Raw genomic sequence first — 57,671 nt, 5'->3', positions numbered from 1 at the left:
GACGGACACTCGCCCTGGTGCCGACCGCCTGATGCGGCCTGACTACATCATCCAGTGACCATCTGCGGCCACTTGCCGTTCGGGAACTTCGAGTGGTCCGCAATCTGTCCTGCGACGTCCCGCATTCTCGCCAGGGCGTCGAAGAGGCGCTGTTCGATGGTGAGCAGATAGTTGAACGACCCCTCCACGATATCGCCGATTGACTCTTCCAACTGCACCAGGGCCCAGGGGATAGTGATCACACCCCCCACCTTGAGCACCGCCTGAGTGATTCTTCCCAACACGTCCGTGACAACCTTCGCAAGCCCGATCGCGTAATCGACATTGGCCGTGATGACGTCAAATAGCCATTTGCTGATGAACTCGGCCTTGTTCGTCACCTCATCCACAGCCGCCCGCTGGATCGCGACCCCGGCGTTGTAGGCGTTCGCCGCATCCCCGATCCACTTGGCGAAGTTCATGTTGTCCGGCCGGACCGTCGCGACCGAAAGCTCCGAAACCGGCCGCTTCACCTCGGCAAGCCAGTCAACGCCGGCCGATATCAGGGACAGCACCGGGACCTGATGCGCCAAGGCGTACTTTACTTTGGCGATGACCTGCTCAAGGGCATCCTGAATATCCCCCAGATCCCGCCTGACCATGAAGGTCGCGGCCGGTCCGAGCAACCAGGCCGACTGACCTACCTCACCGACGAGCTCGTTGAATTTCCCGACCAGGAGCTCAGCCCCCGGCTCGATCGCCTGAAATGCGTCGAGGAACATACTTTTCTGTTCAAGGATCGCTTGCTCCAACTCATTCGTTGGTGCCACCGCTGGTGTCCTCCCCCGACAATCAATGGTCGGCACTACGCCCGATAGATGGCGTTCAAGTCGAGCTCGACGACCGCATCCGCCCGGTCATATGCGTTGGCTACCCGGTCAAGCGCCTCAGCGATCTGCCTGAACTCCACGACCGCTCCGGCAATCACATTGAACATGAACGACTGGAAGCTGTCGTATGCAAAGGAGTGCAACAGCGTGTTGGCATCGCCGATGAAGAAAGCGGTCGGAGCGAGGTCGAGATGACTCGCCGCCCGCTCCACGTCCCCCATCTCCTCCGCCAGCCTGCGCCATCTGCCTGCCTCGTCCCGAAGAGCATCGGTGAGGACCTCGATATCAGGCATGCCAGCCCTCCGTCCATGTATCAGCACACAACCCGGCTCGCTGGAACGCGGCAAGAGCATCGGTGCGGATCAGTTCCACATCCGCCCTGGCGATCCGGCCGACCTCACCGGTGATACCGATAAGATCCTCCCCCAGGAGTCGCAGCGTCACGTATCCGTCTGGACCGGACACCGCACGCTCCTGCCGCGAAGGGGACGGGTCCCGCTCAGCCAGCCGACGCAGCTCTGCTCTGATGGCGTCGAGTCGGTCCCACCGGGCTCGACGCCACTCGTCATCACCCAGCTCCGGCTCCGGCAGGGCCAGGGACGTTCGTGGACGGTCAGCCGAAACGGGCGCACCTCGCGCCGAAGCCAGCGCACCGGCCTCCATCGACTTCCGCACCGCGGCGGTGTAAGCCTCATACAACGCCAGCGGGAGATCGCTGACCACGAGGCGATCACGCCATCGACGGCTGATGTCAAGGCTCGTGACACGTCCACGTGCGTCGACTCCGACCCAGACGGAGTCGGATTGGTCCGCGCCCTGATGCTGAGCATCTTCGTGGAACTCATCGCCTCGCTGATCGGGCAACTGCTGGACACGTTCCCGCAGATCCTGAAGATCCCCCAGGAAATCCAGGCTCGCCAGGGTCAACCGATCCTCATAGCTCGGCCGTGACCGCATCGCCCCCCCCAACGTGTCAGACAGACGAACCTCGCTGTTGGCGCCTGTGAAGACAGCACCACCGTACGTGAACCATGAAACTCTTGGGGGGTAGGCGCTCGCCGAGACCACAATCCGACGATGCGATTGACCGCGTCCTTACCGGTCGTGTGCGCGCTCCCGTGTCACTCAGTTGGTGGCCCGGCCCCTCAATTGGTGGCCCGCCAGGCGAGCAGCCGGCGATACGCCTCCACGCCGTCCGGCACCCAAGCCCACTCGGCGAGTCGCTGTGTCAGCTCCTCCTCGGTCAAGAACGCGTGCCAGGCGACCTCTTCCGCCTGCGGAGTCACCGTCTCTGGGCAGCGCACCTCGTAGACGAAGGACCACCAGGTGTGCTCCGGCGTCTCGTAGAGAAACTTGAACAGCGGCACCGGTGCGGGCAGCGTCGGCACCCCCAACTCCTCCTCGGCTTCGCGTAGCGCCGCCTCGTCGTACGACTCGCCCGCACCAACCACACCACCGACGAACATGTCGTGAAGCGACGGAAAGACGAGCTTCCGCGCCGTCCGACGGTGCACGAAGATGCGTCCGGTGGCGTCCCGTGCCAGCACGAATACGCAGCGATGCCGCAACCTCGCCGCGTACGCCTCGCTCCGCCGCGCCTGCCCCACCACCCGGTCATGCTCGTCAACAATGTCCAGCAACTCGTCGGCCGACAGCAGCGGAAGATCCTCCATGAGGACATCCAACCAGTGGTCGCGGACGCTCTCACGCCGCCGGTGCGCCGCTGCCCCCTCGCACGCTGTCCCTCGGGCCGCTTCGCGGGTAGCGCTGGTGCAGCAACTCGGGGATGATCATCGCCATGTCCGAGCATGATCTAGCCGGAACCTGGCGTCGCATCATCGAAGGTGACAGCAAGTCCTGGGTCGTATTCGCCCACGCCACGTGCGTCGTGTTACCAGACCCCGGACCCGACGCTGACCTCGCCGCGCAGGCCGTCGACATCCTGCGTGAGTACGGCCCCGTCCACAGCGGCTCACCGGCTGGAGACTTCGGCACCATCACCCTCGATCCCGGTCCCGGCTGGGTGGTCTACGGCCACCACAACGACGTGCTGACCTACGTGGGGCCGGACGAGATTTCGGACAGCAGCGATCTGGCCGTTGGTCTGTACGGACGCAGAAAGCGAGACCAGGACGGCCATGAGCTTGACGTCGTACACGTCGAGGACAAACGGTCGCGGTGATTCGGGGCCGAGGTCCGATCACCGGCGCACTGCGCCGACGGCAGGGCGTAGCCGTCGTGGCCTGTTTGCTCCTACTGCCCATCCTGTCTGGCTGCTTCGACCAAGAGCGGCAGGGCGTGCCACCGGGCAGGTTCCCGACAACGACGATGTCTCCGCATGCGGCGGGCGGCACACGCCCCGACACCTCCACGCCGACACCGACCGCGGTGCCCGTGGTGTCCACTTCCCCATCGGCCGCCTCTGGCGGGGCGGCGGCGCAACTGGTACCCGGGATCTGGTCACTAACCGCGACGCCAAGCCGAGTGGATCCACTCTCCTGTCCACCGCCCGACCCGCCCGAGCGGCCCGAGGTGGTCGTTCGGCTGGACGACACGGACGCAAACCCCGCCGCCATTGTGGTAACGCTGAGCTACGGGATCTATGCGACGGACTATCAGGGCGAAGTTCGGATGAGGTACGACCCGGATCGAAAGGTGTTTACCTACCGGCTGCCGCCAGTGACCAGGGAGGCCGCCGGCGAGAGGGCGCATGGTATCTCGCTGTCGGCTGAGACCGTGAACCCGTCGAACCAACCGGGTCGGGCGTCACGCCCGACGAAAGGATGGATCGACTTCGCCAGCCAATGCCTGGGTGAAGTCCAGAATGGCTGACCCCCCGGAACCGGCTGGCGGCGGGTCGGCGGCGAAGCCGGTGGGCTGGGGTCGGGGTTGCTGACGAGCCTGATGTCGGTGAGTCATCGTGATGTTCCTGAATCATCAGGCTCATCAGAGCGTTGCCACACCGTGCCGGCAGGCAGCCCGTATGCCCTGCCTCGGTCGTTGATCCAGAGCAGTCCCGAAGGGTCGCTCGGGGTGTCCGGCGAGTTGTTGGCGTACGTGTAGCCGTTCCATTGCTGTGGGTCGGTGAGGTCCATGAGCGGGTCGACGGAGATGAACCGGCCCAGTGTCTTGTCGTACTGGCGTGCGCCGATGTTGATCAGGCCGGTGGGGTCGTTGTCGCCGCCGACGAAGCCCTTGGTGTTGGGCCAGGTAGGGTTCGTTCCGCGGGGTGTGCCGTAGGGGGTCTGCCGTCGGATGTCGACCTGTTGGGTGCCGGCGTTGATGGCGATCTGTTGGGTGCCTTGGTGGTCGCTGTAGAGCCAGGTCAGGTCGGTGACCGACGACCCCGCGGTGCGGCTGGCGATGGTCGTGCCGGCGAAGTCGTAGTAGCGGGTGCCGGTGGTGACGCCACCTTGGAAGCGGATCTCCTGGCCGGGTAGGTACAGGGTGGTGCCGGTGGCGTCGCGGCGGATGAGCCGGACTCCGTCGGTGTCGTAGAGGTTGGTCTCGATGGTCTTCCCGGCGAAGCTGACGGTGGCGAGATTGCCCTCGGCATCCCAGCTGAGGAATTGGTTGTTGGCGCTGGACACACAGTTGTTGCTGAGGACGTTGGTGGCGGGCCGGCAGGTCGTGTTGCCCGACTCGTCGAAGGTGTAGTTGTGGGTCTGCGTCGGCTGACCCGGGGTTGCGGTGGTCATTCTGGTGACGGCGTGGGGTCGTACGGCTCCCGGGCCGCCGTCGGGCACGCGGTAGGTGCGGGTGGTCTTCCCGCTGCTGTCGTGGCTGGTTTCGGTGCGTCGGCTGCCGGTGTCGGTAAAGGTCCAGTCCTGCCAGTACGGTGCCGGCCCGCCGAGGTTGGCGACGACCGGATCCGTGCCGCAGGAGACCCCGGCCTTCGGGGTCCAGGCGGTCGTCAAGCGGCCCAGTGCGTCGTCGCGGAAGCATTGGGTATCCGCTTCACCGACCTGCGGGGTGTCGGTGATCGACGCGATGGTGCCGGCGTTTTGGTATGTGTACCGGCGGTCCGACACGGTGCCGGCGTAAACCGACCGCTCGATGGTGGTGCGGTTGACGCGGCGGGTTGCCTCATCGCGGTAGATGGTCTCCTGGGTGAAGTTGCTGCTTCCGGGGATTTTGTAGATCGAACCGCTACGTTCGCCGTACGCGGTGTAGGTGGCGGTCGCCAACGTGCCCACATAGGCGGTGAGGCTGGTGTCGAGGCGGACCGGCATACCGGTCCTGGCGTCGTAGTCGGTGGTGAGCTGCTCGCCGACGAGGTCACCGCCGCCCGGGTACGCGATCTTCGTCCGTTCGCCGGTGTACGGGGAGTAGCTGTAGCCGAAGACGTAGGTGTCGCCGAGGTCGGAGTCCCACGGCATCACGTAGTTGACGCCGGTCGGCTGGTAACGCTCGGTGAAGTTGCGGATCTGCCACTTGTACGTGCTGGCTTTGCCGGCGGAGTCGTAGTCGTAGCGGATCTTCTGGCTCAGGTACCCCTTGGCGCTGTCCGGCTCGCCGTAAGGAGCGTCGTATTTCCACTCGGAGCGCAGCCGGCCGGTGGCGGAGTCGTCGCGGAGTTGTGTTTTGCGGCCGAGTTGGTCGTAGACGTACCAGAGCGCTTCGCCGCGGGCGTCGACGGTCTTCTGCAGGGAGTTGTCGTCGTAGAAGCTGCTGGTGGTGGTGCCCGTGTCGGGGTCGGTGGTGCGCCAGAGACGACCCTTGGCGTCGTACTCGTTGATCCACTCGTTTCCGGCGGAGTCGGTGTTCTTCGTCGCCTGGCCCTTGCGGTTGAAGGCGTAGGTCGTCTCCAGGTAGGCGCCGTTCACACCGGAGGACGTCGTGTGCTGCCGCAGCGCGACAGTGCGGCCCTTCACGTCGGTGACCGTGGTGGTGGCGGTGCCACCCTTCGGCGGGGTGACCTTGGTCAGGTCACCCTCGTAACTGGTGACGGTGCGCCACTTCTCCAGCAGATTCGTGGTGGTGTCGCCGCCGAGGAAGATGCTGTTCGTGGGGCGCGACGCCTGGTCATAGACCGTCCGGGACACCGCGGGTACGGACCAGTCGGGCTCGGACCAGAAGACGCCGGACGGAATGTCGGGCTCGGCGTGGGCGGCGTAGGTGGCCGCCGCCCGCCCGTACTCGTCGTAGAGGGTGTCGGTGACGACCCGGTCGCTGCCACCGCCCAGCGACGGCGACTGGGTTTGCCGCGCCCGCAGCAGCCCGTCGAGGATCTGGTACGAGGTGACGTAGGCACCGTCGACGTTCAGGGTCTTCGACGTGACGTAGGGGTAGCTGTCGCGTCCGTCAGCGAACGTGTAGGTGTACTGCGCCGATGGGGTGTTCGGATTCGCGGCGTACGTCCACCCCAGGGTCCACACCTTGGCCACGCGGCCGAGCGCGTCGTACTGAATCGTCGAGGTGACCTTGCCGTTGGGGTCGGTGGTCTGGGTGGTCGATCCCCAGTACGGGTTCGTCTGCACCTTTGAGGACCAGTTCAGCTGGTAGGTGCTGGTGACCAGGGTGATCGGCCCGCCGACCGCCGGGGTGTACGCGGTGGTGGTGACGTTACCCCTGATGTCGGTCGAGGTCCGCTGCTTACCAGCAAAGTCGTAGGTGGCCTGCGAGGTCGTCTGCCACACCGTCCCGGTGCCGGACGTCCAATCCTTGAGTTGCTCGGCTTTGGTACCGGAGCCGAAGGTGGGAGCGGTGTCGACGCTGGTCGCACCGTCGTAGTAGACGCGGGCGTCGGAGATGACATCGTCGACACTGGTGGGGGCCTTGTCGCACGGCAAGGCGGTGGTCGTTGTCTGCTTCACCAGTTGCGTGAGGTTCTTGCTCAGATTCCTGTTGTAGGTGTACGTGGTGCACGTCTCGTCGCCGGCCTTCGGATACTCGCCGTCATCCTGGGACCACTTGACCGTGCCGTACGTCTGGTCGAAGTCGCTGGTCTCACGCGAGGTACGCCACCCCCGGGACCCGTCGACGCCCAACGCGGTCGCGGCGTAGGTGGTCTGGGTGTTGACGAACCGTGCCTCCACGAGATCGCCGTTGATGGTACGGCTCGCGGTCGGGCTCGACCGCCACGGCACGTTCACCGTTTTCGACACCGGCTTGGTGTCGACGCCGTTGTAGACGACCTGTTCGCGGATCTGTCCGGCGAACTGGTCCTCGTCGTAGACGGTCTCCGAGCCCAGCGACGCCGGCGCGGGCACGCTGCGAGTGCCGCCCGACGGGCTGAGTTTGTCGCCGTGCATACCACGCAGGAACGTCGTCTTGGTCAACGTCTGCGGGTTGCCGCTGTCCCCGACCCGGGTATTGACCTGCCCGTAGCCGCGCCACTGCCCCCACGTCTTGCGCTCCGGCCTGGTCAGGCCGTCATCGTCGTCGAAGTGCCACGCCGGGGAACCGGGATAGTCGTACCAGGTGTGCGTGGTCGGCGACTTCCCCTTCGGCAACTGCACGTCATCCTGGGCCACGTGCTCGACCCGGTACTTGTGCCACCACTCGGTGACCAACGTGTTGCCCGTCGGATCCTGCGGATCCGGCACCCGCACCGGATAGCAGCGCCGCGTGTTGGTGTGCGGCGCCAGAACGCCGACGATCGCGGCCGTGCACTCCGGCGACGAATAGTCGACCTTGATACGGGCGCCGGTCTCCGTGACGATGCTCGACAGACGCAACCAGTTGTCGGTCGCACTGTGCTCGGTGTACACCCGGTTCGGCAGTGACGTCGCCTCGAACGTCACCGGCGGCAGGTTGATGGCCGTACCGACGAGACCCGCGTGGTCGATGCGGTCCAGCCACAGCCCCTCGTGGGTGGAGTCGGCCGTCGCCGAGAAGGTGTGACCCAGGGTCCAGGATTCGACGTTCTGCCAACCCGGGGTCGACTTGGTGGTGTCCCACACCCGGGTGATGACCGACTTCAACCGCTTCGTCGTCCAGAACGTCGGCGTGTACTGCAGAGGGCAGGACGTCGCCGACGCCTTGCACTCCTGATCCCACGGAGTGTCCTTCCAACTCCCGGTCACCGGAGCGGCCTCGGTCCCACAGTTGGAAAAGCACCGCATATCCGTGCCGAACAGGACCTGCGCGTACGGGGTGGCACTACGCTCGGTGACACCGTGCGTCGCGGTCGTCCGGTCGTACGTACCGTAGTCGATGCGGGTGAGGTAGCCCGCCCGGTCATAGGTCACATCGTCGGAATCGGTCACGTTACGGGCGTACTTGTTGGTCTCCTTGCCGTACCAGAACGACATCGTGTTGCCGCGCACGTCAACGACGTAGTCAAGGTTCCACCGCCACGCCTGCACACAGTCCGACCCGGCGAACGTGCCCTTCGCGCACGGCTCACCCGCGTGGTTGCCGAACACCGGCACCGTCAGGGTCGAATTCGTCGCGGCCGTCTGGCCGGGCAGGTTGTGCCGCCCGAAGAAGTACTGGGTGCCGTCGGTGGTCGTCACCTTCCAGTACTCCCCCACGTCCCCGTAGGTCGCGTCACCGCTGTCACCGTTGGTCGCACCGGTCAGCTTCTCGATCGTCGAGCCGTCCTCGGAGCGAGAGTGCCAACCCTTACCCGCCTGGTAGATGAACTCACCGACGTGGCCGTTCAGGGTCATCGTCGCGTTGTCGGAGCCCCAGCACTGGTCACCGGTCTTCGCGGTGTTGGTCGCCCCGTTCTTCATGTCCTCGGCGCAGGGCACATACCGCCGCTCGATGAAGCCGGACGAATAGTCGAAGCCCTCACCGATCCACGACGGCTGGTTGTTGGTGACCGTCGACCGTCCATCGACCGTGGAGGACGAGTAGTTCAGAGCTACCGACGGCGCCGGGCCGGTCGCCGGTGGGACGCGCAACGGATAGTTCCACGAGAACTCGCCAGCGCTACCGCCGCTGGACCAGGTGGACGAGGGGGCGAGGCCGGTCGCGCCGAAGTCACCGTCGGTCCCGGATGACGCGGCGGCGAGCATCAGCAACGACCCGGACGAGGTCGAGGCAGAGGAGACGCTCACGTCGGCGGTCGCGATACCCGCAGCGGTGTCATTCACGGTGGGCAGCGGCACCGAGCGGCAGCCCGGGCTGGCGGGGTTGCTCACCGCACATTGCGGCACCTGCCACAAACGCAGGCGCGACGCCCACGACCCACCGGCCGCGTACCGGAAGGAGTTGTAGTTGATTGACACCTTCGCCACGCCGGTCGGTGCGCCCTGCGGAGCGACCACCTGCACCATCAGGCCGTCACGCCAGGCCTGCGGGAGGGTGGCCCGGTCCACGACCTTCACGTCGAGCTGAGTGAGTGGCTCGCCGGCCTTGCCAGTGCCCCGGTCGACCCAGACCGGCAGCGAGCCGGCCTGCACACCACGGTTGCCGGCCGCCCGCGCCGACGTCGCCACAAGGTCGACCCGCGCGGCTGCGGGGGCAGGCAACTTCGGTGCCGGCGAAGGGGTGGAGGTCACCCGGCTCTGCCGCCAGACCTCACCCGCGGCCACCGGGCCACCATCGTGGTCGAGTGTCTCCGCGGGTTGCGTCGACGGCTGTCGCTGCGCCGCCGTCTGCGCTGGCACGTACGGCACCAGGGACACCATCAGAGACGCGACAACCGCCCCGACCAGCCCACGACGGCGCCAACGTCCCATGCCACACGTCCAATCGATCAAGGAGCAGTGGCAGAGACGATAGGGCTACCGATCTCTACGCATGGTCCCCCTGGGCGCTCACCACACAACCGCATCCACATAGGACGTCGCCGGAATCGCACGCCATCTATGACAGATCCATGCTGAGCTTGATTCACTACGCCACGTAACCGACGCCAGTCAAGAAGGCGAATCCCGTGACGTGCGTCATAGCCGCGTCAGTGGCAGCCATCAAACGTTTCAGAAGCGGTCCCGGGTCCCGAGGAGGGCGTTGTGGGCGGCGCGGCGCCACGGCGCGAGCTCAGTGTCGATCTTGGCCCAACGGATATCGTCAACGTAGAGGGCTCCGTTGACGTCAGGCAGGGCCTCGATCAGCCGCATCCGCTGATCTTCGCCCGGGTGGGTACTCCACAGGTCGGTGGTTCGCCGGCTGAGCTGACGGGCCATCGGCAGGTGAGCGGACAGGCGTTCCCGGGCTTCAGCAGCCATCGCCTCCATGTGATCGCCGTCGATCCGGGGTGCCAGATGCCACAGGTCCTGCCAGATCCGGTCGGCAAGCAGGGCCGTCTCGCAGGAGCGGAGGAATGGCGCGCTGCCGGCGACCCGGCGGGCGACCAGGTCGGCCCGGTACTCGGCGCGCCGGCTGTCCGGCATCGCCACGGTGTCGACGAGCAGCTGCGCGGTCGCACCGGCGACGTTGGCCAGAGCAACAATTCCATGGACGATCATTCCGAGGAGGACAAAGGCCCCGCTCCCCTGCTCAGCCAGTGAGTCCGTCGCGCGCATAGCCCGCCGCCAGGGATTCCGCCCACCGGTGGCCGCTACCGCCCGGGCGCCGAACGTCCTCGCCAGCAGGGTCCTGCGTACCCGAAGCGGATCGCCGTTTGCGAGGTGACCCAATTCGTGGGCCAGAAGCGAAGCCCGAGCCGACCGCGGCATCATCACCCACAGGGGCATCCCGATGACGAGCACCGACCGCTGACGCCAGCCCAACCGGGCGACGCCGGCATTGAGGCTCAGGTCTACACAGATCACATCGGGAACCGGTGTCCCGGCGAGTTCAGCTACCTCCCGCACCAGACGATGCAACTGCGGGGCTTCGCGCTCGGTGAGCACGCCATACTTCGGCACCCGCCCGAACGAGGGCTTGACCAGCAGCACAACAAGCACAGCGGGGATCGCCAGAGCCAGCCGTACCCCCGGCGGCAGGTCGCTGGCCACGACGAGCCAGACCAGGTAACCCACTGCGGCCAACCCCAGCAGGGCCAGCACCGCCGAGATCACCAACAGCCACACCTCCACCGACGACGTTTCCGCCGGGCGCGCCTCCGGGTCCGCCAGCAGGTCCTCCTGCGTCGCCCGGTCGAGCTCCAGCCCTCGGCGGAACCCCCACCGGCCGACCATCCTGGTGCCGCGCCACGGAGCCAGGGCGGGGTCATACACGTCCAGGTTCCACCGACAGGCCGGGCACCACCGCAGCGCCCCCGCTTCCAGCAGGACCAGGTCGTGAGCACAGGCCGGACACCTGCTCGGCGGCGTCATCTTCGTCGTCTTCGTCGGCACGAGGGCGGAGTGTAGATGCTGGGCACCTGCCGGGCGGCCAGGGACGTCGAGTGGGTTCCCGAGCGCAGGCACTTCCACGCCCCTCGCCCTCCGACGCGGGCCGCAACGGCGGTGGACGGGGTCGAGCAGAGCCCGGCGAGTCGATGGAATACCTGCCGCGTCTACCCAACTCCCGCGGTGGCCAACCAAACCGGGGCAGCACCGCCTGCGATGATCATGCGAGACTCCGTCGCTGCGCGGCACGCAGCCGGGCGCTGCCGACCGACGCGGTCATCCGGCTGCTCAACGACGACGACAGCGGCGTCCGTACGACCATGGCCACACACGCCCCGCACCTGGTCGACCTGACCACAGCCGAACGTATCGACCGCGAGTTCCAGCCAGACAAGAAGAAGACGAACTGGCGGCCCGCCGACGAATTCACGTTCCCACCACACACCCTGCGCCGGTTCGCCACCGACCCGGATCCGCGCATGCGGTGCCTGGCCGTTACCTCTCAGTGCGCTTTAGTAAACACATGGTTGGTAGTCCTGCCTTGCGGCGGGACGGTCCCGGTCTGACCGGCGGATGCCGTGCCGGGTTCACGCTTCGTCGCCACCTGCCCGCGTACGCGGGTCTTCTGGTCGGCTCCACGTGCTGCCACCGGGCCACTCCCGGCGGTGTCGAACTCGGCCGCGAGGGCGGCCAGGTTCAAGGAGGCGTTGCGGTCCCGGTCGATGACCAGACCGCACGCCTGGCAGGTGTATTCGCGCTCGGACAGGGCCAGTTTGGTTTTCCTCGTGCCGCAGCCCGAGCAGGTCTTGGAGGACGGATACCAGCGGTCGGCCAGCAGCAGCCGGCCGCCGTTCCACCTGGTCTTGTACGCCAGTTGGCGACGGATCTCCGCGAACCCGGCGTCAGCGACGCACCGGGCGAGCGTGCGGTTGGCCAGCATCCCGACCACGTTGAGGTCTTCGACCACGATGGTGGCGTACTCACGCGCGAGCCGGGTGGTGAGCTTGTGCAGCCCGTCGCGGCGCAGATGAGCGACCCGGGCGTGCGCCCGACCGGCCCGCGCAGCTGCCCGCTCCCACCGCTTCGACGGCCGTCTTCCGCTACGCCGGTCCGGGCCGGTCTTGCGTGACAGCGCCCGGCCCAACGAGCGCATGCGGTGCTGCGCGGCGGCCAGGTGGCGCGGGTTGTCCACCAACTCGCCAGTGGACAGCACCGCAAGGTGCGTGATCCCGACGTCCACGCCAACGACCGACCGCGGCCGGGCAGGGAAGCGTTCGGCCCGTTCGACGTCGACGGTGAACGACACGTGCCAGCGTCCGCCGCCGCGCCGCACGGTCGCGGACATGATCCGGGCGGTGCCGTTGTCCACACGCCGGGCGAGTTTGCGGGCCGACTCGTGCAGCTTCAACCGACCCAGCCTCGGCAGCACCACGTGCATACGGTCGGGCTCGACCCGGATCGCCCCGGTGGTGAACCGCACTGATGCAGTGCTGCGGCGGCGGGACTTGAACCGGGGAAACCTGACCGACCGCCCGGCCCGCGCGCCCCCGCGGGAGTCAGCCCAATTCTTCAAGCCGCGCGCGAGGGCATCCAAGCCGGTGTTGAACGCCTCCTTCGACACCTCACCCCACCACGGCGCAACCCCGGGCTTAGCGACGTTCCACGCCTTGCGCAACCCAGCAAGAGACCATGACAGCGACGGCGTCAACGCCTCGTCCGGCACACCGTACGATCGCTCCGCGGTCCGCTGGTCCATGACCGCCTTCACCTTCACCAGCGCCCAGTTAAACGCGACCCGGGCCGCCCCAGCATGCGCGAGCACGTCACGTTCCTGACCCGGGGTGAGGTCGAGGGCGAACCGATACGCCTGAATCGTCTTCACACCCGAGCCCCGGTGGCGGCTTCGACTGCGCGGCGGGCGCGGCTCGCGGCGGCGCGACGACCGCACAGGCGGGCGCACAGCGACGTCAGGACCTCGGTGACGTCGCAAACCAGATCGTCATCGACCTCGGTGACCACCCGATCCACGCCGAGCTTCTGCCCGGTGACGCACACGGACACCCGGGCGACCTGACGGTCCAGATCCGCCTTCTGATCGGCTAACGACACCCGCGCGTACACCACGGTCTCCCCGGCCTCGGCCGCCGTTCCCGTGACCAGATTCCCGACCATGATCAGCCGGCCGATCCGGTGGGTGGACACGACACCAACTATGCCGACCAGCGAGCACAACTGACGACCGACACGCCGACATCTGTCAGCCCCCCGAGATCTGGACCTGCCCGTCAAGTTGGCCGAACGCCTCGCCACCGACCCCGACAGCACGGTTCGCCACGCAGTCGCCGCGCACCCGAACCTTCCGGTCCACGCGCGTCGCGCCCTAGTCGCGGATCCAAGCGATTGGGTGGCGTGCGCGGCCGCTGCGGCGCCGACGCTGCCAGTGGCCGAAATGGATCGGCTCCTCACCATCTCAGATGTCACCTATCGGTGCAGCAGACCCGAACACCCGGCGACCGAGGAAAATCGAACCCACGGGAACCTCATGCCGATCCTCGTCCAAGGCATGTCATCCCCGTTGACCGCCGTCGCCGATCAACCGTCGAGCCTCGCCGCCAACTCTCCGTACTTCATCCCGAACGAGCACTGCCGGCCCTGTTCGTTGACACCAACGATCTTGATGCCGTGCACCCGGTGTTGCACGGCGATCAGCCGGGCTCGCAGCGTTCCGTGCGGCCTCTCCAGCCGGATGACGTCCGCGACTTGCAGGCTTTCCGCTGGAACGGTCGATTCCATCACCGCATCCTGTCATCGCCCACAGCCTCTGGCCATCGACTTCCATGGTCTACCGCCAGCTTGGAAGAACCTTTCCGGCGGTCGCCCACGCCGGATCGACCTTCACCGTCGAAGCCGCCGACACCACCTTCTGGGTGACGGCGACCAGCTCATCACCGAGGTCGCCCGCACCACCGGCAAACCGATCGCCCGGTTCAAATCCGCAAACCCGAGCCTGCCGGAAGAACGCCACGATGACACCGCGTTCGGGCGCGACCGGAGAGGCAACGGTGTGGCTGCTCAGCCTGCCTAAACGGTGGTGGCATTGTCGTCTACCTCGCGACCCCGGTTGGCTTGCCATGAGTCTGCGGTCACGGCTGTCGCTGCGGCGTACTGGTAGGCCGCAGCGGTCAGCCAGGCCACCGCGAGGGCTGTGGAGTCCTGCTGGTGCAAGCGGCCGAACGCGTCGCGGCTACGTCGGTGGCCCGCGCGCCGTAGTTCGCGCAGCACGGACGCGGCTGTCGGCAGTTGGGCGTCCAGGAGCGTCTGCGTGTCCCGGTCGACGTCCGGCACCAGGACAGCGCGGCCGGCGGCGACCACTCGTTGCAGGTGGTGGGTGAGGAGATGCAGCGGCGGTTGAGGTTGATCGTTACCGAGAGGCTCCGTGGTTTCGGCGCCGGGTAGGTCGGCGCGCTGTAGCTGGTCGACGCCAAGGTTGACGTGTCCGCCGAAGCGGTCGGGCAGCCAGGGCCCGGCAACGGCGAGACCGTGGACCTGGCGGGGTCCGTGGAACCGTCCGATCATCCGTACCGGCAGGCCGGTGGCGTGGGCGGCGAGCAGTCGCAGGTTCGCGACGTACGGGAGCACCGGATCATCGTGGGGAGCGAGGACGATGACCGGGCCAGGCAGTTGCGCCGTCCGCAGGAGTAGGCCCCGCTGGTCGGCGGCGAGGACGCCGTCGAGGAAGGCGAGGTCGTGACCGGCGGGCCGCTCGTGTTGGGCGACTTGGAAGGCGTTCAGCCAGCGGGCGGCCTGTTCGGGAATCGGTTGCCGCCAGAGGGCGTCGGCTGGTTCCTCGTGCCAGGTGCGGCCCGTGGTTCGTACGGCCTGCACTGCCCTGCCGTGGCTGAGGCGCCGGTCGACGGACGCATGGGCGTTGATGACGATGATCCCGGCACCGTCCAACTCGCGGTGGCTGATCGTCACGTCGCCGAGGTTCACGCTTGCCTGAGCGGCGTTGCGGGCCGTGTCGCCATCGCCGGGGCGTGCCTGCGCCAGGCTCCAGATGGTCGAATCACCATCGGTCAGGTAGCTGATCGCGCCAACGTGTCCGGTGGTGGTGCGCAGCGGCTCGGTGCACAGCCCGTACAGGTGCAGATCGCCGACCGGGCCGTAGCCGCGCCGGCTCGTTCCCCGGGCGGCTCGCTGGTCGCCGATACCTTCGCTCAGAAGGTGAGAGACGAGAAGTGCCTCGCGCAGATCTTCGGTGAGGTCGGCCAACCGGAACCCGGGGGTGCTCCGGCGGGCTGCGCGGAGTTGTTCGACCACTCTGGTCGCGGCTGTCGCCAGCCGGGGCAGCCCGATGGCGCGTGCCTGGTGGATGGCGCGGAGCAGATCCGCCTGGGTGACCGCGCCGGCGCCGGCCACCCCGTGTTCGAGGATCTGCGCAACGACGTCGCGCACCTGGGCGGCGGCGGCCTTCTCGTCGGCGGTGGCGGACGGTGCGGCGGGATCGGGCGGGTCGGCTTCGCTGGTCACGACGACCTCGGCGGTGGCCCCGTCCGATCCGGCGGCGGCCGGGTGGTGGGGGTGCGTGGTCAGGACGGGGGCGGCGCTGAGCACCGCCGCCCGGTGCAGGCAGCGTGGTGCGAGCAGGCAGTTGCAGGCGGCTCGTTCGGCGGTGTCGACCGGGGTGGTGAGGGTGACGGTGACGTGGTCGTCGATGGTGATCGTCGCGCCAGAGTCGGCCGTGGTGATGGTCCAGGTCGGGTGCTTCTCGAGAGCCTGGTCGAGCTTGGACCGCAGCCGGGCGGGAAGGGCGGCGACGGCGTCGGCGACAACGTGTGGTGCGACGGCGGGCAGGGTCATCGGACCTGGTCTCCGATCCAGCGGGCCAGTTCGGTGGGGCTCAGCGCGGCGACGGGCATCCCGGCGGCCACGAGTTGCCCGGCGACGGCGGTGCTGTAGCGGGGTTGACCTCGGTCGTCGAGGCTGGCGCAGCCGAGAAGGGTCACACCGTCGTCGGCGAGTGCCCGGACGGCGGCCAGTAGCCCCCCGATGGGATGTCCCTCCTCGAAGTCGCTGACGAGCACGACGAGACTGCGGCTGGGCGTGGTGACGAGTTGCCGGGCGTAGCCCAGGGCGGCGGCGATGTGGGTGCCACCGCCGACGCTGATTTCCAACAGGAGGCTGAGCGGGTCGGCGACCCGGTCGGTGAGGTCGACGACCTCGGTGGAGAAGGTGACGAAGTGGGTTCGTAGGGCCGGCACGCCGGCCAGGACGGACGCGGTCAGCGCCGCCCAGATCGTGGACGGTTCCATCGACCCGGATACGTCAACGAGGAGGATGACCTGCCAGTCGACGCTGCGTCGACCGCGGCTGCGGAAGACGAACCGTTCGGGGCGGATCTGCGCGGCGCCGTGGGAGTCGAGGTGTGCGGTGTGCAGGTTGGCGTGCACGGTGGCGCCGAGGTCGAGGCGCCCGGTGGGTCGGCGGGTACGTCGTGGTGTGGCGAGCCCGGTCAGTGCCGGTCGGATCTGTCGGGCCAACTGCTCGGTAAGCTCGGTGACGAGCCTGGCGACGAGTGGTCGCAGTCGGTTGAGCCGCGCCTCGGGAAGCCCGCCGGCCAACGCCAGGACGGTGTGCAGCAGTTCCACCGAGGGCCGGACGTCTTCGGGTGCGATGGTGAGCAGGGCGTCGGCACGTCCGCGTTCGGCGGCACGGGCGAGCACCTCGTCGCGTACGGCGGCGCCGAACAGCGCTTCGAGGTCGTCGGCCCACTCCCGCACCTGCGGGTATGCGGGTTGCCGTCCACCGTTAGGTCCGACTGCGGTGTGGGAGCCCTCTCCCCTGCCGCTGCCGTACAGCTCGTCGAGTGCGGTGGCGAGTCGGCGGGCGTGCGGTGGCAGGTCGTCGGGGCGGCGACCGAGCAGCAGCCGCCAACGCTGCGCGGCGGGCAGCGTGTGCGCTCGGTGAGCCGGGCGGGGTTCCGTCGGGGGCGGTGGTGGAGCCGACGTCTCGGCGGTGTGGTCGTCTCTGCCCGGCGGCAGTCCGAGGGCGGTCAGGGCCTGCCGTCCCGACTGGTCGACGGCGAGCCAGTCGGCGAGCAGGTTCGGTGCGACGCTCACCGTCGCGTCGACGTCACCGATGCGGTGACGGACGGTGTCCAGCACGCGGTCCCGGTCGGCGGGGCTCAACGCGTCGAAGCCGCCGCGCAGCGCTGGCAGCCGGCGGATGAACTGGTCGTCGTCCCAGCCGTCGATGGTCTTCAGCAGCGGGGCCAGCGTGTCCCCACCGGCTTCGAGCAGGGCGCCGGCGAGGCTGAGCGCTCCGCGGAGCCGGTCGGTGCATTCTGCGGCCGGCATCTCGGTCCAGGACGCCAGCACCACGCCGAACGCGTGGGGGGCGGCGATGCCGAGCAGTACCTCGACGGCGTGGGCCGCACCCCGCATCAGTGGTGATCCGTCGCGGGCGAGGCGGCGGACGGCGTGGCCGAGGCGCAGCAGGTGGCCGCTGTCGTCGGCGTGCCGGACAAGGTCGAGCAGCGCGCGGGCGTCCCCGGGGTCGGTGGATCCGGCGAGCCCGTCAATGGCGCGGACTGCCGCGGCGTGCAGGTGCGTCAGGTGCTCGTCGAGGCCGGCCGGTGGTGACGGGGTGGCGGGGATGTGCCCCCGGTGCAGCCGCTGGAGCAGTTGGCTCGCGGTGGCGAGGTCGGCGAGGGTGGCGGTGCCGGTCACGGCGGTGTGCAGGTCGGCGAGGCGGACGTCGACGGCGTCGGGTAGGCCGCAGGCAGCGGCGCGGGCGAGCCCGGCGACAACTTGAGCGGCGGTGGGGCCGCCGTTGGTCACCTCTCGGCGACGCCGGGTGCTCAGCATGCCGGCGGCGGCCTGGGCGAGGGTGACACCGTGTGGGCTGGCGGCGGCCAGCCCGGCGTCGGTGCCGGGCTGCCAGTGCAGCCGCCAGCGGGTGGTGAGGGTGTCGGCCGTGGGGGGCTCGGCGGGCTCGGCGTAGGGCACCTGGCAGGCGAGCAGTCGCTGCAGGGCGGCCTCTCGTCGCCGGTCGAGTGGGGTACGCAGTGGATCAAGCCGAACGGTGCGGGGCGGATCACCGGGGCCGGGAAGGCGCAGCTCGCGCAGCAGGGCCGTCGTCGCGGGAGTCAGCCCGCAGACGGGTGTGTCCGGGCAGGGGTGACCGCGGCGCTGCCCGATCAGGGTGTGCTGCATCGCGGCGGCGACCGCTCGGCCTCGGCCGGCCGGTTCGCCCTGGGCGAGGACGGACTGCAACGCTTCGACGAGTTCACCGCGTCCGGCGGCGGGCAGGTTCCGCAGTCGGGCCAGATCGTGGGCGAGCCGGGTGATCTCGGCGGCCTCCGCCGGTCCCGTGGGGTGTCCCTGCTCTCGCAGGTGCCGGGTGATCTCGACGGCGAAACCGCGCAGGTGGGCGGCCAGCGTGCGGGGGTCGGCGTGAGCATCGTGGACAGCCTGCTGCCAGCGAGGGTCACGGATCCCGGCGGGATAGCCGGACCGCGCATCGAGCAGGTCGAACGAGTACGGCACCAGGGAGATGATCGGGGTAGGTGGTGGCGCCTCGGCATCCGGTGTCGGTGGTGTGGTGGGTGCGGGGTGTTCCGGTGTGGTCAGGGCGGGGGCGTGGAAGGCGCCGACGACGACGGCGACACGGCCGGGGGTCGCCGCGATCTGCTGCCGCATCCACGCCTCGCGCCGCTGATCGAGGACGTCGATGCCGTCGGCGGCATCGGTGCGAAGCGCCCAGCCGACGGCCAGCGCCGACCGGCGTACCGCCTCGGGCGGCGAGCCGGGAGCCGCCGCCTCGACCCAGCGGTCCCACAGGTCGTCTCCGCTCCGACCGGTCAGGGTGGCTCGCACGTTGTCGACGTACCCGCTGATCCGCGGTCCGACGGCTGCCGAGCGCTCCTGCCACGCCGGGTCGCTCAGCGGAAGATCGCAGCAGTGGGCCGGCACGCCGCGCCGTTGCGCCCACCGCAGCGCGGCGAGCTCCGGGGAGAAATCGGCGAACGGGTAGAAGGCGAGCGGTCCGCCCTCGTCACCGCTGGCGGCGGCCAGGGCGACCGGCGCGTGGGTGTCGGGGTGCGCCAACCAGGTCAGCCACGGCTGCATGTCGGTGGGCAACTCGACCAGCACCGCGTCCGGGGCTGCCGTGTCCAGCAGGGCGGGGATCGCCGCGGCGAGCACCGGCGAGTGATGCCGCACTCCGATCAGGGTGACCCGGCCGGTGTCGCTCAGACGCGCGACGGCGGCGCGCGGGTCCTCAGCTGTGCTGTCGTCAGTCACGCAGGACGTCCCGCTGTTCCCAGAGCTGCCGCCACATCCGGCCGCCGGCCTCGGCGCGGCGGCGCAGGGCGCCGTCCCAGTACGCCAACAGCCGCGCATGGTCGGCCGGGTCGTCCTTGCGTACGACACCCACCAGGTGCCCGGGCAGCAGCGACAACGGGTCCGGGCCGGGCAGGTACGCGGTGGACAGGCCAATCGACGCGGCGACGGCGACCGCCTCGGCGGTGCTCATGACCGAGGACGGACGTTCCACCTCCCAGCCCTCGACGGTGCTGCCGGTGCGCAGGTCGCGGAAGGCGGTCACCAGGGTCTCCAGCACCGCCTCGTCCACCGTGTACGCGGCGCCGACCCGTTCCACGGTGGCGCGGGCCTGCCGGGTGACGAGGGCGACCTCGGCGTCGAAGTCGGCGATCGGAGGCACCACCTCGAAGTTGAACCGCCGTTTCAGCGCCGCGGACATCTCGGATACGCCCCGGTCCCGCAGGTTGGCCGTGGCGATGACGCAGAAGCCGGGAGCCGCGTAGGCGACGGAGTCGTCGGGGAGTTCGGGCAGGACCAACCGACGGTCGGACAGGATCGACACCAGCGCGTCCTGCACCTCGGGCAGGCAGCGGGTGATTTCCTCGACCCGGGCGACGGCACCGGTGGTCATCGCGGTGAGCACCGGCGAGGGCACCAGTGCCTCCCGGGACGGCCCCTTGGCCAGCAGGAGCGCGTAGTTCCAGCCGTAGCGCAGCTGTTCCTCGGTCGTGCCGGCCGTACCCTGCACGGCCAGGGCACTTGTGCCGCACACGGCGGCGGCGAGCAACTCGGACAGCATCGACTTGGCGGTGCCCGGTTCGCCGACGAGCAGCAGGCCCCGTTCTCCGGCCAGGGTCACGACACACCGCTCGACCAGGGCCCGCTCCCCCACGAACTTCGCCGCGATGGTGACCTGACGACCGTCGGGGCCCTGCACGGGACGGCCGGCGGAACCGGCGATGAACGTGACCACCGCCTGGGGGGTCAGCTTCCAACCGGGCGGGCGGGGGCCACGGTCGGCGGCAGCCAGGAACGCCAGCTCGTCGGCGTACAGGTGCTCCGGCGGGTCGATCTGTCGGGCGTTCACGCCTTCTCCTGCAGGTCGAGGTAGCGGGGTTTGTCACCGGCGCTGACGCGGTCCCACGCGGCGCGGAACAGCTCCGGCGTCGCGCGGTTGACCAGGGTCAACCCGTTGAGGAACAGGTACAGCGGCTGCTTCCAGCTCTCCATGGGCGGGTTGGGGTTCTTCGCCGCGAGCCAGCCGCCGGGCAGGAAGACGCCGCGGCCGGCCCGTTCCCGCTTGCCTGCCACCACCAGTCCGGAGTCGAGCAGCGCCGCCTGGGCGTGCCTGAGGCCGGCGGACTTCCATGCGTTCCAGGCCCGCACGTTGACATCGGTGGGGTTCGGCAGGGCGAGCAGCTGCAGGTAGTAGCCGGCCGAGTCCCGGTCGAGGCCGGTGTGAGCGGCGACCGTGTCGACCAGGTCGGGTGCGCCGACCCGGGGGTCGCGGTGTTCGCCGCTGGCCCCGTCCGGGCTGGACAGTGTGGCGGCGATGTCCGGTGAGAGCACCAGCCGCAGCGCGTCCGCGACCGGGCTGGAGATGCAACTGATCGCCGGGTCCTGCGGTCCGCTGAGGCGGGCCGGGGCGAGGTGGTGCGTGACTATGTCCCCGAAGGTGTGCCCGACCACGAGCGCCGGTCCCACCTGGGGTGGCTCGTTCACCTCGTGTCGTCCGCCCCCGATCAGCAGCTGCGGGTTACGCAACCGCTGCCGCAGCAGCTCCAACGCCCGGGGCAGAGCGTCGCGCATCGGGTCGCCCCACGGCAGCTGGTAGGCCAGCCACAGCAGCGCCACCGTGCACTCGTACAGGTGCGCGCCGTCGAACGGGGTTCCGCCGGTGGCGGTGGTCTCCAGTCGGCCCCAGTCGCCGGGCTGGCTCTCCCCATCGGTGGTCAGCCAGCTTCCGGGTGCCGGGTCGGCGATCGTCTGCAGGATGTCGGCCGCTCGGTTCGTGGGCAGGATCCGGGTGGCGTCGGCAAGCAGTTGCTCGCCGATGACGACGCGGGTGCCACGCAGTGCCAGCCAGGCCGTTGCGAGACGGTCCACGTCCGGGCCGTTGCGCCACAGATCGGCCGGATCCTTCGGCATCGTCGCGTCCACCAGCGCGATCCGTTGCCCGTACGACAGAGACTTCAACGCGTCGCGGGCGGTACGCGCCTGGGTGCTGGTCACCCCGAGGATGCGCCGCTGGTCGGCGGTGAGGAAGTTCGCCTGCCAGTCATCGATGCCGGGAAGACCCGCCAGCAGCAGGGCGGCCTCGGCTCGCGTCATGCCCGTGCGTTGTACCAGGTCGTCGACGCCTTCCGCGCGCCACGGGGCCGGGCCCTGCTCGGTGAGCAGCCGGCAGAACGCTTTGATGCGATCAGCGCCCCGCCAGCCGGCCGCGACGGTCTCCGCCTCGACGGTGGCACCGGACGGCGGGGTGAACTGCCCGTTCGGGGACAACTGCACGGCCGTGCGCCGCCACTGCTTGCCTCGCCCGGCGTACCAGGTGGTGCCATGTTCTGGCAGCAGCACCGTGACCTGGGCACCGTCGCGCTGGATGACCCGCTGGTTCTCCGGGGGCGCCTCGTCCCAGGTCGCGGTGAGCACCCGCACCGCCTGTGCCGGGTCGGCCAGAACGGTGCCGGCCAGGGTGGACAGCAACTGGGCCAGCGCTGAGCGCTCCTGCTCACTGGTGACCGGCGCGGCGGCGCGGACGGCCAGGGCGCCGAGCCCGCCGAGCGCGTCCACCCATGTTGGGCTGGCCTGCGGTACGTCCTCGACCGTCCCGGCCGTGAGGAGATCGGCGACCGCGCCGATCTGGCGAAGGATCTCCCGCCGCGTCTGGGCACTGCCGCTGTAGTAGGTGAACCGTGACGCCGGCAACAGCCCGGACCAGGCGGTGCGCAGCAGATCGTCGGCGACGGCGTCGACAGTGGTTTCGTCGACCGGTTCGGCCGCCAACAGCTGCGGCACACCTTCCAACCGCCGGCGCAGCCGTACCGCGCGCACCACCTTCTCCGCCACGGCGGTACGCAGCACCGGGTCGGTCACCTCCGTCAGCACTTCGGTGACGAGGGCCAGCGCCACCGCGTTGATCTCGGTGGACTTCGTGACGGTGTCGTCGATCGCCATCAGTCGGGCCGCATCGGTGGCGTCGAGCCGCCGCAGTCGGGCCGAGCCCGACGCATCGCGCGGGGCCAGTGCGTGCCACCAGGCCAGCGGCGGAAGGTACTGGGTTGGTCCGCACCGGTCCACCGGGTCTCGGCCGTCGGCGCTCCACACGGTCAGCTCCAACTCGGCCCGGTGATGGGGTCGCCCGGTCACCGGTAGCACGACGTCGCTGCCCGGTAGCCGGAGGCCGGCGACCAGCGCGTCGCTGTGGAACGGGTTGCGGCTGACCCGGACCGCGCTCGAGTGCCAGGACACCCGCCGACCGTCGATCCCCTCCCCCACCTGCGTTCCGTCCGGCAGGCGGGTCACCCGCCACCCGACCAGCCCGTCGCGCCAGCCGAGTGGCGACGAGGCGAACTGTGCCGGTGCCGGCCGCAACTCGCACAGGTCAGCGAGGAGGGTCGCACCCGGGGGCAGGTCGGCGGCAAAGAACGCGGGCAGGCTGTATCGGCCGCCCTCGCCCGTCGCCGGGTCGTACTCCCGCCAGCGCCGCTCATTGGTCATCGGGTCGGCGGGCTGTTCGCACCGCCAGAACGAGACGCCGTCACCAGCGACCGGAAATGTCGCGGCCGGACTGCGGGTGTCCCCGGCGTGCCAGGGCCGACTGCCCGTGGTCATCGCACCATCGGGCAACGGCATCGGCAGCGACCGGCGGCCCCACGGGGCGTGGCCGGTCGGTTGGCCGGGGTCGATCAGCTCATCCGGGGCCGCCGACCAGTAGCCGACGAGCCGGCCGCCGGTGCTGTACCAGGTGACCAGAAGCTGCCCGTTGACCAGGCGGCAGGTGGCGTCGGCGTGGGAGTTGCGCGTGTACGGGCTGTCCGAGGGCGGAAACCGGAAGATGTGTTCACTGATCGGAACGTCGTCGTCGACGTCGACGACATGTGCGGTCCGGTTGTCGTGCACCACCAACTGCGGCCAAGCGTCGCCGAAGCGTCGACCGAGCTTGTCCTCGGCCACCTGCTCGTAGGCCGGCCAGGACAGCTCCGCCACCAGACCGGCCCGCAGTGACCGGGCGAGCACCCCAGGCACGTCGACCTTCGCCATCGCGGTGAACGCGTCCGGTGCCAGCGCCACACCGGCGGGCGACCACACGGCCGCGAGCTGGGACAGCGCCTCGTCCAGGCCGATCACGGTGCCCTCCCGCACCCGGGCAGCCCGTTCGACGAGCAGCTCGGCCAGCACCTCCCGCAGGCCGGCCACGCCCAGCGTCTCGGTGACCAACCGCGCCGGCAGTGGCCCCGACCCCTGCCTGTTGTGCAGCTCCGACAGGGCGTCGGCGGCCCCCCGTGCCAGCAGCACCCGACACCCGGGGTCGGCGGCGACGGCGCGTAGGTCCCGCCGGCCGGGGCCGACGTCGTGCACCCAGGGAGACACGTTGAACGCACCGCTGTCGGTGTCGATCACCACCGGTACCCCACCCGCGAGACACACGTCGAGAACGTCCAGGTCGGCCCGGTGAGCGAAGGTCGTCCACAACGTCAGCGGCCGGCCCTCCGCCCGCAGCCGCGGCGCCAGGTCCGCGACGACGCGGATGAGCCGCTCACAACGACGCCGGCTGCGTCGTTCCCGCAGCGCCATCAGCCGCTCCAGCCACCGCGCCGCGGACACCGTCGCCGCCTCGTCACGCAGCAGATCGAGTGTGCCCGCCGCGTCCAGCAGCTCCAGCCAGAAGTCGGTGACGTCGGTGGACCAGCCGGGCGGCTCGGGGAGGATCTCCGCCAACCGCGCGCGCACCGCCGGGTCACGCTTGGCCAGCCGCAGCAGGGGTTTGCGGTACGCCTTCCACACGGCCTCGCTCGAGCGGGTCATCGCGGGGAACGCCAGCAGCTCCCGGATCACCGCCTCGGCCTGCTCCTCGACGTCCACGCCGGCCGCCTTCGCCAGCCGCCGCAGGTCCTCGGCCATCCCGGCATACGGCGGCAGCCCGCCGGCGACGCGACGAATGGCCAGGGTCCGTACCAGCTCGTACGCCTCGGGCGCCGGCCGCCGAGCCGCGACCGAGCGGGAGTACTCGGTCAGCATCTTCGCCGTCAGCGCACCCGCGAAGGCGAACTCCAGATGCACCTCCCGCAACCGCTCCTCGTCCACCGGCAGCCCGTGCACCTGCTCGGCGCGCCGGGCCTCGGCGAAGCAGCCGCCGGCCATCCGGGGATTGTCGGCGGCGCGGAACGCCCGCCCGGCCTCCTCCCAGAACGTCGGTAGGAAATGCGGTGCCGCCGCACCCAGTCGGGCAGCAAGCTGCTGATAACCATCGCGGGCGTTACCCGGTTTGGAAGCGGCGCTTCGCGCAAGCCTGGCCATGTCCTTGACCATCGCCAGCGCGTGCCGACCATTCGCCGGATCATTGATCAACGCCCAGGCCGGAAACCCGAGCGACTGCCGCCGGGCCGTGCCCACCGGCGTCGGTTCGGCGGTACGGCTGAAGCCGAGGAACTCCATCGACAGATCCTCGGCCTCGCCGAGGGCCGCCCCAGCCAGACGGACGACGGTCCGACCGGTGAGCGCCGGATGGGTGTAGCGACGCGCGGCCACCACATCACGCCCGGTCCGCGCCTCACCACCAGGCAGGATCGCCCCCGCCTCCAACAGCGTCTCACTCACGCCCGCTCACCGTCCTCGTCCACAACCCGTCCGGCGTGAAGATTCGCCGCCATCCGCATTCCTTCCGACCACACCACCGGCCCTACAGCCGCCAACGCCACCGCCTCCCCCTCCGGACCGGTGAAATAGAGCGGGCCGGTCTCGGTTTCGTACAGTGGATCGCCCTCGCCGATCCACACCGACGCGACCACCGGGACGCCGTCCTCCCACACCCGCACGGACGCGGCGCCGCCCTGCACGCGGTAGCCCGCCGACGTCGCCCGCGCCTGCACGTGGCGCAACTCCTTGTAGCGGCCCCCGGCGTATCGGAGCAGGTCGCGCCGCCGCTCGTCGAGTGACTCGGGCAGCGCCCACACCTCGCGGAACAACTGCAACGTCTCCTGCCGCACCCCCAGGTCCGCCGCGAACTCCCGCAGATCTGCCAGATCAGGCAGACGAACCGGGTGCGGCAGGACGACCTGCACGGCGGTGAGCCGGCCGCTCTCGCCGTCCAGGTCCACCACACCGAGGCCCTTGTCGGGGTCCGCGTCACGCAGCAGCCCCGCGCGGTCGGTGTCCCATCGCCCCGCACCGTCGATCGGCACGACGACCAGATCACGCAGGGACGTACGCCATGCCTCGTCTGCCCACACCTCGCAGATCACGGTGGTCGGCACGGGCAGCGACCGCACCATCCACTGCTCAACCTCCTGCCGGCAGGAAACCTCGTGCCGCTTCAGCCACTCCGAGAGCTGTCGCAAGCCGACGACCATGTCGGTGTCACGCAACGCCTTCGGCAGGCCTTTGAGCAGCCTGCCCTGGCGGTTACGCGCGATCACCTTCCCGCGTTCCAGGCTCACCTCGTAGTCGGCACCGGCCGCCAGCCAGCCCATGTTGATCTCCTCCCGCCGCGCAGTGAGCGGGATTCTGCCATCCACGACCGACATTCGAGATCATCGTGCCCCGATGGGTGCGGCAGGACCTCGCCGGCATGTGTACGTGTGCCGGTACTCCGAGACCGCTCAGCTCAAGCTTCCGGTGCAGGTGACGGTGGCGCCGTTGCCGTTTCCGGTGCCCTGGAATCCGAAACTGGCAGTCTGACCTGCGGCCAGCCGTCCGTTGTAGCTCTGGTTCGCGACGGTGATGGTCCCGCTGGTGCCGCTGGTGACACCGTTCCAGAGCGAGGTCACCGAGGCGCCGCCGGGCAGGTTGAGGGTCACCCGCCAGCCGGTCAGCGCGGCGGCTCCTGCGGTGACATTGACGTTGGCGACGAACCCACCGGTCCACTGGTCCTGCACGGAGTAGACGGCGGTGCAGGCGGGGCTCCCGCCGGGGGGAGGCGTCGTCGGAGGGGGCGTGGTGGGCGGTGGCGTGGTGGGGGGAGGCGTCGCCGGAGGGGGCGTGGTGGGGGGAGGCGTCGTCGGAGGCGGCGTGGTGGGGGATGGTGTGGTGCCGCCGTCGAGGGTCAGCTTCCAGCCTTCGAACGTGCCTTCATAGTTGGCGACGTTCTCGACCCGCAGTTTCCAGGTGCCGACTGTGGGCTTGCTTGACAGATCGGTGATGAAGGTTTCGCGGACGTTTGCTCGGTACGACCCCACGTAGGCGTCCTTGAGCAGGACTGCCTGCCCGTCCGGCGCGATGAGGGAGACTCGGAGGTCTCGGCCGTACTGGTGGCGGATGTTGGGCTCGATGTAGCTCCTGGTCGACGGCACCAGGCCGCAGTCGGCCACGCTGATTGACGATTCGACCGTGCCGGCGGCCGGTATCCGTAGGTTGGTGGTGGTGCGGCCACCGCACGCTGGTGCCGGCAGGTCGGCGCCCGCGAGGTTGATCCGCCACGAGTCGAGAAACCCGGTGCCCGAGTGCAGAAGGTCGTTGAGCCACAGCGTCCAGGTGCCGTTCGCGGTCTCCGACGACAGGTCGTGGGTGAAGGTGTAGTCGATGTCGTCGCTGTTGCCGCCGGTGCGGTCCAGCAGGTAATACCAGGTGCCGGCGGGTGAGATCAGCCGGATGTCGAGGTCTCCGATGCCGGAATGGTCGATGTGCAGCTCGATGGTGCTGTTGCCAGCGGCGGCGCCGGGACAGTCGGTGATCGTGATGGGGACCAGAGCGCTCGTGCTCTCGGTTATCGCCGTGTCGGTGCCGTTCGAGCCGACGCAGCCGGCCCGGTCGTTGACGTGTAGCTGGAATGCCGTCGCGCGGGTCGCACCGGTCCCGGTGCCGATCACTGTGATGGTGTAATCGCCGGCCATGGTTGTCGACGTTGTGTTGATGGTCAGGGTGGTGCTGTCGTTGGAGGAGACGCTCGCGGGCTGGAATGTGGCGACGGCGCCGTCGGGTAGGCCGTGGGCCACCAGGGAGACCGGTTGGGCCGCGCCGTTCGTGACGGTTGCGGCGATGGTGGTGGAGATGGTGTTGCCGGCGGTGACGGTGCCGCTGGCGGGGGTGGCGGTCAGTGCGAAGTCGTTGGCCGGCGTGGTGGCGTCGACGTGGAGCAGCCGGTTTGGTGAGCCGACGCCCGGATCGGTCACCACGCCGGGGGTGGCGTCGGCCAGGAGTTCCTGGGTCACCTGCGTCGGGGTGTAGGTGGGGTTGTCGGCCAGGATCAACGCCGCCGCCCCGGTGACATGCGGGGTGGCCATCGAGGTTCCGGAGGCGGTGCGGGTTTCGGTGTTGTTGCCGACGTAGGCCGAGGTGATGTCGACGCCCGGCGCGAACAGGTCCACGCACGTACCGATGTTGGAAAACGATGCGCGGGCGTCGGTGGCATCGGTGGCGGCGACGGTGATCGCCTCGTGGACGGAGGCCGGGGTGTAGGAACACGCGTCGGCGGCGCTCTCGTTGCCCGCGGCCACCACGTAGGTGACGCCGTCCGCGATCGACCGCCGCACGGCGTCGACCATGGGCGCGTACGACGGGCCGCCGAGGCTCATGTTCGCCACGGCCAACTCACCAGGGTCATGGTCGCCGGTCACCCAGTCGACCCCGGCAAGAACATTCGAGGCGGTGCCGCGGCCGTCGCAGTCGAAGACGCGTACGGCCACCAACTGCACGTTCTTGGCCACCCCGTAGGTGGTGCCGCCGACCGTGCCGGCGACGTGGGTACCGTGCCCCCGACAGTCAGCGGCGTTGGCGTCGTTGTCGGTGAAGTCCCAGCCGGACACCGCCCGCCCGGCGAACTCGGTGTGGGTCAGATTGATTCCGGAGTCGATGACGTACGCCCGCACGCCCGGTGACACGCGAGGATAGGTGAACGAGTTGTCCAGCGGCAACGCGCGCTGGTCGATCCGGTCCAGGCCCCAGGACGGTGTCGGGCTCTGCACGCCGGCAACGGACATCGTGTGGTCTTGCGTCACAGAGGCGACGGCCGGATGGGCGGCGAGGCGGCGGGCGCCGCGCTCGGAGAGCCGGGCCTCGAAGCCGCGCAGGGCGTGCCGGTAGACCCGGCCGACGCCGCCGCCCTGCTGTGCGGTGAGGTCACGGGCTGTGGTGTCCACGGCGGTGGATCTGACGGCGGAGTCCCGCAACACGACGATGTAGGAGCCGGCCACGGCGGTCGGGCCGCCCGCGGCGCGGATGTCACCTTCGGCCGGGGCGGCCATTGTGGGCGCGGTGCTCGCACCAAGAGCCAGCACGGTTGCTGCGGCCACGATGCCGGACCTGAGCAGGGCGGGCCTGCGTGGTCCCGTCGGTGTCATGGGTACCTCCCTGTCGAAGGCGACGTGCCCGGGACCGGCCGGCCCTGTCGAGCACGTCATCCGACAGGGGATGGGCGGATCTCCGGGCAGCCGTACCGCCAACATCATGAACGCACGACCACTCTCGACGCCAGAGATGAACGTCGATTTTTTGCCTCAGCAACAAAAGTCTTCGCACGACGCGAAGCCGAGTCGGCCCGCCTCCTCGCCGGCCGCCCGGAACTGGCCACCCTGCCCGGACTGGAGGCGGCGACGTCATCGGGACGTGCCCGAGAGGTAAACCCCGAGACCAGCCAGCAACAGGCTGATCAGGCTGGCACCGGCGCGTACCGAGTTCCACCACGTCCAGGCGGACGAATAGGAAGCCCACACCCGGACCACCGCCGCAGGATCGGTCGGCACGCCTGCGGCGTCGAGCGTCTCGTTCATCGGCACGTTGACGACCACCGTCGGAATGAACGCGCCCACCAGGTACACCCCCGCGGCCACCAGGAACAGCACACCCGCCGACCACCTCCCGAGGATCAGCAGGAACACACCGGTCACCGTGGCGGCGACGAGCGGGCCGAAGAACGTGACGAAGAACAGCGGATTCTGGATCCTCTGGTTGATGCTCGTCATGGCCCGGATCGCGGTGCCAGCGTCGGCGGCGTTCAGGCCGGGCATCACCGCCACCGAAAAGGCGTAGTAGACACCGGTGATCGCACCCGTCACCACCAGGGTCACCGCCGCCGACCAGGCAGCCAGGGTGGCGTTCATGCCCAGGTCACCCCGGAGTCCTGCCAGTCGAACGGCGGCTCGCCGGAGTGGGAGCCGACCCGGACCGGCCGGTCGAGTTTGGTGAGCCGGTCCACCACCCGGCGGCCGGTCATGTCAGTGCCGCCCAGTACGAGGATGGGCTGCTCATCAACGGTCTTCGTCATGCCAACCAGTCAAGTCGAGGGCGAGCACACCGGGAATGGGCGAGACTCTCGATCGCATGTCCCGGCGTCTCGACCGACCCCGTCACAGGGCTAACCTGAGCGCATGGATGCGCTCGCGGGGCTGCTGGACGGGCCGAGGGCGCGCGGTGCGTTCCTGATGCGGTCGGTGTTCGACCCGCCCTGGTCGGTACGGATCCAGGATCACGCGCCCCTCACCCTGGTCACCATGCTGCGCGGCACGGCGTGGGTGGTCCCAGATCAGGGTGCTCCGGTGCCGCTACGCCCCGGCGATGTCTCGATCATCCGTGGCCCGGAGCCGTACACGATCGCCGACGACCCGGCCACGGCGCCGCGGGCGGTGATCCATCCCGGTGAGCACAGCACCACGCCCACCGGGGACGAGTTGTGCCAAGTGATGGACCTGGGTATCCGGACTTGGGGCGAACGCGCTGACGGGATGGCGGTGCTGCTCAGTGGCACATACCAGTTGGAGGGCGAGGTCAGCCAACGGCTGCTGAGGGTCCTGCCCCATCTCCTGGTGCTGCCGGCCGGAGCACTGGACAGCCCGCTCATCCCGTTGCTGAGCGACGAGATGACCAAGGACGAGCCGGGGCAGGATGTGGTCCTGGACCGGCTGCTCGACCTACTGCTCATCGCCGTGCTTCGGGCCTGGTTCTCCCGGCCGGAGGCGGCGACGCCCGCCTGGTACCGAGCACACGGCGATCCGGTGGTCGGCAGGGCGTTGCGACTGCTGCATGACCACCCGGCAAAGCCCTGGACGGTGGCCGCCCTCGCGGCCGGCACCGGTACCTCGCGGGCAGTGCTGGCCCGCCGGTTCACCGAACTGGTCGGCGAGCCTCCGATGGCGTACCTCACCAACTGGCGGCTCGCGCTGGCCGCCGACCTGTTGCGCGAACCGGACGCCACCGTCGGCGCGGTGGCCCGCCAGGTCGGCTACAGCAGTTCATTCGCCCTCAGCGCGGCGTTCAAACGGGTACGTGGTCTCAGCCCGACCGAACACCGGCAGGCCGTCGGGTCGCCTGACCTCACCCCAGTGGGATGACCGTGCCGAGGCTGGCCGTGGGCTCCGCTCCCCGCCGATACCTGCCGGTTCGAGTTCCACGACGCCTCGTCATGCACGCCAAACTGCTCGGCCAGCCGTCAACGCGCGGATAGCGCCGGTCGATTGCCAGCCTCAGCGCAACACGCCGTCCGTGCCGTCGTCGTCCGCGCCCCATACATCGTCGTCTTCCCTTAGCCAGGTGCCGTGTTGGGACTCTTCGTTGCCGTCACCGGCCCCGCTGTTCGTCCCAGTCAGGCCGCCCCGGACGCCACCGCCGCCCGCACGGGGGCCCGAGCTGCCGGACCCACCCCGGCCACCCGCGCCGACCATGCCGGGCGTCATCGCCGCGCCGCCCCTGCTGGACGGACGATTGGCACCGCGCCCGGCACCGCCGGTACCAGCCGCGCCGCCCATCATCGGGGGCATGCCGAGGCTGACCGGGCGGCCCAGGGAACCACCGCCCGGAATGGGGCCGCCGGCCCCGCCCATGCCTGCCGTGCCGCCAAGGCCGCCGCCCCCGGCACCCGGGCCGGTCGCGTTGGGCAGGCCCCCGCCGGCACCGAACCCGGAGTTCCCGCCGGTGAGGGTTCCCGTACCTGCGCCCGCGCCGGCCAAGCCGCTGCTGTACTCGCCGGCCAGAGCGCCGTCACCGAAGTCGTTGCCGACGCCCGAGGACGCGCCGCTGCCGGTTGGGGTGTTGCCGTCGTAGCCGCCGGTGCCAGAGGAGAGGTCCGGGTGGGCGCCCGAGCCGACGCCTGCCCCGCCGGCGCCAGTGTGACTGGTTTCCGGGGAACGCCCACCGCCGAGGCCGCCGGTTGAGGGCCCTGCGCCGAGGCCGGCTGCGTCACTGGCACCGCCAGTGCCTGGCGGACCTTGCAGGTCCACGGCGCTCGGGCCGCTGTCTCTGCGATGCTCCGACAGAGTGCCTCCGGGGGTCTCCCGCTCCCGGGCTGCGTAGTCGCTGCTGACCTGGTCGTAGGCTCTGCGCGCGTCCTCGGTGTTGTTGTTGAAGAATTCGCCGACCCAGTCGTTGAGCTGGCCGAGCTTCTCCATCGGCCAACTACCCGCGAAGTCGGCCCGGATGCTCGCCTCGAACAACCCCGTCTCGATGACAATGGCACCATTGCGGGCCGCCGCCAGGTCACCCACGCACCCCTGCGGGACCGGCATCGCGTTCTGCGCGCGCTCCAGATCCTGCGCGGCGGTCTGCAACACGGTCACGATGCTGTGCTGACCGCCACCCGCCTCCCGGGCACCGTCCACGATCGCCCCGGCTTGCGTGGTCAGCCCTTCCATGTGCGTGCGGAACGCGTCGTACGCCGGGCCCTTCCAGCTCTCGCCGAGGTCGTGGACGTCGGCGTCGACCAGCCGCTTCACCTCGTCGATGTTGCCCAGCAGCGCCTGCCAGCCCAACGCAGCGCTGGCGACGTCGGCCGGCCGGCCTGCGACCAGCACCTGCCGCGCCATGTCCTCCCAGCTCAGAGCGCCCACGTCAGGCGCCTCTCGCGCTCGTGCTCGGATCCGGGTCCCCGGCCATCAAGTTCCGCTGCATCTCCTGCGCTGACATCTTGTTCGCGTCCTCGGCGGTGTCGTACTTCCGCTTCACCCCGCGCAGCGCATCGGCCGCCCGGTACATGTCGTCGGAGAGCGTCGTCAGCGACTCCGAGGTTGTCCGGTGTAAACCGTGGTGAGCGGCGGCCAGGCTCAGCCCTTTGGGAAAACCACCCAGCGCACCGCCCGGGCTGGCCAGCGCCGCGTCGCCGCCGAGCAGGTCCTTGATTTCCTCCATGTCGACGGCGAGCCGGCGTAGGTAGCTCGCGTACCGTTCGATGTTGTCGGCGGCCGCTTCCAGACGGTCCGCCTCCCACTCGGTGACGTCGCGCCGACCGGGCCCGCCCACGAGCTGCGACGGTGCTGATCCTGCGCTGGCGCGGACGTCATCCTGACGGAACCCCACGGCCGGCCCGTGCGCAGCCACCGTGGCAATGGGCCGCAACGGGCTGCCCGTTGGCATCGCGTCGGCGACACCGGGCGGCACCCGCATCCAGCCCTCCACCTGCGGCGGGCTGTCACCCTCGTCGCTCATCTCCGTCCTCCCCGTTGATCGGTCGGTGGTGTGTCAGCGCTGGTGCGGGCCGCCCGAGCCCTGGGGCGGCGCGGTCCCGGGCTGCCCCGGTAGCGACGCGGGCGGAGGGAACGGAGGTACGGGCTGCGGCCTGGGCTGATGTGGATGAGGATGCTGCGCGAAATCCGACGACGAGGGCGGCGAACCTCCCGGTGGGCCGTAGCCGGGCGGCGGCACGTACCCCGGCGGCGGGAACCCTGGACCACCCACCAGCGTTCCGCCCGGTTCGGGTCCGAACGGCGGCGGAGTGCGACGGCGCCGGCGGCGGGCGACGACTACGGTCAGCACCACCGCGCCGACGACCACGGCCAGGCACAGTACGCCGACGACCATGAGGCCGGTCTTGTTCTTAACCTTGATGGCGACCGCCGGCCCTTCGGTCTGCTCGCCCTTCGGGGCGGCCGTGGCTGCACCCGGCTGCGCGCCGGCCGCCAGCAGCGGGTTGCCCTCTACGGCCGGCACCGGCCGCTGCAGCGCGGCGAGCGCGTCCACCGCGCCGAAGCCATACTCCGGATCCCGTCCCGGCGCCCCCACGTCCCGGGCCGTCCGGATCAGGCGATTGATCACGTTCGCCGCGTCCAGGTCCGGGTAGCGTGACCGCACCAGCGCGACCACACCCGCGAGGATGGCGGTCGCCTGACTAGTGCCCGAGGCAACCGCGTAACCGTTGTCCTGCACCACCGTCGGCACCGGAGCGATGATTTCGTCGCCTGGGGCGGCGAGGACCACCTCAGGGCCGGCGACGGAGGATCGGGCGAGGCCCCCCGATCTGGTTGTCGAATTGACCGCAATCACGCCGGGTGTGTTGGCCGGGGAGTTGACCGTCCGACCGCCCGCGCCGGTCGCCGCGACGAGTACGACGTTCCTGCTCAGGGCGTACTGGACCGCCTCGACGATCCGGACGCTCGCGGGCTGCTCGAAGCCGATGGACAGGCTGATCACGTCGGCTCCGGCATCGGCGGCCCAACGGATGTCGCGTGCCACCTCACCGTCGTAGCCGTTGCCCCCACTGCCGCTCAGCGCGATCGGCAGGACCTTCGCCTCCGGCGCGATCCCGAGCTGCCGGTTCCGGTCGCCACCCCGCCCGACGATCAGGCCAGCCATCGACGTGCCGTGCCCCGCCTCCTTGTCCCGGTCGACCCAGCCCTGCGGAGATCCCTCCGGAGCAGCACCGGGGCGGCCAGCCAGTTGCCCGGCGAGCGCCGGATGCGTCGCGTCGACGCCGCTGTCGATGACGGCGATCGTCACCCCACGCCCCTTGGTGATCTCATGGGCCTTCGGGATCTTCAGCGCATCGAGATACCACTGCAGGCCGCGTACCGTGTCAGCCGCCGACGCCGGAGCTGGCACGCCCACCACCCCGGTTCCGACCATCGCACCGACCATCCACACGGCGACGGCGAACTTCAGCACCGATCGGCGACCCTTACCCGTACGCACGGCACTCTCCGAACCTTGACGACTTCGCTAAGCGTGGCGGCTTCGGTCCGGCTCGAACCGGACCGAAGCCGCACGTCCGATTTCCTCAGCCCTGCACCGTGGTTGGCGTTGCTCATCTCGGTGGAGACGTCGTTGCACGGCGCGAACCAGCCCGACCTCGTTGCAGGTGAGACGCTAGCGCAACGCGTCAAGGTCTCGCCACCCTGTGTGACCGTGACCGTGGGGTCGGCGCGGTTGGCTCCGGCAATCATGTGTCACTCCGCGAGCCGGCGGACGGCTTTCGGCGTCGAACTCGGCGAGTAGGGTCACCCCGTGAATCTCCCGGGGGCCGTCCAGGACCTGTGCCACCACTTCCTCTCGCTGGCTCCGAAGGGGCTGGTGACCGGCCTCTACCTGACCGGTGGCACCGGGTTCGGCGAGTGGATCGAGGGGCAGTCGGACGTGGACTTCGTCGCCACCCTCATCCACCGGCCGACCGACGGCGAGGTGGAGCAACTGCGGCAGGCGCACGAGCAGATGGCGGCGTACGCCCCGATCGACTTCGACGGGATGCACGTCCTCGTCTCCGACCTGGCCTCCGATCCGAGAAACCTGCCACCGGTGCCTGTGGTGCTGCACCGCGAGTTCCGAGTTGGGCAACTGGACCCACTCGTCGCCTGGCACGAGTTGGCCCGCCACGGCGTCACGATCACCGGCCCGGAGCTGTCGACCCTCGACGTCTGGACCGACACGCATGTCCTCCACGCGTACACCGTCAACAACCTCGACACCTACTGGCGCACCCGCACCAACCAGCTCGCGACCTTCTCCGCCGACGCGCCGCGGCCGGAGCTCGACTACGCCTGCTGCTGGATCGTCCTCGGGGTCGCCCGCCTGCACCACCTGATCGTCACCGGGGAGATGACCACCAAGTCAGGCGCCGGCCGCTGGGGCCTCTCCTACTACGACAAGCGCTGGCACCGGGTCCTTCGCGAAGCACTGCGCCTACGCGAAGGCGGACAACCCCAGTACGACGACCAGGCATCCCAACTCCAGGACACGACCGATTTCACCGCGTACGTCGTAGAGGCCGGCACGGGCCGCCCGGTCACGCCCAGGCCGCTCCCGGTTGGCTCGACGACACCCGGACTTCCTACGACACGGTAGCGGTCAGCTACGCCGCCATGCGGCGCGATGCTCTCGCCGATGAACCGTTTCAGCGCGGCATCCTTGCGCTCTTCGCCGAGTTGGTGCGGGCCCAGGGAAACGGGACGGTCGCCGACGTCGGCTGCGGCCCGGGCCGGATCACCGCGTACCTGCACGGTCTCTGCGTGCCGATCTCGATGGACGGTCGGTGCCAGCGTGGATAGCTTCGTGTCGTGACGCGGCTCAATCGGTATCGGTATGTCGGACCGGCAGAAATCTTGGCCCGGCAGGTGGACCCGGTGGGCATGGTCATCGCTGACACGCGAGGTGCCCTGGATACCTGGTTCGATGATCAGCGCGCGACTGGGCTCGCCGAGCCTGCCACATTCGTCGTCGACCTTCACGGCACGCTTCGCGTGGCACCTCGCCAGAGCGAACACGTTGCCTGCGCTGCGGGGCAGGACGTCTTGGCCGCCGGAGAGATCAGCTTCGCCGCAAGCAACATCGGATACTCCGTCCAGGCGGTCAGCAACCAGTCGACCGGCTACTGCCCAGACCCTGACTGCTGGCCAGCAGTCGCCGAAGCACTTGATCGCCTTGGCATGCCGCATCCCGGCGGCTTCACCGCCGCGCTGACGTTCAGACGTTGCACAGCCTGCGGGGAACGCAACATCGTGCGAGACGGCGACTTTGCCTGTGCCCTCTGCGATGGCGTCCTGCCACCGCACTGGAACTTCGGCCCTGCGTGACTCGCCAGCATCTCTGGGCGGAGCAGGAGTACCTCATTTCGGTCGTCACCTCTGGATCACTGGGGCAACGCGTCTGCGCAGTCCGCGCCTGGTACTGGTCGCAGGCCACGCTCGTGTACGAGTCGCCTGAGGCGGTGACCAGCAGACAGCCCACGACGGTTAGCCAAGCCGAAGATGATGAGGTTGCCGACCTTCGCGCGTGGTATCGCGCAGCCTGTCTCACCGCCTTCGTCGAGTGCGACCACAACGCCACACGCGAATGGCTGGCTCGAGGCTTCATTCTGGACGAGTCCTTCTACCCGTCGAACCTGCACCGCAGAATCGCCCAGGCCCGCGCTATCGCCGAAGCCGACCCGGTCAGGTTCAAGGAACTCATCGCCAGGACCACCGACGGGACGAACCTGATTGCCATCCGACCCGGTGATGATCGATGATCCGACGTAATTCACCCGAACCTCGTGACCGCCGACAAACATCAGGGGGACGGATCCGCCAAGCGGGACTATGGCGTGCTTGATAAGGCCGGTCAGAGCCATTCGCAGATGATGGTGATGGTCAGGGCGGCTTGGAACCGGACGGCCAACTTGTCGTAGCGGGTGGTCACGCCGTGGTGGCGCTTGAGCCTGTCGATGCTGTTCTCGACGGCACGTCGCATCCGGTAGAGGTCTCGGTCGAACGTGGGCGGGCGTCCGCCGCTGCTGCGATTGGCCTCGCGGTGGGCGTTCCAACGGTCGGGCGAAACAACGTCGTGAGTCCCCCGTGTAGGTCGCCGAGTCAGGTCGGGACGCGGCCGGTGGCCGTCGGAGCGGTGGACCTAACTTCGACACGGTTTGTCGATGTCCAGCCCACTGAGGTAGCGGTCGTAGGGCGCTGGGGGTTTTGGAGCGTCGAGGAGCCCGCAGAGCAGGTTCTTCCACGCGTCGATATTCATGTTCGATGCGGTGACCGATCCGTCGGAGGCGACAACGAGGATGCGGTCTCCGGTCGTCAGTGTCATCCGCGCATCTCTGCTCTGCCGGATCGTCCAACTGCCTGCGGATTCGGCGCTGCTGGTGTCCCAGAATCGGAGCACGACGACCGGCCCGGCCCGGTCGGGTTGCACAAGCAGGCGGGCGTCCCTGCTGAAGACAGCGTGGTCGCCCCCGTTCCCCGCCAGCCCGTTCACCACGTCACCGCTGTCGACGTCGGCGATGACCAGACGGCCGTCACCATCGATGAGCGCGACCTTGTCGCCGCGGGGGCTGACCGTCAGGTCCGCGCCGAACTCGGCGCCGTGCGACTCGAAGGAGATTTCCCGGATCTTGTCGAGGTTACCGCCGGCCCATCGCCAGACGGTGACTGTGGCCCTGATGTTCAGGAGTGCCAACGTTCCGCCGTCGTCACTGATCGCCACCGCGTGGGCTCCGCTGCCCTCGGCCCCAATCTGGCGCCGCATCCAGCTGCGTGTGTCGATGAGCAGTGGGCCGTCCCGCCCGAGCACGACGATGTGGACTCCGTCAGCCAGGAAATGGATGCCGGCCTCAGCCTGGAACGACACGTCATAGCCGAGATAGGTCTCTTTCCTGCCGATCTGCTCGCCAGTACGCAGATCCCACAACGACATCTCTGCGGTGATCGGCGGGTCGCTCTTGTCAAGGAACACCGCTCGGGTTCCATCGGTGTTGACGGCGAGAGCGTCGTCCCGCAGGTCGAATTCCACCGGGAGAAGCCCCAGCCGACGCGGACCGCTGTCGTCGTCCGTCGCGGCCCACACCTCGGTGGTCGATCCGACCACCCGCAGGGCGAGTCGCCCGTGCGGGACCAGGTCCCCCGCCTTCGGCACCTTGCTCGGCAGGACCTCTCCGGTGTGTGCCTTGGCGGCGTCGAAAAGAGTCACCGCACCATCGAGTGATCCGGCAGCGACCCAACGCCCGTCACCGGAGACAGCGAGACTGGATGTGGGCCAGGCAAACGAACCGAGGGTCACCCGCGACTGAAGAGCCGTGTCGTAGATCGCGACCTCACGATCGAGCGACCCCACGACCGTCGAAGCGTCGCCGGTGGGCAGTGTCGCCTCCAACCTGCCGCCGTCGCGGTTGATCCCCTGCCGCCGAGCCGCGAGCAGGTCCCACAGCTCAGTCGTACCGGCGGAGTCTGTGCTGATCAGCGCACGGCCGTCGGGAAAGAGTGCCCGCACCTCCTCCCCAGCCTTGGCCGCATGGGGCTTGCCGATGACCGCCCACGCCCGGGTGTCGGTGGTAAACCGCCGGAGTCGACCCGAGTCCCAGGCAAGTAGGCGTTCCCTCGCGTCGAAGGTCAGCCGCTCGGCGCGGCTCACGCCCTGACTCAGAGGCGCACCGGTCTGCACGTCCCAGACAGCCAGTTGGCGGTCGTCGCTGCCGGAAGTGTGATACGTGGCGGCCAACCAGCGTCCGCTCGGTGAAAAGGCGACAGCCCACAGTCCGTCGTCAGCGTTGGCGAGCTCCGAGGGATCGCCGGCCTTCAGGGTGCGCAGCTTCGTCGCCTCGCGTACATCCCAGACTTCGACCTGATTGGGCCAGACCTCAAGCGCCAGCAGCCCACCGTCGGCGCTGAGCTCGATGAATCCTCCGCCCAGCGGATACTCGCCGGTGGCCAACCTGCGCTCGATGCCCGTACGGATGTCGTAGATGTGAACGGCCTGGTCCGAGTCATAGTGCGAGTAGTAGGCCAGAGTTCCACCGTCGCGGCTGATGGCCACCTCTGTGGAATTCCCACCTGCCGACCCCTGAAAGCCGGCCACAGTGTTGGAGCCGCCCCGCAGATGCCGGACGACGTTCTGGTTGGCGTCCACCGCGACAGCGAGGGCCCGCGCGGACTCGCTTGTCGGTTGGGCGCTGCGGGAATACAGCGCCAACTGGGCGGCGATGCGGGGGTCCTGCTCAGCCAGTTCGATCGACCGTGCCGCCATGGCCTGCGAGGCAGCGACGTGCGCCCGCTCCAACGCCTCGTTGCGCTGCTGCCACGCGAATCCGAACGCAACCACGGCGATGACCAGAGAGACCGCGAGCACGACAAGAGTGACACGGCGCACCACGGTGGACCGGCGGTGCTCGCGGATGTCCTGGCTGTCGAGGTCCTCCTTGCTACGACCGTGCAGGGGCGCGGCGAGCGTGGCGACCGCGTCCCGGAACTCGCCCTGACGCAGCGAATACTTCTCACCGACGCGGACCGCGGTCAGGTCAACCCAAAGCGGCTCGCTCGGGAACCTACCGCGTAGGGTGGACGGCAGGGCATCCGTACGCGACCAGTCGAAGTCACCGGCGCCGGGGTCCCAGACGAGAGTCCCTGCGCTGACGGCGATGAGAAAATGCTCCATGGGCCGGTTGGTGACCCAGAAATCGATCTCCCTGCGAACCCACCGTGACGCGGCCGCCTCCGGTGAGGCAAGGTAGATGAAGTATCGGCTCTCCTGGAGCTCAGCGAGGATCGAGGACCACAGGTCGTGGTTGGCGGACAGGCTCGTGGTGTCCCGGAACACCCGGATGACGGGCAGCCGGGTCCACGGGCGGGCCAGGTGCTTCAGGCCATGCTCCAGGGCCTTGGCTAACGGCTTGTCCCGCTGATGGCTGTACGAGATGAACGCGTCCCGCTTGATGGGCGCACCTCCGTGTCACTGTCCTCAGTGGCAAGCAGATCGTAGATCGTATCGGCCGGTGACAGGTGCCATTGGTCCTCGCCGCCCGGTGACCCCGTCGACACATGGCCCCGGGCCTGGCCCGGTCGGCGTTCAGGCTGGTGCCGCGCGACAGTCTTCACAACGCGGCTCGATCCCGAAACCACCGCCGCGATCGCGATCGCGACTCCTGCGTGACAGGACACCTTTGATAAACAGCGTAAGGACCGGCTACCTGGACGGCATTGATCAAGGTCTTGACTCTACGCGCCGCCCTGCTCATGATTTACTGCGGCGGCGCAACAGTGAGGGTCAATGTGATGACGCAGGTAGAGCCACCGGCAGAAGCCCCCACATCAGCCGTCACTCTCAGCGAGATTGGACAAGATGGCCGACTCTCGCGTGCCAGTCGAGGCATGAGGGATTGGCTGACACGTGGGGCCCATCGGCGGGAACTGAGTATCGCGGGCCTCGGTTCGGTGCTCCTCGCTGTCGCGATGACCTGGCTGATCCCGCCGTACGCGATTCGCGTGATGACTGCTGGCGCCAGGACCGTGCCGATCGCCGACCCGGCCCACACCATCGTCGGTGACGCGGGTGACCCGACGGCCCAAGCATGGCTGGTGGGATGGAATGGCCACGCTCTCACCCACGGCCTGCGTGGCCTGTGGGATACCAACGCTTTTTATCCCGACACGTACGGCCTGGCCCTGAACGACAGCCTGCTCGGCTATGCCCCGGCAGGGCTGATAGGCAGCGGTGTAGTCGGCGGCGTGCTGCGCTACAACATTCTGTTCGTGCTGGCTTTCGCGCTCGCCTTCCTCGGCGGCTACGCGCTCCTGCGCCAACTTGGCGCGAATAAGGTCGCCGCTGCGGTAGCCGGGGCCGCCCTCGCCTACGCGCCCTGGCGCTACGGCCACGACGGTCATTTGAATATTCTCTCCACCGGTGGTATCACTCTGGCCCTGGCGATGCTGGCACGCGGCCACGGATTCTCGTTCACCCGCGGCTACCTTGCCGAACGGGTCCGGCCGGGCTGGGCGTTCGCTGGCTGGCTGGTCGCGGCCTGGCAGGTCAGCCTAGGCTTCGGCGTGGGGCTGGGATTCGTATACGTCCTCGCCGCCCTCTGCCTGATCACACTGATCGCCTGGCTGATCCACCGCCCACGCCTCAGCCCCCGGCTGATCGTCGGTGATCTGGCCGGCGGGCTGGTCTTCGCCGCGGTGACCGGATACTTCGCGTACGCGTACCAACACGTGCGCGAGCTCAACCCACAGGTCACCCGGGACTGGGACTACGTCGCGTTTTTCTCCCCGACACTGCGCGGTCTTCTCGTGGCGCCGCAGTCCTCGCTGCCCTGGGGCACCCTGCACAACGACGCCCGCACCGCTCTCGGCGCCGTATCGAATGAGAAAGTGCTGCTGTGCGGGTACGCACTGTATCTACTGGCCTTCGCCGGCCTGTTCCTGTCCCGCTGGTCACCGATGCAACGGCTTCTGCTGCTGTCTGGGGTGGTCGTCGGAGTGTTGTTGGCGCTGGGCACGAACGGGCCGATCTACCGCCTGCTCTATCTTTACGTGCCCGGGTTCGACGGATCCCGTACACCAGGCCGGTTGATCTTGTGGCCCACTCTGTGCCTGGCCATCCTCGCGGCCGGCCTGGTCACCCACCTGGCCGAGGTGGCTCGCAGAGGCGCCAAGCCGGCATGGTCGGTGGAAGCGGCACGGCTAATGACCGTTCCGTTGCTGGTCCTCGTGCTAGCTGAGGGCCTGCCTGACCTGGACCACCCTCAAACCCCAGCCAAACCGGCCGCAATGGCGCTAGCCTCCGCGCACGCTCCGATCATGGTATTGCCGTCCGACGACGGCATCGACCTCCACGTCCTACTTTGGTCGACCGACGGTTTTCCCACCATGGTCAACGGTGCGGCCAGCTACACCACACCCAACCGTCAGGCGATCCGCGACGTTATGACGACCTTCCCCAGCGAGCCGGCCTTGGATCGGTTGCACCAGCTCGGCATCCGCAGCGTCGTCCTGCTGCGCAACCGGGTGCAAGGCACCCCGTACGAACCACTGCTCAACGTCCCTGACGTACCCGGCATCACCCGCCACGACGTCGAAGGAGACGTGGTTTTCACCATCGACGCCACCGCGAAGTGATGGTGGGCGTGCCCTCGGGACACGAGGATCGTTCTGACTGAACGCGAGGAGGGTGAGCGGCCGCGGTGGATCGTCTCGGACGAACTCTGGGCCGAGGTCAAACCGCTGCTGCCATCCCGACCACCACGCCGGCCGGTTTCCCCGGTCGCAAGCCCCTTCGGCGACCCCAGAGTGCTGTGCGGGGTCCTGTTCGTGCCTCACACCGCGCTTCCGTGGAATGTCGAGGGCGGTGATCGACGGCTTCCACATCCGGGCGCTCAAGGGTGGCCCAAAACCAATCCGAGCCCGGTCGAACGCCACAAGCCAGGCGCGAGACGCCACGTCAACACCGACGCGGGCGCTGACCATGCGAAGACCTCCAGTCGCCGTGTACGAGACACTGGCCTCTGTTAAACCCAAAAGGTGTCAATTAGCGACTACAGGAGGTTGTGCTTACGGGCGAAGTCCGGGAACTCCGCTCCGGAGCAGGGCAGACGAGCACCGGTTACTCTCAGTACCTCAATGAGATTCCCCGCAGCCGTCAAGGTTTGCTTACCGTCGCGGCAGGCCCCAGCGAGAAGCCAGATGGTGCCGTGGACACGGGCGCCATGGGCACGGGCGACCTGCGTCGCGTTCCTATCGTCCGTGATGGCCACGCCTCCCCGCAGTTCCGCGGCCGCGAAGACGGACGCTTCCCCGAGGTCGCGCTCGCCCGAGCCGAGCCGCACGGTCCATTTAGCAAAACATCGCACTTCATCGAGCGTGTCCAGCTGGGCAGTAGCCAGCCAGTCCGCCTCGCAGGCGACGGCCAGTTCACGGTGATCCTCAGATCCCGCCCGCAACTCCTCCCGAACCACCTGAGTCGTCCAACAATCGGCATCGAGCAGCAGATCCTGCAAGACGTCTAGCCGGTCAGCGAGAGTGAAGTGACTGAGAACCATCGTGTCGAGCACAAGGACCGAGGTGGCTCGCGCCGACCTGCTCACGGCGCGATCTCCAGGTCGTCGTCCTGCGGTAGATCCGCCTCGGCGATGTGGCCATGCATCAACTCCAAAGCCCTGGCCCGGGTGATTCGCCTGCTCCGAAATGCCTCCATCACAGCCTTTGCGTAGGCGGGCGATACCCGTACCGACGCGAGGTCGGGCTGCGGTGCCCAGCCCAACGCCTCCATGAACTCCACGTGGGTCGGCCGAACCTGACTCCAGGCCCTACACGTCTCTGGGTCGATGGCCCCTGCCTGCTCAGCCTGCCGCAACGCCAGCAGCCAAGAGGTGCGATATCGAGCCGCATAGCTCACGATCTGATCCCGGCTCACTGTCCCACGAGCTCCGGCTGCGGCAACCGCTCGCACGGGCAGCAGCAGTTCCGCAGCGAAGGCATCGATCACCGCCTCCCGTTCTGCACGTGAGGCACTCACACCGAGGTCGGCGGAGTACTCATCACCAATGATGAGATGCCCCAGCTCGTGTGCAGCGGTAGCCCGACGGCGGCCAGGATCGCCTGTAGTGCTCACGACAGCAACGGCGAGGTTGCCCTCGATGAGCGATGCGCCGTCACCTGGCAGGTCGGTGACTAGAACCCACTGACCTGCGCGCTCACAGACGTCCATGATGCTACCGATCGGCTGATCGTCGAGCCCGAATCGCTGTCGTAACCACCGAGCTGCCTGACGCGCGTCATCCTCGGATGCCACCGGGCGCGGGTAGCGAAGCAGCGGAGGGACACGTAATACGCCAAGGCCCAGCAACTGCTGGACGTTGCGCAGCCACTCAACCATGGCGATTTCGAGGCGTTCCGACGACCGTGCTGCCTCAGTGTCGGTTTCCTCGGTCAGCGGCGCCGCCCGTCGGGACAACACCGCTGGCGGCGGCTCAATCAAGTACTCCATCGACACCTTCAGTGCCCTGGAAAGCCGAGCCAGCTCCAAGCCGTCCAAACGGCGGCTGCCAGCCTCAACCTTGGCCAGCATGGTGCGGTCTAGGCCTACCATCGCCGCGAGATCTTGCTGCGAGATCCCCAACGACAGGCGGGCTTGTCGTACCTGCTCACCGACCAGGGGCCAGTCCCAGCCATCAGCCATGGTGCGATAATCGCACACTCGGCGCCGGAATGGGTCAACACACGGGAAGTCCAGAGTTCGCGCATCTGGCCCCTGAGACGCAGAAGTATCTGCGCTGGCGTAACGCCAACGCCCGCCACCCCGACGTCCTGGCCGCCCAACGCCGGGAACGCGCCCGCGTCCGCGGCGAACGCCAGCACCGCTGGGGCCACCCCCGAACCAAGGCCGCCTGACGAGTCAGACCCGGTAAACGTTCATGGACAACGCATTAGGCAAGCAACACCGCGCCGCCACCTGGTCTGGACTGCACCGGCGCAGCATCCCGAGCCGAACCTCGACCTTCAGGTCGGCGTCGTGGCCCGGACGACAGTCACCCCTCCGTTGGCGGAGACGCCTTCGGCTCGGATCCGGGCCACGTCCGCGACGTAGCGCTCCAACTTGCCCACGGCGTGCTCCTAGTCGGTCGACGTGAGCGTCATCGCCCGGTCGGTGATGCGTTGAGCGCTGGTGTTCGCGTACGCGACGACCTGCTCGATGGGAGCCCCTGGGCTGCTGAAGTCCGCGTAGACATGCGCGTACCGGTCGGCAGATGCCACGAACACGCCCGCGAAGATCTTCTCGTTGATCTTCTCCGAGCATGAGCGCGCGACCCGGTACTTGGCAGCACTCGGGTACGGCACTGCCTCCCCGTAACAGGGGCCTTCCATCGCCGTCCTGCGCAGATATGACTCGTCGTCGCTTTGGGTGAGGCTCACTGCGATCCTGCCCGTGTACGACCGGTCGGCCGACGAAAAGTCAAACTCGCAGTCGACCAGGGAATTGCTGGACTCACGGTTCGGCTCGGCATGTGTCAGGGTCCACGCCCCCTCGACGACGCTCGGCAAGGCCCCCGCCAACTCAGTGCACGAGGGGACGACCTCATCGTCGGCGAACGGCCCCCACCGCCACGCGGCGAGCAACCCGAGGGCCACGACGACAACGCCAGCCACAACGGCCAGCATCCTCCTGCTCATCCGATCACTCACCAACCAGACCACTGTTCATTCACCGGAGGCTCCACGTCATGCGCCGGCGGTTGCAGCGACGCCAACGCGACCCTGGCTGCGGCCCGCACCTGCCGGGCCAGCGATTCCTCCGTATGCCGATGCAGATCATCGACCTGGACCGCGATGTCACCCCGGCGGGTTGCGGCAATGCGAACAGACCGGTCCGGCGAGTAGACGTCCACGTCAGGGCCAGTGCCGGAGTCCGAGGCCGCACGCGATCCGGGAATCATCGGACCGGTCCCTTCCGGACAATATGCGAACTGTCGCCATCGGGGTGCCTGCGAACACCCGACCGACGCACCCCCGTCGCGGCGCCATCATGGCGACGACCATACCAACGAGCGTCACCGACCCGCCGCCCTCAGTTATCACCGCAGATCAATGTGCCGCTCCCGCACGAGCAGCGTCAGGTTGCGTGCCTGCTACAACCCCACTCTCACCGCGAATAGCCCCCAAAGGAGAAGTGATCGGCATTGCCAGCGGCGACGCCACCGCGTGAGTCGGAGCTATCGTGCTCCGCATGCGCGTTCCTGGTTGGGGTCCGGGTCGGATCACCGCCTATCTGCGAGGCATCGGCCTGGACGCGTTCGGCGATAACCTGTCCCCGCGATGATCGACATTGCCCGGCAGGACCATCCCGGCCTGCGGTTCGAGGTCGGCTCCATGACGGGTCTCGAACTGGCCGATGGCTCGCTGACCGGCCTGCTCGCGTGGTTCTCTCTAATCCACGTCCCCGACGCCGAGGTCCAAGCTCAAGACGGAGGGCTACGGCGGCCACCCAATGAATGTCTACGTACACCGCCGATCACCGGCGCGGGTCGCGACCTGGCTGGACGCTGCCGGCTTCACCGTCGAGGCGGAGATGGTGCATCGCGCGGCCCCGAACGTCGAAGGCGCCTTCGTCTTCGCCCATCGGTAAGGTGGCTGGAGAAGCATTGCTGATCGCGGTGGCCGACCGGGCACACGCCTGTTTACCACCTCCGGCGTTCTGCTCAGTCCGACGCCGACATCGCGACCATTGCGAGACTCAGGATGGAAGGACATGGACCGAGGAACCCGCGCCGAGTTGCTCGGCCGCCTGACTGAGGCAGTCGAATCCGTCACCGTCGCCCACCCGACCCGGGTTGCCATCGACGGACCCCCCGCCGCAGGCAAGACCACCCTCGCCGACGAGCTGGCCGACGCCTTGCACAAGCAAGGCCGCGACGTCATCCGCGCAACCATCGACGATTTCCTCTTCCCCCGGGCACAACGCTACCCACGCGGCGAGTACTCGGCCGAAGGCTGCTACTTCGACACCCACGACTACGACGCGCTGAACCGGGTTCTGCTCGATCCGCTCGGCCCAGGCGGAGATCGACGCTTCCAACACGCGGTCTACAACCGCACTGCAGACACTGCCCTGTCCCCACCGCCCAGTACCGCCCCCGCCGACGCCGTGCTGGTCTTCGACGGCGTCTTCCTCATGCGCCCGGAACTGATCGATCAATGGGACCTGCGTATCTTCGTCTCGGCCGCGCTCGACAAGACCGTAGATCGTGCCGTGGTCCGAGAACGCTGGGTTTCATCTCCGGCCGACGTCGAACGGCGCTGGCGCGAGCGTTACATCCCCTCCCAACAGCTCTACTTCGCTACGGTCCGTCCGACCGATCACGCCGACATCGTCGTGCACAACGACGAACCCCATCAGCCGGCCTGGGAGATCCAAACACACTGACCGCAATCGACTGGACAGATCCTGATGCCGACACAAGCCCGCTGCAGCTACGGTGCGTGGCGCACCCCGACGGCGGTTTCTCCGCTCCCGACGCCCTACGCCGAGGGTGACCCGACCCGTACCGGCCGGCGGACCCGGGCCGGCGGGGCGGGCAGAGCCCTGCGGTCGACCTTGCCGTTGGCGGTGGCGGGCAACTCGGGCAGCACCACGTGGCGCAGCGGCACCATGTGGTCGGGAAGCTGCTCGGCCAGGAACGCCCGCAGCGCCGTCTCGCTCACGTCGCCCGCGTCGGCGTGCCGCTCGATCACCACGTACGCCACCAGGGTCGGGGCCGCACCCAGGTCGTCGCGGAGCAGCACCACGCTGTTCGCGACGAGCGGGTGACTGTTCAGCACCGACTCGATCTCGCCGAGTTCCACCCGCTGCCCACGGATCTTCACCTGGGTGTCGATGCGCCCGCCGTAGTTCAGGTACCCCTGCGGTGACCACCAGGCCAGGTCGCCGGTGCGGTACACCCGCTGGGGACGCCCGGCGACGTGCACGGTGCCGAACCGCTCGGCGGTCAGGTCGGGCCGTCCGGCGTACCCCCGGGCCAGGCAGTCGCCGCCGACCACCAGTTCCCCGGGTACGCCCAGCGGGGCCAGCGCGCCGTCGTCGTCCAACACGTACGCCGTGACGTTGGTGATCGGCCTGCCGATCGGGACGGTGGGGTCCGGTTCGGGTCGGCGGCACGGCCAGGCGGTGACGTCGATGGCGGCCTCGGTGGGGCCGTACAGGTTGTCCACCCGCACCGTCGGCAGGGTGGCGGTGAGCTTGTTGACGAGCTTCGGCGGCAGGGCTTCCCCGCTGCAGATCACCCGGCGCAGGGCTGCGCACGCGGCGACCCCGGGCTCCTCGACGAACAGGGCGAGCATCGACGGCACGAAGTGCACTGTGGTCACCGCCTCGCGGGCGATGACGACGGCCATCTCCTGCGGGTCGCGGTGCGCCTGGGCCTCGGCCGTGACCATCGTCGCGCCGGCCAGGAAGGCCCAGAGCAGTTCCCACACCGACACGTCGAAGGTGTACGGCGTCTTCTGCAGCACCACGTCGCCGGGTCCGATGCGGTACTCCTCCTGCATCCACGCCAGCCGGTTGGCCAGCGACAGATGGGTCATCTGCACACCCTTCGGCGCCCCGGTCGACCCGGAGGTGAAGATGACGTACGACAGCCCGTCCACCACCTCCTGCGGCGCGCGGTAGCCACGCCAGTCGACGGGCGAGGCGGGCAGGTCGGCGCCGGCCAGTGGTCGCACCGGAACGGCCGGGGCTGCGCCGGTGCCGAGCGCGGCCCGTCCCTCCTCGTCGGCGAGCGCCAGCGCGGCGTCGGCGGTGGTGAGCATCAGGTCCAGCCGGGCCCTCGGGTGGGACGGGTCCAGTGGCAGGTACGCCGCTCCGGCCAGCAGGACACCGAGCACCGCGACGACCATCTCCGGGCTCCGCTCGGTGCACAGGGCGACGACCGAGCCGGGGCCCACGCCCTCGGCGCGCAGTCGCCCGGCCAGCGTCGCTGCCTCGTCGAGCAGGTCCCGGTAGCTGCGGTCGCGTCCCCCGCCGCGCAGCGCGACGGCGTCCGGGGTGCGCTGCGCCTGCCGGCAGATCGCCTCGTGCACGGGTGTCCGGGGGGCCGGGGTCGGCGCGGCGTTGAAGCCGAGCAGCGTGGCCCGCTCCCGGGGACCGACGAGCACCGCCTCCCGTACCGGGCGGTCGGGGTGGGCGGTGAGCCATCCGCTCAGGGTGTCCAGTCGTTCCTGGAGATGGGTGGGATGACAGTGGTCGCCGGCGAGCCAGACCGGCACCGGGCCCACCGTTCCCGCCGCCCCGCCCGGTGGGCCGGGTGTCACAAGCACCACGTCCACCGGGGACCGCTCGGGTGACGGCGTCCGCGTCTGCGCGCGTACCTCGGTCGCGGTGTGGTCCGGGTGCACGCGCAGCGTGTGGTCGCCGTGCGGGCCGCGCACCGTCACCGACGTCGCGCCGCAGAGGCGGTGAGCGAGCACGGCCGCCACCGCTGCCGCGTGTGCCAGGTCGGTGGGGTCGGTCATGCGGTCACCAACTCGGCCAGGGCGCGCGGCGTGGGTCGCGCGGACAGTTTCTCCATCGGGATGCGGACGGCGAAGCGGCGCTGCACCTGGTTGACCATGCGGATGAACAGCAGGGACTCACCGCCGACGGTGAAGAAGTCGGTGTCCGGCCCGATGTCGGGCGAGCCGAGCAACCGGCCCCACAGCTCCACGATCTCGCCCACCACCGTGCTCTCCCCGGTAGCCGCGGGAGGCGGCGACGGTTCGGCGGTGTTCGGGGCCGGTGGCGGTGTCGCCTCCAGCCAGTGGCGGGTACGGGCGAACGGGTACGTGGGCAGCGCCACCCGTCGTGCCGGGGTGTCGCCGCGCACCGCCGGCCAGTCCACCGCCACCCCGGCCGTCCACAGCCCGCCGAGTGCGGCGAGCACGTCGGCGGCGTCGGCGCGCTGTGCCGCCCGTGGCTGCACGGCGAACCCGGGCACCCGCCGCCCCTGCGGTGTCTGCCGGGCCATGCCGGTCAGCGCGGTGCCGGGACCGACCTCGACGAGCACGGGGTCGGGCAGCTCCAGCGCGGTCAGCAGGGCGTCGTGGTAGCGCACGGGGCTGCGCAACTGCGCCGCCCAGTAGCCCTCGGCACGCGACTGGCCGCTGCCGAGCAGCGCGCCGTCGACGCTGCTGACCACCGGGATGGTCCGGGGTCGGTGGGGCACCTGGTCGGCCGCCACGCCGAGCAGCCGGGCCGCGTCGGTCATCATCCGGCTGTGGAAGGCGCGCTGCGCGGGCAGCGCCCGACAGGGCACCCCGGCCGCGCCCAGGCGCTCGCGGAACGCGGCGAGCGGGGCCGGCGGGCCGGCCACGACGGTGACCTCCGGTGCGTTGCGCGCGGCGATGTCGAGGTCGTCCAGGCCCGCGAGGTGCTCCGCCACGGTGCCCGGCCCGGCCAGCGCGGCCAGCAGGTGACCCTCCGGGGCGTCCTGCATCAGCCGGCCCCGGGCGGCGACCAGCCGCAGCATGTCGTCGTCGGCCAGCTCACCGGCGAGCGCGGCGGCCGGGAACTCACCCACCGAGTGGCCGATCATCGCCGCCGGGCGGACGCCCCACGACAGCAGCAGCCGGCCGAGCGCCACCTCGTACAGGGCCAGTGCCGGCTGGGTGACGTCGGTGCGGTGCACGACACCGTGCGGGTCGTCGTCGACGAGGACATCCCGCAGGTCCAGGCCGAGGACCGGGGCCAGCAGCTCCGCCCCGTGGTCGAGGTCGGCCCGCACCGACGGGTAGTGGTCGTAGAGCCCGCGCGCCATGGCGGGAAACTCGGCGCCCTGCCCGGGGAACAGGAAGACCACCCGGGGGCGGCGGGCCGCCGCGCGCACCCGCGCCCGGCGCAGCCCGGCGAGCGCCGCCGGCACGTCCCGCGCGGCCACCGCCAGCCGGTGTGGGAAGTGCCGGCGGTACGTCTGCACCGTCAGCGCGACGTCCCGCAGGGACAGGTCGGGGCGCTGCCGGACGTACTCGTGCACCTGCTCGGCGGCCTCGCGGACCGCCTCCGGGGTCCGCGCGGACAGCACGATCAGCTCGGCGGGACCGTCGGCCCCCGGCGGGTCCGACGGGACCGGACCGTCGGCCTCCTCGAGCACCACGTGGGCGTTGGTGCCACCCAGGCCGAAGGCGCTGACCGCCGCCCGGCGCGGGCCGTCGGTGGCCTCCCAGGGTCGGGCGACAGTGTCCACCGTGAACGGTGTCGAGCCGTCCAGCAGCTCGGGCCGGGCCTGCTTCAGGCCGGCGAGCGGCGGGATCTGCCGGAAGTGCAGGGCCAGCGCGGCCTTGATCAGACCGGCGACACCGGCGGCGGCGTCGAGGTGCCCGACGTTGGCCTTGACCGAGCCGATCGAGCACCGTCGCCCGCCGCTGGGGAACACCTCGGTCAGCGCGGCCAACTCGATCGCGTCGCCGACCTCGGTGGCGGTGCCGTGCGCCTCGAGGTAGCCCACGGTCGCCGGCTCGACGGCGGCGGCGGCGTACGCGCGAGTCAGCACGTCGATCTGCCCGACGATGCCGGGCGCGGTGTACCCGACCTTCCTCCCGCCGTCGTTGTTCACCGCCGACCCCTTGATCAGGGCGTACACGGTGTCCCCGTCCCGGCGGGCGTCCTCGGCGCGTTTGAGCACCACCAGGGCGACCCCGTTCCCGGGCACCGTGCCGTCGGCCGAGGCGTCGAAAGGTCGGCACGTGCCGTCCGACGACAGGATGCCCTTCGTCTCGTAGCGGTACCCGGCCTGCTGCGGCACCGCCACGCAGGCGCCGCCGGCCAGCGCGACGTCCGAGTCGCCGCCGCGCAGGCTCTGGCAGGCCAGATGCACCGCCACCAGCGACGTCGAGCAGGCGGTCTGCACGGTGATGGCCGGCCCGCCCAGGTCCAGCCGGTACGCGATCTTCGCGGCCAGGTGGTCCTTCTCGTTGCCCAGCACGACCGACAGCAGCCCCTGCGACTCGACCACCTCGGGGTGGGCGAACACGTGGTGCATCGCGTAGTAGTTGAACCCGGCTCCGGCGAACACGCCGACCCGACCGAACGGTCGCTCGGTGGCGAGCCCCGCCGACTCCAGCGCGGCCCACGCCGTCTGCATCAGCAGCCGGTGCTGCGGGTCCATCGTCTGCGCCTCCCTCGGCGTGATGCCGAAGAAGGCCGCGTCGAACAGGTCCGGGTCGGCCAGGACGCCGCGCGCCGGCACGTACGCCGGGTCGTCGAGCCGGGCGGCGGGCACCCCGGCGGCCAGCAGCTCACCCCGGGTCAGCGCACTGACAGTGGTCTTCCCGGCGACCAGGTTCGACCAGTACTCCCAGACGTCGGCGGCGCCGGGGAACCGACCGGCCAGGCCGACGATCGCGATGTCGTCGTTCATGAGGGTGCGCCTGCTCTCTCGGTCTGTGCGTGCAGATGCCGGGCCAGCGTCTGGACGGTCGGGAAGCGATAGAGGTCGGTGAGCGGGATGACCCGGCCGGCCAGCCGCTCCTGGAGCAGCCGGCGCACGATCGCCAGGCGCAGCGACTCACCGCCGACGTCGAAGAACGCCTCGTCGACATCGAAGTCGTCGGTGCCCAACGCCTCCACCCAGGCGCCCGTCACCAGCTCCTCGAACTCGGCCAGCGACGCCGAGCGCTGGGCGGGAACCCGGGCCGGCGGGTCCGCCGGCGCGGCCGAGGTCTCCGACGGCGCTGTCGGTTGGGCCAGCGCGCCCAGCGCCCGCAGGTCGACCTTGCCGTTGCCGTCCAGCGGGAACTCCGCCACCGTCACCCACTGCTGCGGCCGGGCGTAGGGGGCCAGCTCGGGCTCCACCGCGCGGCGCACGGCGGCCACGTCGAGGCCGTCCGGGTCGGGCTTGAGCGCCGCGCAGAGGCGTACGCCGGTCGCCGGGTCACCGGTGGGGAACACCACGGCGTCGCGGACGCCCGGCTGGGCCCGCAACCGGCGCTCGACGTCAACGGGTTCCACCCGGTGTCCGGCGATCTTCACCTGGCGGTCGTTGCGGCCCAGGAAGCGCAGCTGCCCGTCCGCGCCCCAGCGCACCAGGTCGCCGGTGCGGTAACGGCGTACCCCGTCGTGGCGCACGAAGGAGGCGTCCGTCCTGGTCGGGTCGCCCAGGTACCCGTCGGCCAGGCCGGTGCCGCCGGCCAGCAGTTCGCCGACCGCGCCCGGTGGAACGAGGCGACCCGACGCGTCCACGACGGACAGGTCGGTGCCGTGCACCGGGCCGCCGATCGGCAGCGGGTCCGGGGTCGCGTCGGCGTGCTCGACGGAGTACGTCGTGGTGAAGGTGGTGTTCTCGGTGGGGCCGTACCCGTTGGTCAGGCGCAGGCCCCGACAGGCCCGCAGCACCTGGCGCACGTGCGGCGGTGACACCACTCCCCCGCCGGTGAACAGCTGCCGCAGCCCGGCGAACGCGTCCGGACGATGGTCGGCGACCAGGTGGAACACGCCCGAGGTGAGCCAGGCGTGGGTGACCCCGGCGGTGCTCAGGACGTCGGCCAGCCCGCGTGGCGTCGGATCCTCCGGCGGGAAGACCACCACCGTGTCGCCGGTGGCCAGGGGCACCAGCAGCTCCAGGGTGGACGCGTCGAACGCCAGCGGGGACAGCCGCAGCATCCGCATGCCCGGCCGGTCGGCGAACATCCCCGGGTCGTCCGCGAGTCGCAGCACCGCCCGGTGCGGCACGACGACGCCCTTGGGCACCCCGGTCGAGCCCGAGGTGAAGGAGACGTACGCGGTGCGCGCCGGATCCCTCGGCGCGGCCCCGACCGCACCGGCCTCGACGGGCGTTCCCGGCTCGACGAGTGGACAGTCGACGACTCCCGGCCAGGGCTCGCCCACCCCGAGGCGGGCCCGCGCCGCGACGGTCGCCGCCAGATGGGTACGCCATTCGGCGGTGGCGTGCCGGTCGACCGCGACATAGTGCGCGCCGAGCCGCAGCACACCCAGCACCGCGACCGCCTCGGCGGCCGAGCGGGGCAGCTCCAGCAGCACCGCGTCACCGGCGCGCACCCCGTGGCCGTGCAGCAGACGGGACTGCTCGACCGCGGCGTCGTGCAGCTCACGATAGGTGAGCGTCAGCCCGGTGTGCGCGTCGACGAGCGCGGTCCGCTCGCCCGAGGACGCCGCGTACGCCGCGAACCGGTGCCACACGTCGTCGGCCGTCTCGTACGTCCCGCCCGCGCCCAGCTCGCACAGCCGGGCGCGCTGACCCGCCGAGAGGGTGGTGACCTCCCGCAGGATGGCGTCCGGGTCGGCGGCCAACTCCCGCAGGGCCTCCTGGAACGACTCGACCAGCTCCCCGGCGTCGGCGGCGGTCAGCAGGGCTGTCGCGTACTCCAGCGCGAACCGGGGACGATCCGACCACGACTGGAGGTAGAGCAGGGCGTCGAACACCGCGCCGGCGCAGTGGCCCTCGTGCACCCGCCAGGTACGCCCGCCCGCCACCAGCTCGTCGGGCACCAGCTCGTGGTGGGCGGCGAAGCCGAGCTGGGCCAGCGGGTTGCGACCCGGGTCGGTGTCGGCGCCCAGTTCGGCGACGACCCGCTCGAACGGCACGTCGGCGTCGGCGACCGCCGCGGCCAGGGCGTCGGCGACCCCGCGGACGAACTCCCGGACGGTGCGGTCGTCGGTGGCGGCGCAGCGCACCGGGACGACCCGGGTGCAGAGGCCCACCAGGCGGTCCATGCCCGCCTCGAACCGGCCCGCCGCCGGCACCCCGAGCACCAGGTCGTCCAGGCCGGCACGGCGGGACACGGTCAACGCCCAGGCTGCCAGCGCCACCGACGTGACGGTCACCCCGCACTGTCGGGCCAACCCGGTCGTCGCCTCCGCCGCCGTCTCGTCCAGGTGGAAGCGCAGCCGGGCGCCCCGCCCGTCGACCTCGGTGACCGGCGGCAGGTCGGTGGGGAGCGTCACCGTCCACGGCGCGGTGTCCAGCCGCGCGGTGACCCGGGTCAGGGCCGCGTCCAGCGCGCCGGACACCTCCTGCGCGGCGAGCCGGGTGCCGACCCAGTCCGGCGACGGGGCTGCCTCGCCCGGGCCGTCCCCGGCGTAGAACTCGGCGAACTCCCGCGCGAACACGCCGACGCTCCAGCCGTCGCTCACCGTGTGGTGCACCAGCATGGTGAGCAGGTCGCGCCGCCCGGCCCGGGTCAGCACGAACACCACCGGCGGTTGCGCGAACGGGCGCAGCAGGCGCGCGGCGGCCGGGCCGTACAGGTCGTGCACGGCGCGTACCGCGTCGTCGTCGGGCAGCGTCTGGTGCAGCAGGCGCGGCTCGTACGGTGCGGGCAGCACGATCCGGGCCTGGCGGGGGTCACGGACGAAGCGGGTCCGCAGCGCCTCGTGCCGGGTGGTCAGCTCGCGCAGCGCCCACCGGACCCGGGCCGGGTCGAGCGGTCCGTCCGCCTCCACGGTGAACATCAGGTGGTACGGCGCGTCCCGCTCCAGCAGGTGCGCGGCCAGCATGGACCGCTGACCCGGCAGCAACTCCCGCTCGGTGGGTTGCCGCGCGACGACCGGTGGGGCGGTGTCGACGAAGTCGACAGCTGCGGCGAGGGCCTGCGCCAGCGGCAGCGCCGACAGCAGGCGGGCGCTGTCCACGTCCGCCCGCAGCTCGCGCTGGCCCAGCGAGACCAGGGCGATGGCCTGGAGCGAGGTGCCGCCCAGAGCGACGAAGGACTCGGTGGCGGCCGCCGCGCTCACCTGTTCGGGGGTGCCGCCGAGCACCCGCGCGGCGAGCGGCGCCCAGGCGGCGAGGTCGGGGGCGACCATCAGGCGGTCTCCGCCGGGGACCGCTCCAGCGGCACCTCGCTCGCGACCTTGCGCAGGTCGGCGAAGCGGGGGTTCTCCAGCACGTGGCCGAACATCACCGCGAGGTTGAGTTCCTGGCGGATCAGGGTGCTCAGCCGCAGCGCGCTGAGCGAGTGGCCGCCGAGGTCGAGGAAGTTGTCGTCGTCGTCGACCGTGTCGACGCCGAGCACCTCCATCCACAGCTCCTCGAACTCGGCCACCCAGGTCCGGTCGTGTACGTCGCGCATCAGTGTCGCCTCTCTGTGGTCGGGTCGGCTCCGGGTGCGTCCAGGTAGTGCCGGGTGGCCGCGAAGGGGTAGGTGGGGGCGGGCAGCCGGCGGCGGCCGGTGTCGTGCACGGGATCCCAGGCGTCGGTGAGACCCAGCTGCCACAGCGCGCCGACGGTCGCCAGCAGTCGGGCGTGCCGGTTGGCGGGAAGTGCCAGCTGATCAGCGTCCAGGTGCGGGGTGACGGTGGTGCCGACCTCGATCCAGAGCACCGGGTCGGGCACGTCGGGGGGCGGCGTCGACGTCGGGGGGCGCAGGGCCGCGGCCCGCCAGAAGGCGCTGTCGTCGTGCCGCCCGTCGATGAGCAGGGGCAGTGCGGCGGGGTGCAGGCGTACCCCGGGGTCGTCGGTGTCGCGCAGCAGCGCCAGCGCGTCCGCGAGCGACATCACCCCGGCCACGACGGCGGCGGCCAGCGCGCCGACGCCGTCGCCGGCCAGGGCGCGCGGGGTGACGCCCCGGCTGCGCAGCGACCGGGTCAGGCCGACGCAGGCCAGCAGCCGGTCGCCGCGTTCCCGGACCGAATCGTCCAGGTCGTGGCCACGCAGCAGCGCGACGCCCTCGTCGACGGTCCGCCGGTACACCGGGTCGGCGTCGTAGTTGGGTCGGTTGCCGGTCACCGCACCGGCGCCGGTGAGGTGCAGCGCCACTCCGCGCGCCCGAGCCGTCGCGTCGACCTTGCGCAGCCGGGCGACCCCGTCGGTCACGCCGGTCAGGACGGCGGCCCGCCAGGGCAGCTCGGCGCGGCCGGTCCGCAGTGTGTACGCGAGGTCGGCCAGGTCCCCGGGGGCGGTTCCCGCCGCGAACGCGGTGACCCGGTCCAGGCTGTCCTGCGCCACCGCGGCGGTCTTCGCGGAGACCAGGACGAGCTGCGGGACGTGCCGGCGGGGTCGGGCCGGGATTGGCGGGGCCTCCTCCAGCACCACGTGGGCGTTGGTGCCGCCGATGCCGAAGGCGCTCACCCCGGCCCGGCGTACGCCGTCGACAGGCGCCCAGGGTCGGGCGGTCGTCGGCAGCTCGAACACCGAGCCGTCCAGTGGGATCGCCGGGTTGGGCGTACGGAGGTGGGCGATCGGGGGGATCGTCCGGTGCGTCAGGGCCAGGACCGTCTTGATCAGGCCGACCACCCCGGCGGCGGTGTCCAGGTGTCCGACGACCGACTTGACGGCGCCCAGCGCGCAGGGCGCCCGGTCGGGCCGGGCGGAGTTGAACACCTGCCGCAGCGCCGCCACCTCGATCGGGTCGCCGAGCGCGGTGCCGGTGCCGTGCGTCTCGACCAGGCCCACGGTGTCCGGGTCGACGTCGGCCACCTCCAACGCCGCCGCGATGACGGCGGCCTGACCGGTCGGGCCGGGCGCGGTGAAGCCGGCCTTGCGGGCACCGTCGTTGTTGACCGCGGAGCCACGGATCACCGCGTGCACCGTGTCGCCGTCGCGCAGCGCGTCGGTGAGGCGCTTGAGCACCACCACGCCCGCGCCGTCGCCCGGCACCGTCCCGTCGGCGGCGGCGTCGAAGGCACGGCAGCGACCGTCGGCGGAGAAGATGCCGCCGGGCTCGTGCAGGTGTCCGCGCCGGGTCGGCGGGGCGACGGTGGCCGCGCCGGCCAGTGCCACGTCGGCGTCGTAGGTGAGCAGCGCCTGCGTCGCCTGGTGCACCGCGACGAGCGACGTCGAGCAGGCGGTCTGCACTGTCAACGCCGGCCCCTGAAGGTTCAGCTTGTAGGCGATCCGGGTGGCGGCGAAGTCCTTGTCGCTGCCGATGATCACGCCCAGGCCACCAGCCGCCTCGACCGCGCGCTCGTTGGGCCACACGTTGTCCAGCAGGTAGACGTTGAGCCCGGTGCCGACGTACACCCCGACCCGGTTGCCGTCGGCGGCGACCGGCGGGTGGCCGGCGTGCTCCAGGGCCGCCCAGGCGCACTCCAGCAGGATCCGCTGCTGGGGGTCCATCAGGGCGCTGTCCGACGGGGAGTAGCTGAACAGCCGGTGGTCGAAGCAGTCCGCGTCGGTGAGCACCGCGCGGGCCGGCACGAAGCCCGACCGTTCCACCAGATCCTTGGGTACGCCCCAACCGACGAGCTGCTCGGGCGTGAAGACGCTGACG

Annotated in this window: 38 protein-coding genes and 6 pseudogenes (2 of these 44 only partly in view); 13 read left to right on the top strand and 31 right to left on the bottom strand. The window is 69.9% G+C overall.

Annotated features, from left to right (window positions below):
- Positions 1–32, top strand: the 3' end of a protein-coding gene (locus tag EV382_RS05335; RefSeq protein ID WP_244236550.1) for a hypothetical protein. 604 nt of this gene lie to the left of the window's left edge; 32 of the gene's 636 nt are visible here — the last part of the coding sequence; the start codon falls outside the window, past its left edge; it ends in the stop codon at positions 30–32.
- 15 nt (positions 33–47) lie between these two features.
- Here EV382_RS05335 and EV382_RS05330 read toward each other — a convergent pair whose 3' ends face one another.
- Together EV382_RS05330 and EV382_RS05325 are read right to left on the bottom strand one after the other, a co-directional pair.
- Complete coding sequence (locus tag EV382_RS05330) at positions 48–809, bottom strand: hypothetical protein (RefSeq protein ID WP_130400490.1); 762 nt, start codon at positions 807–809, stop codon at positions 48–50.
- A 35-nt stretch (positions 810–844) separates the two neighbouring features.
- Positions 845–1,162: a hypothetical protein gene (locus tag EV382_RS05325; protein WP_130400489.1), complete on the bottom strand. Its 318-nt coding sequence runs from the start codon at positions 1,160–1,162 to the stop codon at positions 845–847.
- Between EV382_RS05325 and EV382_RS05320 the strand changes: the two genes are divergently transcribed.
- Positions 1,161–1,820: a hypothetical protein gene (locus EV382_RS05320; RefSeq protein WP_130400488.1), complete on the top strand. Its 660-nt coding sequence runs from the start codon at positions 1,161–1,163 to the stop codon at positions 1,818–1,820. The genes EV382_RS05325 and EV382_RS05320 overlap by 2 nt on opposite strands.
- 194 nt (positions 1,821–2,014) lie before the next feature.
- Here EV382_RS05320 and EV382_RS05315 read toward each other — a convergent pair whose 3' ends face one another.
- Positions 2,015–2,542 carry an NUDIX domain-containing protein gene (locus tag EV382_RS05315; RefSeq protein ID WP_130400487.1) on the bottom strand — a complete coding sequence of 176 codons (528 nt, stop codon included), beginning with the start codon at positions 2,540–2,542 and terminating at the stop codon, positions 2,015–2,017.
- A gap of 113 nt (positions 2,543–2,655) precedes the next feature.
- Between EV382_RS05315 and EV382_RS05310 the strand changes: the two genes are divergently transcribed.
- On the top strand, positions 2,656–3,051 hold the full coding sequence (locus tag EV382_RS05310; RefSeq protein ID WP_244236549.1) for a hypothetical protein: 396 nt from the start codon (positions 2,656–2,658) through the stop codon (positions 3,049–3,051).
- 733 nt (positions 3,052–3,784) lie between these two features.
- On the opposite strand, the gene EV382_RS05305 is transcribed toward EV382_RS05310, so the two are convergent.
- The 4 genes and pseudogenes from EV382_RS05305 to EV382_RS05285 form a co-directional block, all read right to left on the bottom strand.
- The gene (locus EV382_RS05305) at positions 3,785–9,502 is read right to left on the bottom strand and encodes an RHS repeat-associated core domain-containing protein (RefSeq protein ID WP_130400486.1); all 5,718 of its coding nucleotides are present in this window, start codon (positions 9,500–9,502) and stop codon (positions 3,785–3,787) included.
- Between the two features lie 240 nt (positions 9,503–9,742).
- Positions 9,743–10,906: a M48 family metalloprotease gene (locus EV382_RS05300; protein WP_130400485.1), complete on the bottom strand. Its 1,164-nt coding sequence runs from the start codon at positions 10,904–10,906 to the stop codon at positions 9,743–9,745.
- A 655-nt stretch (positions 10,907–11,561) separates the two neighbouring features.
- Positions 11,562–12,941, bottom strand: a complete 1,380-nt coding sequence (gene tnpB, locus EV382_RS05290) for an IS607 family element RNA-guided endonuclease TnpB (protein WP_130400484.1) — start codon at positions 12,939–12,941, stop codon at positions 11,562–11,564.
- Positions 12,938–13,261: pseudogene (locus tag EV382_RS05285) on the bottom strand (IS607 family transposase); the annotation flags it as partial. The gene tnpB and the pseudogene EV382_RS05285, both read right to left, overlap by 4 nt.
- An 88-nt stretch (positions 13,262–13,349) precedes the next feature.
- On the opposite strand from EV382_RS05285, the pseudogene EV382_RS33920 reads away from it, so the two are divergent.
- A pseudogene (locus EV382_RS33920) lies at positions 13,350–13,448 on the top strand (hypothetical protein); the annotation flags it as partial.
- Positions 13,449–13,651: 203 nt separating this feature from the next.
- Here the strand turns inward: EV382_RS33920 and EV382_RS33260 are convergent.
- The 10 genes and pseudogenes from EV382_RS33260 to EV382_RS32590 form a co-directional block, all read right to left on the bottom strand.
- On the bottom strand, positions 13,652–13,852 hold the full coding sequence (locus EV382_RS33260; RefSeq protein ID WP_244236548.1) for a hypothetical protein: 201 nt from the start codon (positions 13,850–13,852) through the stop codon (positions 13,652–13,654).
- A gap of 49 nt (positions 13,853–13,901) precedes the next feature.
- Positions 13,902–14,084 (bottom strand): hypothetical protein, encoded by a 183-nt coding sequence (locus EV382_RS33255; RefSeq protein ID WP_244236547.1) that lies wholly within the window; start codon positions 14,082–14,084, stop codon positions 13,902–13,904.
- Positions 14,085–14,140: 56 nt separating this feature from the next.
- Complete coding sequence (locus EV382_RS05275; RefSeq protein WP_130400483.1) at positions 14,141–15,919, bottom strand: hypothetical protein; 1,779 nt, start codon at positions 15,917–15,919, stop codon at positions 14,141–14,143.
- Positions 15,916–19,362 carry a DUF5682 family protein gene (locus EV382_RS05270; RefSeq protein ID WP_244236546.1) on the bottom strand — a complete coding sequence of 1,149 codons (3,447 nt, stop codon included), beginning with the start codon at positions 19,360–19,362 and terminating at the stop codon, positions 15,916–15,918. Before EV382_RS05270 ends, EV382_RS05275 begins: the two co-directional genes overlap by 4 nt.
- Entirely contained in the window at positions 19,355–20,470 is a 1,116-nt protein-coding gene (locus tag EV382_RS05265) for an AAA family ATPase (RefSeq protein ID WP_130400481.1), read from the bottom strand. Before EV382_RS05265 ends, EV382_RS05270 begins: the two co-directional genes overlap by 8 nt.
- Positions 20,467–25,203, bottom strand: coding sequence for a hypothetical protein (locus EV382_RS05260; RefSeq protein WP_130400480.1), 4,737 nt, complete (start codon positions 25,201–25,203; stop codon positions 20,467–20,469). Before EV382_RS05260 ends, EV382_RS05265 begins: the two co-directional genes overlap by 4 nt.
- On the bottom strand, positions 25,200–26,120 hold the full coding sequence (locus EV382_RS05255) for a DUF4132 domain-containing protein (protein WP_244236545.1): 921 nt from the start codon (positions 26,118–26,120) through the stop codon (positions 25,200–25,202). Before EV382_RS05255 ends, EV382_RS05260 begins: the two co-directional genes overlap by 4 nt.
- A gap of 84 nt (positions 26,121–26,204) precedes the next feature.
- Positions 26,205–28,880, bottom strand: a complete 2,676-nt coding sequence (locus EV382_RS05250; RefSeq protein WP_130400479.1) for a S8 family serine peptidase — start codon at positions 28,878–28,880, stop codon at positions 26,205–26,207.
- A gap of 255 nt (positions 28,881–29,135) precedes the next feature.
- Positions 29,136–29,639 (bottom strand): anthrone oxygenase family protein, encoded by a 504-nt coding sequence (locus EV382_RS05245; protein WP_130400478.1) that lies wholly within the window; start codon positions 29,637–29,639, stop codon positions 29,136–29,138.
- Positions 29,639–29,803: pseudogene (locus tag EV382_RS32590) on the bottom strand (NmrA family transcriptional regulator); the annotation flags it as partial. The gene EV382_RS05245 and the pseudogene EV382_RS32590, both read right to left, overlap by 1 nt.
- A 103-nt stretch (positions 29,804–29,906) precedes the next feature.
- On the opposite strand from EV382_RS32590, the gene EV382_RS05240 reads away from it, so the two are divergent.
- Positions 29,907–30,866 (top strand): AraC family transcriptional regulator, encoded by a 960-nt coding sequence (locus EV382_RS05240; protein WP_130400477.1) that lies wholly within the window; start codon positions 29,907–29,909, stop codon positions 30,864–30,866.
- Positions 30,867–30,998: 132 nt separating this feature from the next.
- Here EV382_RS05240 and EV382_RS05235 read toward each other — a convergent pair whose 3' ends face one another.
- Genes EV382_RS05235 through EV382_RS05225 form a run of 3 tightly spaced genes read right to left on the bottom strand, consistent with a single transcriptional unit; the run spans position 30,999 to position 34,431 of the window.
- On the bottom strand, positions 30,999–32,357 hold the full coding sequence (locus EV382_RS05235; protein ID WP_130400476.1) for a WXG100 family type VII secretion target: 1,359 nt from the start codon (positions 32,355–32,357) through the stop codon (positions 30,999–31,001).
- A gap of 1 nt (position 32,358) precedes the next feature.
- Positions 32,359–32,952, bottom strand: a complete 594-nt coding sequence (locus EV382_RS05230) for a hypothetical protein (RefSeq protein WP_130400475.1) — start codon at positions 32,950–32,952, stop codon at positions 32,359–32,361.
- A gap of 33 nt (positions 32,953–32,985) precedes the next feature.
- Positions 32,986–34,431 carry a S8 family serine peptidase gene (locus EV382_RS05225; protein ID WP_130400474.1) on the bottom strand — a complete coding sequence of 482 codons (1,446 nt, stop codon included), beginning with the start codon at positions 34,429–34,431 and terminating at the stop codon, positions 32,986–32,988.
- 312 nt (positions 34,432–34,743) lie between these two features.
- On the opposite strand from EV382_RS05225, the gene EV382_RS05220 reads away from it, so the two are divergent.
- The 4 genes from EV382_RS05220 (at position 34,744) to EV382_RS05205 (ending at position 36,739) form a co-directional block, all read left to right on the top strand.
- Positions 34,744–35,577, top strand: a complete 834-nt coding sequence (locus tag EV382_RS05220) for an aminoglycoside adenylyltransferase domain-containing protein (protein ID WP_130400473.1) — start codon at positions 34,744–34,746, stop codon at positions 35,575–35,577.
- A gap of 17 nt (positions 35,578–35,594) precedes the next feature.
- Positions 35,595–35,780 (top strand): hypothetical protein, encoded by a 186-nt coding sequence (locus tag EV382_RS05215; RefSeq protein WP_244236544.1) that lies wholly within the window; start codon positions 35,595–35,597, stop codon positions 35,778–35,780.
- A gap of 9 nt (positions 35,781–35,789) precedes the next feature.
- Positions 35,790–36,305: a hypothetical protein gene (locus tag EV382_RS05210; protein WP_130400472.1), complete on the top strand. Its 516-nt coding sequence runs from the start codon at positions 35,790–35,792 to the stop codon at positions 36,303–36,305.
- 134 nt (positions 36,306–36,439) lie between these two features.
- Positions 36,440–36,739, top strand: a complete 300-nt coding sequence (locus tag EV382_RS05205) for a hypothetical protein (protein WP_130400471.1) — start codon at positions 36,440–36,442, stop codon at positions 36,737–36,739.
- Between the two features lie 92 nt (positions 36,740–36,831).
- Here the strand turns inward: EV382_RS05205 and EV382_RS05200 are convergent.
- From EV382_RS05200 to EV382_RS33915, 3 genes and pseudogenes are all read right to left on the bottom strand, one after another.
- Positions 36,832–37,029: pseudogene (locus EV382_RS05200) on the bottom strand (IS5 family transposase); the annotation flags it as partial.
- Between the two features lie 90 nt (positions 37,030–37,119).
- Positions 37,120–39,336 (bottom strand): WD40 repeat domain-containing protein, encoded by a 2,217-nt coding sequence (locus EV382_RS05195; RefSeq protein WP_165435716.1) that lies wholly within the window; start codon positions 39,334–39,336, stop codon positions 37,120–37,122.
- Positions 39,337–39,630: 294 nt separating this feature from the next.
- Positions 39,631–39,903 (bottom strand): annotated as a pseudogene (locus tag EV382_RS33915) (TIR domain-containing protein); the annotation flags it as partial.
- A gap of 533 nt (positions 39,904–40,436) precedes the next feature.
- Between EV382_RS33915 and EV382_RS05190 the strand changes: the two are divergent.
- Positions 40,437–42,101, top strand: coding sequence for a hypothetical protein (locus EV382_RS05190; protein WP_244236543.1), 1,665 nt, complete (start codon positions 40,437–40,439; stop codon positions 42,099–42,101).
- A 416-nt stretch (positions 42,102–42,517) separates the two neighbouring features.
- Here the strand turns inward: EV382_RS05190 and EV382_RS05180 are convergent, their stop codons facing one another.
- Both EV382_RS05180 and EV382_RS05175 read right to left on the bottom strand, forming a co-directional pair.
- Entirely contained in the window at positions 42,518–43,033 is a 516-nt protein-coding gene (locus tag EV382_RS05180) for a PIN domain-containing protein (RefSeq protein ID WP_482805585.1), read from the bottom strand.
- Between the two features lie 29 nt (positions 43,034–43,062).
- Positions 43,063–44,160: a helix-turn-helix domain-containing protein gene (locus tag EV382_RS05175; RefSeq protein WP_130400467.1), complete on the bottom strand. Its 1,098-nt coding sequence runs from the start codon at positions 44,158–44,160 to the stop codon at positions 43,063–43,065.
- 65 nt (positions 44,161–44,225) lie between these two features.
- Here EV382_RS05175 and EV382_RS05170 point away from each other — a divergent pair.
- Positions 44,226–44,372 (top strand): annotated as a pseudogene (locus EV382_RS05170) (IS630 family transposase); the annotation flags it as partial.
- A 222-nt stretch (positions 44,373–44,594) separates the two neighbouring features.
- On the opposite strand, the gene EV382_RS05165 reads toward EV382_RS05170, so the two are convergent.
- The gene (locus tag EV382_RS05165; RefSeq protein ID WP_165435714.1) at positions 44,595–45,152 is read right to left on the bottom strand and encodes a hypothetical protein; all 558 of its coding nucleotides are present in this window, start codon (positions 45,150–45,152) and stop codon (positions 44,595–44,597) included.
- Between the two features lie 814 nt (positions 45,153–45,966).
- Between EV382_RS05165 and EV382_RS33030 the strand changes: the two genes are divergently transcribed.
- Together EV382_RS33030 and EV382_RS05150 are read left to right on the top strand one after the other, a co-directional pair.
- The gene (locus EV382_RS33030; protein ID WP_208758315.1) at positions 45,967–46,104 is read left to right on the top strand and encodes a hypothetical protein; all 138 of its coding nucleotides are present in this window, start codon (positions 45,967–45,969) and stop codon (positions 46,102–46,104) included.
- Between the two features lie 123 nt (positions 46,105–46,227).
- On the top strand, positions 46,228–46,902 hold the full coding sequence (locus tag EV382_RS05150) for a cytidylate kinase family protein (RefSeq protein WP_130400464.1): 675 nt from the start codon (positions 46,228–46,230) through the stop codon (positions 46,900–46,902).
- Positions 46,903–46,997: 95 nt separating this feature from the next.
- Here EV382_RS05150 and EV382_RS05145 read toward each other — a convergent pair whose 3' ends face one another.
- The 5 genes in view from EV382_RS05145 to EV382_RS05125 are tightly spaced (each overlapping or abutting the next) and all read right to left on the bottom strand, a layout consistent with a single transcriptional unit that may run on beyond the window.
- Positions 46,998–48,986: an amino acid adenylation domain-containing protein gene (locus tag EV382_RS05145; protein ID WP_130400463.1), complete on the bottom strand. Its 1,989-nt coding sequence runs from the start codon at positions 48,984–48,986 to the stop codon at positions 46,998–47,000.
- Positions 48,983–51,865, bottom strand: coding sequence for a type I polyketide synthase (locus EV382_RS05140; RefSeq protein WP_130400462.1), 2,883 nt, complete (start codon positions 51,863–51,865; stop codon positions 48,983–48,985). The genes EV382_RS05145 and EV382_RS05140 overlap by 4 nt, the downstream gene beginning before the upstream one ends.
- Positions 51,862–55,266: a non-ribosomal peptide synthetase gene (locus EV382_RS05135; RefSeq protein ID WP_130400461.1), complete on the bottom strand. Its 3,405-nt coding sequence runs from the start codon at positions 55,264–55,266 to the stop codon at positions 51,862–51,864. Before EV382_RS05135 ends, EV382_RS05140 begins: the two co-directional genes overlap by 4 nt.
- Complete coding sequence (locus EV382_RS05130; RefSeq protein ID WP_130400460.1) at positions 55,266–55,532, bottom strand: phosphopantetheine-binding protein; 267 nt, start codon at positions 55,530–55,532, stop codon at positions 55,266–55,268. Before EV382_RS05130 ends, EV382_RS05135 begins: the two co-directional genes overlap by 1 nt.
- Positions 55,532–57,671, bottom strand: the 3' portion of a protein-coding gene (locus EV382_RS05125; RefSeq protein WP_130400459.1) for a beta-ketoacyl synthase N-terminal-like domain-containing protein. 116 nt of this gene lie beyond the right edge of the window; the window shows 2,140 of its 2,256 coding nt (coding positions 117–2,256); the start codon falls outside the window, past its right edge — the gene reads right to left on this strand; its stop codon occupies positions 55,532–55,534. The genes EV382_RS05130 and EV382_RS05125 overlap by 1 nt, the downstream gene beginning before the upstream one ends.

Origin of the sequence: Micromonospora violae (assembly GCF_004217135.1) — a bacterium.
Lineage (GTDB): Bacteria > Actinomycetota > Actinomycetes > Mycobacteriales > Micromonosporaceae > Micromonospora > Micromonospora violae.
The sequence above is the reverse complement of the archived record's forward strand: the minus strand, read 5'-3'. Positions and strand labels throughout refer to the sequence as shown.

Coding starts and splice junctions, on each gene's coding strand:
- EV382_RS05190 (WP_244236543.1), top strand. CDS start 40,437: ATGACCTGGCTGATCCCGCCGTACGCGATTCGCGTGATGACTGCTGGC.
- EV382_RS05275 (WP_130400483.1), bottom strand. CDS start 15,919: ATGACCCTGCCCGCCGTCGCACCACACGTTGTCGCCGACGCCGTCGCC.
- EV382_RS05240 (WP_130400477.1), top strand. CDS start 29,907: ATGGATGCGCTCGCGGGGCTGCTGGACGGGCCGAGGGCGCGCGGTGCG.
- EV382_RS05300 (WP_130400485.1), bottom strand. CDS start 10,906: ATGGTCGGCCGGTGGGGGTTCCGCCGAGGGCTGGAGCTCGACCGGGCG.
- EV382_RS05230 (WP_130400475.1), bottom strand. CDS start 32,952: ATGAGCGACGAGGGTGACAGCCCGCCGCAGGTGGAGGGCTGGATGCGG.
- EV382_RS05245 (WP_130400478.1), bottom strand. CDS start 29,639: ATGAACGCCACCCTGGCTGCCTGGTCGGCGGCGGTGACCCTGGTGGTG.
- EV382_RS05175 (WP_130400467.1), bottom strand. CDS start 44,160: ATGGCTGATGGCTGGGACTGGCCCCTGGTCGGTGAGCAGGTACGACAA.
- EV382_RS05135 (WP_130400461.1), bottom strand. CDS start 55,266: ATGGTCGCCCCCGACCTCGCCGCCTGGGCGCCGCTCGCCGCGCGGGTG.
- EV382_RS05315 (WP_130400487.1), bottom strand. CDS start 2,542: ATGGAGGATCTTCCGCTGCTGTCGGCCGACGAGTTGCTGGACATTGTT.
- EV382_RS05320 (WP_130400488.1), top strand. CDS start 1,161: ATGCCAGCCCTCCGTCCATGTATCAGCACACAACCCGGCTCGCTGGAA.
- EV382_RS05165 (WP_165435714.1), bottom strand. CDS start 45,152: ATGAGCAGGAGGATGCTGGCCGTTGTGGCTGGCGTTGTCGTCGTGGCC.
- EV382_RS05325 (WP_130400489.1), bottom strand. CDS start 1,162: ATGCCTGATATCGAGGTCCTCACCGATGCTCTTCGGGACGAGGCAGGC.
- EV382_RS33260 (WP_244236548.1), bottom strand. CDS start 13,852: ATGGAATCGACCGTTCCAGCGGAAAGCCTGCAAGTCGCGGACGTCATC.
- EV382_RS05140 (WP_130400462.1), bottom strand. CDS start 51,865: ATGAACGACGACATCGCGATCGTCGGCCTGGCCGGTCGGTTCCCCGGC.
- EV382_RS05215 (WP_244236544.1), top strand. CDS start 35,595: ATGCGGCGCGATGCTCTCGCCGATGAACCGTTTCAGCGCGGCATCCTT.
- EV382_RS33030 (WP_208758315.1), top strand. CDS start 45,967: ATGAATGTCTACGTACACCGCCGATCACCGGCGCGGGTCGCGACCTGG.
- EV382_RS05145 (WP_130400463.1), bottom strand. CDS start 48,986: ATGACCGACCCCACCGACCTGGCACACGCGGCAGCGGTGGCGGCCGTG.
- EV382_RS05250 (WP_130400479.1), bottom strand. CDS start 28,880: ATGACACCGACGGGACCACGCAGGCCCGCCCTGCTCAGGTCCGGCATC.
- EV382_RS05305 (WP_130400486.1), bottom strand. CDS start 9,502: ATGGGACGTTGGCGCCGTCGTGGGCTGGTCGGGGCGGTTGTCGCGTCT.
- EV382_RS05150 (WP_130400464.1), top strand. CDS start 46,228: ATGGACCGAGGAACCCGCGCCGAGTTGCTCGGCCGCCTGACTGAGGCA.
- EV382_RS05310 (WP_244236549.1), top strand. CDS start 2,656: ATGATCATCGCCATGTCCGAGCATGATCTAGCCGGAACCTGGCGTCGC.
- EV382_RS05130 (WP_130400460.1), bottom strand. CDS start 55,532: ATGCGCGACGTACACGACCGGACCTGGGTGGCCGAGTTCGAGGAGCTG.